This window comes from Curtobacterium flaccumfaciens, from assembly GCF_004361695.1.
In the GTDB taxonomy this organism is placed as follows: Bacteria; Actinomycetota; Actinomycetes; order Actinomycetales; family Microbacteriaceae; genus Curtobacterium; species Curtobacterium flaccumfaciens_B.
In genome coordinates this window covers 1-55610 of the sequence record NZ_SNVW01000015.1, presented here as the reverse complement: position 1 = coordinate 55610, position 55610 = coordinate 1, and the positions used below count along the sequence as shown (strand labels likewise).

The 55610-nt window shown below is 70.4% G+C and carries 54 protein-coding genes (1 of these 54 running past the window's edge); 29 read left to right on the top strand and 25 right to left on the bottom strand.

From position 1 onward, the window contains the following. The 5 genes from EDF64_RS16745 to EDF64_RS16725 all read left to right on the top strand — a co-directional run. On the top strand, positions 1-190 hold the final stretch of the coding sequence (locus EDF64_RS16745; protein WP_166645784.1) for a TetR/AcrR family transcriptional regulator. It extends 518 nt beyond the left edge of the window; only the last 190 of its 708 coding nucleotides appear in the window; its start codon lies beyond the left edge, outside the window; the stop codon is at positions 188-190. After that, positions 187-735, top strand: a complete 549-nt coding sequence (locus EDF64_RS16740; RefSeq protein ID WP_133521095.1) for a GNAT family N-acetyltransferase — start codon at positions 187-189, stop codon at positions 733-735. Before EDF64_RS16745 ends, EDF64_RS16740 begins: the two co-directional genes overlap by 4 nt. Before the next feature lie 395 nt (positions 736-1130). Continuing rightward, entirely contained in the window at positions 1131-1670 is a 540-nt protein-coding gene (locus EDF64_RS16735; RefSeq protein WP_133521094.1) for a cysteine hydrolase family protein, read from the top strand. Positions 1671-1770: 100 nt separating this feature from the next. Next, on the top strand, positions 1771-2244 hold the full coding sequence (locus EDF64_RS16730) for a barstar family protein (RefSeq protein ID WP_133521093.1): 474 nt from the start codon (positions 1771-1773) through the stop codon (positions 2242-2244). A gap of 10 nt (positions 2245-2254) precedes the next feature. Then, the gene (locus tag EDF64_RS16725; RefSeq protein WP_133521092.1) at positions 2255-2689 is read left to right on the top strand and encodes a hypothetical protein; all 435 of its coding nucleotides are present in this window, start codon (positions 2255-2257) and stop codon (positions 2687-2689) included. 40 nt (positions 2690-2729) lie between these two features. On the opposite strand, the gene EDF64_RS16720 is transcribed toward EDF64_RS16725, so the two are convergent. Further along, positions 2730-3497: a hypothetical protein gene (locus tag EDF64_RS16720; protein ID WP_133521091.1), complete on the bottom strand. Its 768-nt coding sequence runs from the start codon at positions 3495-3497 to the stop codon at positions 2730-2732. Between the two features lie 40 nt (positions 3498-3537). Beyond that, positions 3538-4098 carry an RNA polymerase sigma factor gene (locus EDF64_RS16715; protein WP_133521090.1) on the bottom strand — a complete coding sequence of 187 codons (561 nt, stop codon included), beginning with the start codon at positions 4096-4098 and terminating at the stop codon, positions 3538-3540. 178 nt (positions 4099-4276) lie between these two features. Here EDF64_RS16715 and EDF64_RS16710 point away from each other — a divergent pair, with 178 nt between their 5' ends. From EDF64_RS16710 to EDF64_RS16700, 3 genes are all read left to right on the top strand, one after another. Beyond that, a complete protein-coding gene (locus tag EDF64_RS16710) occupies positions 4277-4681 on the top strand; it encodes a DUF4259 domain-containing protein (RefSeq protein WP_133521089.1) in 405 nt (134 codons plus the stop codon). A 203-nt stretch (positions 4682-4884) separates the two neighbouring features. Beyond that, complete coding sequence (locus EDF64_RS16705; protein WP_166645783.1) at positions 4885-6417, top strand: C40 family peptidase; 1533 nt, start codon at positions 4885-4887, stop codon at positions 6415-6417. A gap of 144 nt (positions 6418-6561) precedes the next feature. Beyond that, positions 6562-6924, top strand: coding sequence for a hypothetical protein (locus EDF64_RS16700; protein ID WP_133521087.1), 363 nt, complete (start codon positions 6562-6564; stop codon positions 6922-6924). A 120-nt stretch (positions 6925-7044) separates the two neighbouring features. On the opposite strand, the gene EDF64_RS16695 is transcribed toward EDF64_RS16700, so the two are convergent. Continuing rightward, the gene (locus EDF64_RS16695; RefSeq protein WP_133521086.1) at positions 7045-7593 is read right to left on the bottom strand and encodes a TetR/AcrR family transcriptional regulator; all 549 of its coding nucleotides are present in this window, start codon (positions 7591-7593) and stop codon (positions 7045-7047) included. Positions 7594-7656: 63 nt separating this feature from the next. Between EDF64_RS16695 and EDF64_RS16690 the strand changes: the two genes are divergently transcribed. The 3 genes from EDF64_RS16690 (at position 7657) to EDF64_RS16680 (ending at position 9999) form a co-directional block, all read left to right on the top strand. Beyond that, positions 7657-8394 carry an SDR family oxidoreductase gene (locus EDF64_RS16690; RefSeq protein WP_133521085.1) on the top strand — a complete coding sequence of 246 codons (738 nt, stop codon included), beginning with the start codon at positions 7657-7659 and terminating at the stop codon, positions 8392-8394. A gap of 577 nt (positions 8395-8971) precedes the next feature. Then, the gene (gene cmtR / locus EDF64_RS16685) at positions 8972-9325 is read left to right on the top strand and encodes a Cd(II)/Pb(II)-sensing metalloregulatory transcriptional regulator CmtR (RefSeq protein WP_133521084.1); all 354 of its coding nucleotides are present in this window, start codon (positions 8972-8974) and stop codon (positions 9323-9325) included. Next, positions 9322-9999 carry a cation diffusion facilitator family transporter gene (locus tag EDF64_RS16680; protein ID WP_133521083.1) on the top strand — a complete coding sequence of 226 codons (678 nt, stop codon included), beginning with the start codon at positions 9322-9324 and terminating at the stop codon, positions 9997-9999. Before cmtR ends, EDF64_RS16680 begins: the two co-directional genes overlap by 4 nt. Here EDF64_RS16680 and EDF64_RS16675 read toward each other — a convergent pair. The 4 genes from EDF64_RS16675 to EDF64_RS16660 all read right to left on the bottom strand — a co-directional run bounded on the left by EDF64_RS16675 (position 9956) and on the right by EDF64_RS16660 (position 11728). Next, positions 9956-10309, bottom strand: coding sequence for a winged helix-turn-helix transcriptional regulator (locus tag EDF64_RS16675; protein ID WP_133521082.1), 354 nt, complete (start codon positions 10307-10309; stop codon positions 9956-9958). The two genes, EDF64_RS16680 and EDF64_RS16675, sit on opposite strands and share 44 nt — an antisense overlap. Further along, entirely contained in the window at positions 10306-10710 is a 405-nt protein-coding gene (locus EDF64_RS16670; protein ID WP_133521081.1) for a VOC family protein, read from the bottom strand. The genes EDF64_RS16675 and EDF64_RS16670 overlap by 4 nt, the downstream gene beginning before the upstream one ends. A gap of 50 nt (positions 10711-10760) precedes the next feature. Continuing rightward, positions 10761-11252 (bottom strand): hypothetical protein, encoded by a 492-nt coding sequence (locus tag EDF64_RS16665; RefSeq protein ID WP_133521080.1) that lies wholly within the window; start codon positions 11250-11252, stop codon positions 10761-10763. Between the two features lie 131 nt (positions 11253-11383). Next, positions 11384-11728 carry a cupin domain-containing protein gene (locus EDF64_RS16660; protein WP_133521079.1) on the bottom strand — a complete coding sequence of 115 codons (345 nt, stop codon included), beginning with the start codon at positions 11726-11728 and terminating at the stop codon, positions 11384-11386. A 281-nt stretch (positions 11729-12009) separates the two neighbouring features. Here EDF64_RS16660 and EDF64_RS16655 point away from each other — a divergent pair, with 281 nt between their 5' ends. Both EDF64_RS16655 and EDF64_RS16650 read left to right on the top strand, forming a co-directional pair. Continuing rightward, a complete protein-coding gene (locus tag EDF64_RS16655; RefSeq protein WP_133521078.1) occupies positions 12010-13329 on the top strand; it encodes a GNAT family N-acetyltransferase in 1320 nt (439 codons plus the stop codon). Then, positions 13329-13655: a MazG nucleotide pyrophosphohydrolase domain-containing protein gene (locus EDF64_RS16650; RefSeq protein ID WP_133521077.1), complete on the top strand. Its 327-nt coding sequence runs from the start codon at positions 13329-13331 to the stop codon at positions 13653-13655. Before EDF64_RS16655 ends, EDF64_RS16650 begins: the two co-directional genes overlap by 1 nt. A 219-nt stretch (positions 13656-13874) precedes the next feature. Here the strand turns inward: EDF64_RS16650 and EDF64_RS16645 are convergent, their stop codons facing one another. The 10 genes from EDF64_RS16645 to EDF64_RS16600 form a co-directional block, all read right to left on the bottom strand. Then, positions 13875-14873, bottom strand: a complete 999-nt coding sequence (locus tag EDF64_RS16645) for an ABC transporter permease (RefSeq protein WP_133521076.1) — start codon at positions 14871-14873, stop codon at positions 13875-13877. After that, positions 14870-15808 (bottom strand): ABC transporter permease, encoded by a 939-nt coding sequence (locus EDF64_RS16640; protein ID WP_243736437.1) that lies wholly within the window; start codon positions 15806-15808, stop codon positions 14870-14872. The genes EDF64_RS16645 and EDF64_RS16640 overlap by 4 nt, the downstream gene beginning before the upstream one ends. Beyond that, positions 15805-17475, bottom strand: a complete 1671-nt coding sequence (locus EDF64_RS16635; RefSeq protein WP_133521074.1) for an ABC transporter ATP-binding protein — start codon at positions 17473-17475, stop codon at positions 15805-15807. Before EDF64_RS16635 ends, EDF64_RS16640 begins: the two co-directional genes overlap by 4 nt. Beyond that, complete coding sequence (locus EDF64_RS16630) at positions 17472-19142, bottom strand: ABC transporter substrate-binding protein (protein ID WP_133521073.1); 1671 nt, start codon at positions 19140-19142, stop codon at positions 17472-17474. Before EDF64_RS16630 ends, EDF64_RS16635 begins: the two co-directional genes overlap by 4 nt. 658 nt (positions 19143-19800) lie before the next feature. Next, the gene (locus tag EDF64_RS18330) at positions 19801-20760 is read right to left on the bottom strand and encodes a cation-transporting ATPase (protein WP_166645781.1); all 960 of its coding nucleotides are present in this window, start codon (positions 20758-20760) and stop codon (positions 19801-19803) included. A 118-nt stretch (positions 20761-20878) separates the two neighbouring features. Continuing rightward, a complete protein-coding gene (locus EDF64_RS16620; protein ID WP_133521071.1) occupies positions 20879-22153 on the bottom strand; it encodes a D-arabinono-1,4-lactone oxidase in 1275 nt (424 codons plus the stop codon). A gap of 16 nt (positions 22154-22169) precedes the next feature. Beyond that, positions 22170-23687: an L-arabinose isomerase gene (gene araA, locus EDF64_RS16615; protein ID WP_133521070.1), complete on the bottom strand. Its 1518-nt coding sequence runs from the start codon at positions 23685-23687 to the stop codon at positions 22170-22172. Next, positions 23684-24394: an L-ribulose-5-phosphate 4-epimerase gene (locus EDF64_RS16610; protein ID WP_133521069.1), complete on the bottom strand. Its 711-nt coding sequence runs from the start codon at positions 24392-24394 to the stop codon at positions 23684-23686. Before EDF64_RS16610 ends, araA begins: the two co-directional genes overlap by 4 nt. Next, positions 24391-26160, bottom strand: a complete 1770-nt coding sequence (locus tag EDF64_RS16605) for a xylulokinase (protein WP_133521068.1) — start codon at positions 26158-26160, stop codon at positions 24391-24393. The genes EDF64_RS16610 and EDF64_RS16605 overlap by 4 nt, the downstream gene beginning before the upstream one ends. Positions 26161-26484: 324 nt before the next feature. Beyond that, positions 26485-27483: a LacI family DNA-binding transcriptional regulator gene (locus EDF64_RS16600; protein WP_133521067.1), complete on the bottom strand. Its 999-nt coding sequence runs from the start codon at positions 27481-27483 to the stop codon at positions 26485-26487. A 172-nt stretch (positions 27484-27655) separates the two neighbouring features. Here EDF64_RS16600 and EDF64_RS16595 point away from each other — a divergent pair, with 172 nt between their 5' ends. The 4 genes from EDF64_RS16595 (at position 27656) to EDF64_RS16580 (ending at position 32957) form a co-directional block, all read left to right on the top strand. After that, complete coding sequence (locus EDF64_RS16595; protein WP_133521066.1) at positions 27656-29632, top strand: glycoside hydrolase family 127 protein; 1977 nt, start codon at positions 27656-27658, stop codon at positions 29630-29632. A 4-nt stretch (positions 29633-29636) separates the two neighbouring features. Next, positions 29637-30944: an ABC transporter substrate-binding protein gene (locus EDF64_RS16590; protein ID WP_133521065.1), complete on the top strand. Its 1308-nt coding sequence runs from the start codon at positions 29637-29639 to the stop codon at positions 30942-30944. Positions 30945-31034: 90 nt separating this feature from the next. After that, a complete protein-coding gene (locus tag EDF64_RS16585; RefSeq protein WP_133521064.1) occupies positions 31035-32003 on the top strand; it encodes a carbohydrate ABC transporter permease in 969 nt (322 codons plus the stop codon). A 3-nt stretch (positions 32004-32006) separates the two neighbouring features. Then, entirely contained in the window at positions 32007-32957 is a 951-nt protein-coding gene (locus tag EDF64_RS16580; protein ID WP_133521063.1) for a carbohydrate ABC transporter permease, read from the top strand. 158 nt (positions 32958-33115) lie between these two features. Here the strand turns inward: EDF64_RS16580 and EDF64_RS16575 are convergent, their stop codons facing one another. After that, positions 33116-34165 (bottom strand): LacI family DNA-binding transcriptional regulator, encoded by a 1050-nt coding sequence (locus EDF64_RS16575; RefSeq protein ID WP_166645782.1) that lies wholly within the window; start codon positions 34163-34165, stop codon positions 33116-33118. A gap of 179 nt (positions 34166-34344) precedes the next feature. Here EDF64_RS16575 and chvE point away from each other — a divergent pair, with 179 nt between their 5' ends. The 3 genes from chvE to mmsB all read left to right on the top strand — a co-directional run bounded on the left by chvE (position 34345) and on the right by mmsB (position 38300). Further along, positions 34345-35475, top strand: coding sequence for a multiple monosaccharide ABC transporter substrate-binding protein (gene chvE / locus EDF64_RS16570; RefSeq protein ID WP_133521061.1), 1131 nt, complete (start codon positions 34345-34347; stop codon positions 35473-35475). Positions 35476-35578: 103 nt separating this feature from the next. After that, positions 35579-37132: a multiple monosaccharide ABC transporter ATP-binding protein gene (gene mmsA / locus EDF64_RS16565; RefSeq protein ID WP_133521060.1), complete on the top strand. Its 1554-nt coding sequence runs from the start codon at positions 35579-35581 to the stop codon at positions 37130-37132. Continuing rightward, complete coding sequence (mmsB, locus tag EDF64_RS16560) at positions 37119-38300, top strand: multiple monosaccharide ABC transporter permease (RefSeq protein ID WP_133521059.1); 1182 nt, start codon at positions 37119-37121, stop codon at positions 38298-38300. The genes mmsA and mmsB overlap by 14 nt, the downstream gene beginning before the upstream one ends. Before the next feature lie 69 nt (positions 38301-38369). Here the strand turns inward: mmsB and EDF64_RS16555 are convergent, their stop codons facing one another. Next, positions 38370-39707, bottom strand: a complete 1338-nt coding sequence (locus EDF64_RS16555; RefSeq protein WP_133521058.1) for an alpha-amylase family glycosyl hydrolase — start codon at positions 39705-39707, stop codon at positions 38370-38372. A 66-nt stretch (positions 39708-39773) separates the two neighbouring features. On the opposite strand from EDF64_RS16555, the gene EDF64_RS16550 reads away from it, so the two are divergent. Together EDF64_RS16550 and EDF64_RS16545 are read left to right on the top strand one after the other, a co-directional pair. Further along, the gene (locus tag EDF64_RS16550) at positions 39774-40172 is read left to right on the top strand and encodes a DUF3253 domain-containing protein (protein ID WP_133521057.1); all 399 of its coding nucleotides are present in this window, start codon (positions 39774-39776) and stop codon (positions 40170-40172) included. 37 nt (positions 40173-40209) lie between these two features. Then, the gene (locus EDF64_RS16545) at positions 40210-41307 is read left to right on the top strand and encodes an SDR family oxidoreductase (RefSeq protein WP_133521056.1); all 1098 of its coding nucleotides are present in this window, start codon (positions 40210-40212) and stop codon (positions 41305-41307) included. Positions 41308-41380: 73 nt separating this feature from the next. Here EDF64_RS16545 and EDF64_RS16540 read toward each other — a convergent pair whose 3' ends face one another. Continuing rightward, a complete protein-coding gene (locus EDF64_RS16540) occupies positions 41381-41728 on the bottom strand; it encodes a DoxX family protein (protein ID WP_133521055.1) in 348 nt (115 codons plus the stop codon). A gap of 93 nt (positions 41729-41821) precedes the next feature. On the opposite strand from EDF64_RS16540, the gene EDF64_RS16535 reads away from it, so the two are divergent. Together EDF64_RS16535 and EDF64_RS16530 are read left to right on the top strand one after the other, a co-directional pair. Continuing rightward, the gene (locus tag EDF64_RS16535) at positions 41822-42475 is read left to right on the top strand and encodes a TetR/AcrR family transcriptional regulator (RefSeq protein WP_133521054.1); all 654 of its coding nucleotides are present in this window, start codon (positions 41822-41824) and stop codon (positions 42473-42475) included. Positions 42476-42534: 59 nt separating this feature from the next. Next, positions 42535-42846, top strand: coding sequence for a biopolymer transporter Tol (locus EDF64_RS16530; protein WP_133521053.1), 312 nt, complete (start codon positions 42535-42537; stop codon positions 42844-42846). A gap of 143 nt (positions 42847-42989) precedes the next feature. Here EDF64_RS16530 and EDF64_RS16525 read toward each other — a convergent pair whose 3' ends face one another. The 4 genes from EDF64_RS16525 to EDF64_RS16510 form a co-directional block, all read right to left on the bottom strand. Beyond that, a complete protein-coding gene (locus EDF64_RS16525; protein WP_133521052.1) occupies positions 42990-44819 on the bottom strand; it encodes a glycoside hydrolase family 35 protein in 1830 nt (609 codons plus the stop codon). 88 nt (positions 44820-44907) lie between these two features. Next, complete coding sequence (locus tag EDF64_RS16520) at positions 44908-46242, bottom strand: ABC transporter substrate-binding protein (RefSeq protein WP_208108935.1); 1335 nt, start codon at positions 46240-46242, stop codon at positions 44908-44910. Positions 46243-46341: 99 nt separating this feature from the next. After that, positions 46342-47322, bottom strand: coding sequence for a carbohydrate ABC transporter permease (locus tag EDF64_RS16515; RefSeq protein ID WP_208108934.1), 981 nt, complete (start codon positions 47320-47322; stop codon positions 46342-46344). Next, the gene (locus EDF64_RS16510; RefSeq protein ID WP_133521050.1) at positions 47319-48254 is read right to left on the bottom strand and encodes a carbohydrate ABC transporter permease; all 936 of its coding nucleotides are present in this window, start codon (positions 48252-48254) and stop codon (positions 47319-47321) included. Before EDF64_RS16510 ends, EDF64_RS16515 begins: the two co-directional genes overlap by 4 nt. A 185-nt stretch (positions 48255-48439) precedes the next feature. On the opposite strand from EDF64_RS16510, the gene EDF64_RS16505 reads away from it, so the two are divergent. Together EDF64_RS16505 and EDF64_RS16500 are read left to right on the top strand one after the other, a co-directional pair. After that, entirely contained in the window at positions 48440-49429 is a 990-nt protein-coding gene (locus EDF64_RS16505; protein ID WP_133521118.1) for a LacI family DNA-binding transcriptional regulator, read from the top strand. A gap of 177 nt (positions 49430-49606) precedes the next feature. Beyond that, positions 49607-49900, top strand: a complete 294-nt coding sequence (locus EDF64_RS16500) for a hypothetical protein (protein ID WP_133521049.1) — start codon at positions 49607-49609, stop codon at positions 49898-49900. 459 nt (positions 49901-50359) lie between these two features. On the opposite strand, the gene EDF64_RS16495 is transcribed toward EDF64_RS16500, so the two are convergent. Then, entirely contained in the window at positions 50360-51862 is a 1503-nt protein-coding gene (locus EDF64_RS16495) for an alpha-N-arabinofuranosidase (RefSeq protein WP_133521048.1), read from the bottom strand. Between the two features lie 236 nt (positions 51863-52098). On the opposite strand from EDF64_RS16495, the gene EDF64_RS16490 reads away from it, so the two are divergent. The 3 genes from EDF64_RS16490 to EDF64_RS16480 all read left to right on the top strand — a co-directional run bounded on the left by EDF64_RS16490 (position 52099) and on the right by EDF64_RS16480 (position 55447). Then, positions 52099-53466 carry an extracellular solute-binding protein gene (locus tag EDF64_RS16490; RefSeq protein WP_133521047.1) on the top strand — a complete coding sequence of 456 codons (1368 nt, stop codon included), beginning with the start codon at positions 52099-52101 and terminating at the stop codon, positions 53464-53466. A gap of 99 nt (positions 53467-53565) precedes the next feature. After that, complete coding sequence (locus EDF64_RS16485; RefSeq protein ID WP_133521046.1) at positions 53566-54531, top strand: carbohydrate ABC transporter permease; 966 nt, start codon at positions 53566-53568, stop codon at positions 54529-54531. A 1-nt stretch (position 54532) separates the two neighbouring features. Next, positions 54533-55447, top strand: coding sequence for a carbohydrate ABC transporter permease (locus EDF64_RS16480; protein WP_071291370.1), 915 nt, complete (start codon positions 54533-54535; stop codon positions 55445-55447). Positions 55448-55610 lie beyond the last annotated feature (163 nt).

Genomic DNA, 55610 nt, shown 5'->3' with positions numbered 1-55610 from the left:
GATCGGCCATCTGCAGGCTCACCCGGACGCTGACCCGATCAGGTACGCCCACCAGGTCGCCGCCGTGTTCCTCCTGGGCACAGCGCAACCGAGCGAACCGTCCGAGAACCCCGCGCGGAACCACAGCGGCCGCGACAGCGCTCCGACGTGGAACACCCCGACCCGACCTGATCGTGAGGAGACGGCATGACCGGAGCGCGTGGAACTCGGATACGACCGGCAACGGGCAGCGACTCCGGCTCGATCGACGCTGTCGAGACCGCGGCGTTCGGGCACGAGGCGGACCACGTCGTCCCGCTCGTGCACGCATTGCGGAGCACGGCAGCGGCAGTGCTCGAACTCGTCGCCGAAGACGACGGAGAGCTCGTCGGGCACGTGATGCTGTCACGAGGATGGTTGGACGCGCCTGCGTCACTGGTGACCGTTCGGGTGCTGAGTCCACTCGCGGTCGTGCCCGACCGGCAACGCCAGGGCATCGGTCGCCAGCTGATCGAACACGCCATCACCACGAGCGAGGAAGCGCGGAGCCCCGCCGTCTTCCTCGAGGGCGCCCCGGGGTACTACGCCACGTCGGGCTTCGCGCCAGCGGGCTCGCGGGGGTTCCAGTCGCCGTCTGCACGGATCCCGGAACCGGCGTTCCAGGTCCGGACCCTCAGTGCGTACGAGTCGTGGATGACCGGAGCGCTCATCTACCCGGAGGCCTTCTGGGCCACGGACACCGTTGGACTCCGATGAGGCGGGCCTCCGCGCTGCCCGCAGCAACCGGGTGACGTGCCCGGTACCGTGACCGCATGACAGCTCGCTCGAGCACAGGTCGATGGATGCTGATCATCGCCGTGCTGATCGTCGCGGCACTTGTCGTGTGCACTGTGGCAACAGTGCAGGCAGGGCAGGTTGCGCCGGTGTTCCCCTGGCCGTGGCAGCCGGACACGGAGACCGTCCTGACGAGACAGCAGTACGAATCAGCGCTCATGGCCCAGCACGTGGGTCGGGTGGCTGCGGTCGTGGCTCTCGGCCTGTGTCTGGCCGCGTCTCCCCTCACGTACCTGGGCCGCAGGCACACTCGTCTCCGGTAGCGAGTCCGTCATCGGACGTGATCACCCGGTGTCCCAGCACGCCATACTCGGGAGATGACCCGCGCCCTCGTCCTCGTCGACATCCAGCTCGACTACTTCCCCGGCGGTGCGTTCCCGCTCGTCGGTCCTGATGCTGCCGTCGCCGCCGCGCGCACCGTCCTCGACACGTTCCGCGCATCCGGAGAACGCATCGTGCACGTCTTCCACGTGAGTACCGACCCGGAGGCGTCGTTCTTCCGGCCCGGGACGACGGGTGTCGAGTTCCATCCCCTGGTCTCTCCCGCTGCCGGCGAGACGGTGCTCGAGAAGCACCACCCGAACAGCTTCATCGGCACCGGGCTGCAGGGCGTCCTCGACGAGGCAGGAGTCACCGAGCTGGTGATCGTCGGGATGATGAGCAGCATGTGCGTCGACTCGACCACGCGAGCTGCTCACGAACTCGGCTACACCTGCACCGTCGTCTCTGACGCCTGCGCAGCCCCAGACCTGCGTCTGGGTGACACGAGCGTTCCCGGAGCGAGCGTGCACGCCGCGTTCATGGCAGCGCTGCACGGCAGCTTCGCCACCGTCACGAACAGCGCCTCGCTCACCTGATCCCGCGAGCGGGGCACGTCCTCGTGTGACCCTCGTCACGCCATCCTCGGTGGCGCCACAGCAGTCCGTCCCGGTGGCCTCGCGTACTAGAGTTCGGCGCATGTCTGCGTTCTCCACCGATGACATCCTCGGCAACAGGATCGACTTCGAGATCGCCCGCGACGGGTTCGTCAGGACGCTGCAGGGCGGTGCTGCCCTGCGGAAGGCTGAGGAGTGGCTCCTCAGCCAGGGCTACCGGTTGATCCAGCTGGACGCAGGATCCTGGCGCAGCGATCAGCACATGCACACGGCCTTCGCGGCAGCACTTCGCTTCCCCAGCTACTTCGGGAAGAACTTGGACGCCCTCAACGACTGCATGTCCGACGTGGCCGAGGCCGAGTACGGGTGGGACGTCTCCGACGTCGGAGTCGTCCTGGTCCTCGCCGACTTCGACCGATTCGCTGAACGACTCCCGAGGACCGCCGACCGCCTCGAAGCCATCCTGCGTGCTCAGGGCCGGTACGCAGCGCTGTTCGGGAACCGGCTCCTCACGATCCTGTCCGCAAGGGCATCGATGACCGGGGCGGAGTCCTAGTCTGACGCTCGTGGTGTTGCGTATCCCCGTGCTCTGCGGCCTGCTCGTCGCGTCCTCGCTCTCGATCACTGCCTGCAGTCAGAACGGGACGCGAGACGGGTACCTGACGTTGGCTGCGAACGAGTCCACCCTTTCCGCCTGCCCCACCGCAGCACCGGTTGCGGTGGAGGCGCTGGACACCGATCAGCTGCCCACCTGTGATCCAGTCGGCCAGGTTCTCGTGTTCCCGGACGGCGAGCAGGTCCAGCTCCCGGAACAGCAGGGCGGTGGCGGCAGCTCATCGAGCTCGACATCGGAGTACCTCTACGCCTACGAGAGCGTGGGCAACTGGGGACTCGTCGCGGCCTGCGTGAAGGCGGACTGCTCCGGTCTGCAGGAGTGGGGCAACCCGGAAGCGCTCCGGCGCGTGCACGAGGCGTTCGGGCACGACTGGGCATGCCCCTGAACCCGTCGAGGACAAACTGCCTCCCGCCCGCCTCCGGCCCTCAGAGATCGCACACCGCGGTGGGCAGGTTCTGATCCGGACTCACCCAGATCGAGTCCACGGACGCACCGCCCTTGCCGAGCTGGAACGAGACCAGGCCGTCGGGGAGCTGTACGTCCCACCGCGACCACGAGTTGTCCGGTGTCGACACCCGCTCGTGGAGTGACGGGTACGCCGCGCGGAGGGTGTCGGAACTCGATCCGACGCCGATCCCCGCCGCAGTCGTCGGACCCGTGGTCGTCGTCCGCGCGGAGTCACCCTCGGCGCCGATCAGGACACCGGTCACCCGGTCGTTCTCCGCGGCGATCAGGAGTGTCGGGCTGCCGTCGCGCGCCCAGGTCCCCGGCGCGGTGCAGCTGCTCGGCGTCGCGGGCAGCAGCTGGAACGCCTGCTCGAGGTCGTCGCTCTCGGCCTCGGTCGTGCCACCGAGTGCCACCGGTCCGACCTCGGAACCCGAGATGGTCCACGTCGAGGGATCATCGAGCGCGAAGGGGGCCTTCGTCGGGGTCGGCGTCGGGACGGGGACCGGGGCGTTCTCGACGGGAGCCGCGGCCGGGGTGCTCGGCGAGACCGGCTCCGTGGGGTCGGGCGTGGAAATGGCGGCGGGACTTCCGCTGAACGGCTGCGGGATCATCCCGAGCGCGACGCCGCCGCCGGTGGCACCGAGCGAGAGCAGCGCGATCACGCCGATGACGATCCCGGCGCGTCGACCGTGACGGCGGGATGCTGGACGACGTTCCTCCGCGCGGTCGAGCACGGTCTGCTTCATTCCGACGAGCATGCGTTGCAGGTCGTCTCCGGTGGGGGGCTCAGTGTTCATCGCGCATCACCGCCTTCTGCAGTCGGGCTCGAGAGCGGGAGACCCGCTGGGCGCCAGCACCGACGCTGAGGCCGAGGATCTGCGCGGCTTCGGCGTAGGAGTGGCCCTCCAACACGATCAGTTCGCAGAGGCGTCGGTCCGTGGGTGCCAGGGCCGCGATGTCGTCACGGATCCAGCGCAGGCGTCCGCGGGCTTCGTCAGCATCGGGATGAGCGGCGACTCCTTCGGGAACCTCGTCCCCTGGGCACTCCGCGGTACCGCTTGCGTGGCCGTCAGCGCTGCCCGGCTCCATGAGGACGTGTTCGCGGCAGACCGCCAGCAGCCAGGGCAGCAGGGCACTGGTGGCGAGGTGGATGCCGGCGGCGCGCTGCCAGAGCGTGAGGAAGGTGTCCTGCACGACCTCCTCGACGTCGTGCCGGCTGTCGCTCTGCGCCCACGCACAGCGGGTCAGTGTCGGCGCGAACCGGTCGAACGCGTCGGCCAACGCCGTACGGTCGCCGGTCGCCAGCCGACGAGTCAGTGCTTCGTCGGCCTCGGTCTGCTCGTTCAATGACGCCCCCTCTCACTCCACAATGTCGAGGACGACGCGATCCTGACACGCGATCGTGCTCGCCGGCGTGTCGTGCTCGTTCGATCCCGGAGATCGCAGCGCTGCTGGCGGCCGCGCCGGCCACGCAGATCCTCGCCGGCCTCCCGTCAAGCCCGACCGTGCCCTGTACCGTTGCGGCATGGGGACGTGGAGTGCTGAGCCGGTGGGCAACGATGCGGCGGCAGACTTCGCTGCGGAGCTCGACGGTCATCGCCGGTGGGCTGTCGTGAAGGCCGCCCTCACCCATGCGACGAAGGCCGGGCCGACCCTCGACAGCGATGACGCCGCTGTCGCGATCGCCGCGGCAGAGGTCGTTGCGCACGGACTGGGGCGTCCCACCCAGGACGACGTCTACACCGAGAGCATCCAGCGGTTCGTCGCTCGCACGCGGCGGCCGAGCGGACGGCTGGCCGGGCTGGCGTCCCGCGCGGTCGCAGCCGCTGCGAGCGAAGACGGGGAACTCGCGGAGCTCTGGGCCGAGGCAGGTTCGAGCGGGTGGCGCGACGCCGTCGGGCGCCTCGTCACGAACCTCAGCGTCCGCTAGCCAATGCTGTCCCCGGAGTCTCTGGGCTCAGTGACGACCACCACGACGACGGACACGAGCCGATGCAGGGCCTGTCCGAGTCGGCCAGGCTGAGACTCCGTAAACCTCTGCCGCGTCGATGCCAGTGGCAGCGCGGCCTGTCCCCCGGTCGTCCTCCGAACGCCGGACTTGTCGCCGTCTTGTACCGGGTCGAGCATTCGGACGTGAAGCACACTCATGGGGACCTCGGATCGACGCCGGCGACGACGCGCTCCCGAGTCAGGATCAAGTTCATCGGGATCGTGTCCGCCGCGATCGCTCTGGTCGGAGCGGTGGGGCTCGCGACACCGGCGCTCGCCGCGCAGCCCGGCCTCAACACGGGCGGCGGACCGTCCGCGGCCGCAAACAGCGCGATCGCCTACGCGGAGAGCATGTGGAGCTCGAGCGACGGCGGCCCCAACGGGAGCACCTACTACTCGCTCGGCGGCAACGGCCCGAGCGCCTGGGACTGCTCCGGGCTGGTCTGGAAGGCGTACCTGCAGGCAGGGATCGACCTGTCGAACGGGGCGTCACGCCCGGTCGTCGGCGACGAGTTCAACGCGCTGAAGAACAACCTCGTGTCGCGGGCCGACGCCGAGCCCGGCGACATCCTGTTCTGGACGAGCACCGGCACGACCGGCGGGAACTTCCTCCACGACGGCATCTACCTCGGCAACGGTTACATGGTCGCGGCCGCCGCTCCGGGCGAGGGCGTCAAGGAGCAGACGCTCTGGTCGGAGCCCGGTGAGCAACTCCTCGACGTCGTCGGGCGACCGACCGGTTCGCTGAGCGGGTCGGGCTCAGGCGGCAGCACCGTGAAGAACACCACGTACGTCACGGCCGCGCAGATCAACACCGGCAAGCTCTGGAGCGTGACGGCGAGCAAGGCCGCGACCGCGTACCCGGTGGGCGTCGCAGCGGGCACCAGTCCGGCGATCGCCACCCTGGGCGGCGGGAAGTACGTCACCGCGTTCCAGGCGGCGGGCGGCGCACTCTGGACGGTCGACTCCGGCGGGGCGGCGACCTCGTTCCCGGTCGGCATGAAGGCCGGGACCAGCCCGTCCATCATCGCGACCTCCGGGGGCGGGTACGTCGTGGCGGTGCAGACCAACGCGGGCAAGCTCTGGACGATCACGAACACCAAGGCGGCGACCGCGTTCGACGTCGGCATGGCGGCCGGGACGAGTCCCTCGATCGCAGCCGTCGGCAGCGGGTACGTCGTCGCGGTCCAGACGAACACCGGCGACCTGTGGAGCGTCACGAACGGCAAGGCCGCGACGTCGTTCGGCGTCGGCATGCAGGCCGGCACCAGCCCGTCGATCGCCGCCACCGCGAACGGTGGCTACGTCATCGCGGCGCAGACGAACACCGGCAAGCTGTGGAGCGTGACGAACACGAAGGCCGCGACCGCCTTCCCGGTCGGCATGCAGGACGGCACCAGCCCGTCGGTCCTCGCGCTCTCGAACGGCGGCTACGTCATCGCGGCGCAGACCAACACCGGCAAGCTGTGGACGATCACGAACGGCAAGGCTGCGACGGCGTTCGACATCGGCATGGCGGCGGGGACGAGCCCGGCCATCGCCGCGGTCGGCAGTGGCTACGTCGTGGCGGTCCAGACGAACGGCAGCGACCTCTGGACGGTGACGAACGACAACGCTGCGACCTCGTTCAGTGTGGGCATGAAGGCGGGCACCAGCCCCGCGATCCTCGCGCAGTAACGCAGTAACGCAGCACCACAGCAGCACCGTCCACAAGAACGGAAGCACCCCGCACCTCGCAGTGCGGGGTGCTTCCGCGTCCGGGGCCCGATGCGCCGCCTGTGCGTTCGAGCGGCGCGGGCCCCGCATGAGAGGCTGACCGGCATGCCCACCGGAGACGATCTCGAACTCACCGCCGACGAGCGGCACCTCCTGCGGGCAGGTCTGCGCGAGTGGGGCGGCCCGGCCCGACTCACGGACAGCATGGCCGTCGCGATCGGGTTCCGCAGCGCCACCGACTTCTTCGTCCAGGCCAAGAGGATCGACCGGGCCCTGGCCGCAGGAGCATCGATGTCGTCCTCGGACTGGCGCAGCGCACTCCTCGCGACGGAAGTGGTCTTCGCGTCGGACGTCGTCGGATCAGGCGTCGAATGGGAGACGACGACCGGCATCAGTGATGCGGACGCGGTCCGTCTGTTGCGGAGCATCCAGCGCAAGGTGGCGGGCGGCGCACGACGCACTCTCTGACGGATCCCCGTGTCGCCGGGACGGCCATGCGGCGACCCCGCCGGGCTCGGCTCCTGCGTCTCCGCCTCGAAGTGCGCGACCCACGATCGCAGCGAGGACACAGGACGCGGCGGGCGACCGTCAGGCCCGGAGCCCGTCCACGACCACGTCGAGCAGGTGCGGCACCCGCTCGGCCGCTGACGATCCGAGCTGCCAGAGGAACGCGACGAGCGCGAGCAGGTCCGCCGCTCCGACGTCGGCCCGGATCTCGCCCGCACGCACCCCGGCGTCCAGCAGCGCCGCGATCGCGTCGGTGATCTCGTCGTACTGCTCGTCGTGCAACTGCTGTCGGGTGGCCGCGTCGAGCACCTCGGCCAGCGCGTGCTTCTGGTACCCGAAGGCGGCGAGCGCGTCGAGCCACGACCGCAGCGCGCCCCGCTGTGCCGGCCGCGCTGCCAGCGCGCGTGCGGACGCGACCAGTGTCTGGAAGTCCTCGCGGTAGACCTCGGCGAGCAGCGCCTCCCGGCTGGGGAAGTGACGGTAGATCGTGCCCTGGCCGACGCCGGCCAGCCGCGCGATCGACTGCAGCGTCGCCGTCGGGTCGGCGGCGAGCGCCGCTCGGGCGACGTCGACCAGGCGGGCGCGGTTCCGCGCAGCGTCGGCGCGGCGGGGTGGTGGCGAAACGGACAAGTGTCCGGTAACCTCTCGACGAATCGGACGTGTGTCCGGTTGAGGCTACCGGAAGGAAGCACCATGCAGGGAATCCAGGGGAAGGTCGTCGCCATCACCGGCGCATCGAGTGGCATCGGCGAGGCGACGGCGCTGCACCTGGCCGCGCGGGGCGCGAGCGTCGTCCTCGCCGCGCGGCGCGTCGAGCGACTCGCGTCCGTCGTCGAACGCATCACCGACGCGGGTGGCGAAGCGATCGCGGTCGAGACCGACGTGCGCAGCCGGGAGGCGCTGCATGCGTTGGTCGCGTCGGCCCGGTCACGCTTCGGTCGCCTCGACGTCCTCCACCAGAACGCGGGCTCCATGGCGGTGTCACCGTTCGACGCGCTCGACGTGGACGGATGGCAGCAGATGGTCGACGTCAACCTGGTCGGGGTCCTCAACGGAATCGCAGCCGCGCTGCCGGTGTTCCGCGGGCAGGGGTCCGGCCACTTCGTCCACACCGCCTCGACGTCAGCGCACCGCATCGTGCCGGCGCAGGGCGTGTACGCGGCGACGAAGACCGCGGTCCGGGTCCTCAGCGAGGCGCTGCGGCAGGAGAGCGGGACCGGGCTGCGCGTCACCGTCGTGTCGCCGGGGTTCACCGCGACCGAGGGCGTCACGAAGACTGACGACCTCGAACAGCGCGCACTGCTCGAAGCCCAGCGGGACGCGATCGCGATGCCGGCCGACGCCGTGGCCGCCGCCGTGGCGTACGCGATCGCGCAGCCCGCGGGCGTCGACGTCGGCGAGGTGGTCGTCCGGCCGACGGCGCAGCGCTGACGCCACCCCGTGGGACCCGTCTCGGCGTGGCGGAAAGCGGTCTGCTCGCGCGACGGCGCACGTGCCCCTGGTGCTCGGCGGCCGGTGGAGCGTAGCCTTCGCACCAGGTGACCCTGGACTCTGGCCGCTGGATCGATCTCATCGTCCGTGCTGACCGGAAGCACCCCATGTTCACTGCGCAGACGTCGGCCATCGTGCCGCCTTGCACTCGAGCAGCTTCCCCGACGGACGAGCAAGACCGCGGGACCCCGGACGCAACGACGCGCTCCGGCACGGGTTCCGCGCAGCAGAGCGTGTCGCCGCGGGGGTAGCGGAGCGCTTGCAGAGCCGGCGGAACTCCGACCCGAACGGGGTTCCACCGGCTTCTGTCTGCGGCCCGACCCTGGGAACCATGCGGCCGGCCGGATCACGAGTAGCGTCGGACGTACTCCGAGCTCCCGTTTCGGGTCGGGACGCGGAGAGGGATGCACGTGGTCCCCGCGAGCCGGGTTCTCCACAGTCCCCGGCTCGTGCCAGGCCCGCTCCATCGGGGCACGCAGTACTCGACACTGGTCAGCCGCGACTGTAATGTCATCGCATGCTGACCATTGCCCCGCGCCTCGACGTCATGCACCGGCTGGGCCGCGCGATGGGTGATCGCACGCGGTCGCGCATCCTCCTCGAGATGCTCGAGGGGCCGGTCTACCCGGGCCGCTTGGCGTCAGCGCTCGCCCTGACCCGGTCGAACGTCTCGAACCACCTCGCCTGTCTCCGCGGCTGCGGCATCGTGGTCGCCGTTCCCGAGGGGCGATCCACCCGGTACGAGATCGCGGACGCGCACCTCGCTGCCGCCATCCGCACACTCCTCGAGGTCGTGCTGGCCGTCGACGACGGCGATGCGTGCACCGACGAGCTCTGCGACGTCCCGCTCTGCTGCGGCCCCGGCGCATGACCGCCGTCGTCGGCCCCGTCGGGGCAGACCGGAAGCGAGTCCTCCAGCGTCGGATCCGGTGGATCGTCGCGGCGACCATCGCCTACAACGTCATCGAGGCGGTCGTCGCCATCGCCGCCGGAACGGTCGCGTCCTCGACCGCCCTCATCGGTTTCGGCCTCGACTCCGTCGTCGAGGTGCTCTCCGCGGCCGCGGTCGCGTGGCAGTTCTCCGGACGCGACCCGGAGGCGCGCGAACGCGTCGCACTGCGGGTCATCGCGGTGTCGTTCTTCGGCCTCGCGGCGTACGTCTCCATCGACGCCGTCCTCGCCCTCACCGGCATGCGGAACCCCGAACACTCGACGGTCGGCATCGTCCTCGCCGCCGTGTCCCTGCTGGTGATGCCCGGGCTCAGCCTGCTCGAGCGGCGGACGGGCACCGAACTCGGGAGCGCGTCCGCGGTGGCCGACTCGAAGCAGACCCTGATCTGCTCCTACCTGTCCGCCGCCGTGCTCGTCGGGCTGCTGCTCAACACCCTGTTCGGCTGGACGTGGGCAGACGCCGTCGCCGGGCTCGTGATCGTGGTCTTCGCGGTGCGGGAAGGGCTCGAAGCGTGGCGCGGCGACGCCTGCACCGTCCCCACCGCCGTCCTCACCGGGGAACGCCGGGCCGAGCAGGACTGCGACTGTTGTTGACCGGTTCCCGCGGCGTGGCGGGCTCGTCCGCGGCCCCCGCAGCACCCCACTGACCGAGCGCGTCGATCGCCGGACGCAGCGCGAGTCCTCGTTCGGTCAGTGCGTACGCGCGGGTGTTGTGCCGGAGCGGCAGCCGGGACAGCACCCCGGCCAGTTCGAGTTCGCGCAGCCGGGTGGCGAGCACGTTCGTCGGGACGCCGAGCTCCCGCTGCAGGTCGCCGTACCGTTGCGGCCCCTCGAGCAGCCGCTCCACCACGAGGAGCGCCCACCGAGCGCCGACGACGTCCAGCGCGGCGGCGAGGTCGCTCACGCTTCCGGTTCGGCCTCTGGCTTCATCCAGAACGGCGAGTAGTGGTAGCCGTCGGGGTCGTCGAACTGGCGCTGGTACATGAACGGGTAGTCGTCGGTGTCGCCGATCCGGCCACCGGCAGCACCGGCCCGTTCGACGAGCTCGTCGACGGCCTCGCGGCTGGCGAGGTCGAACGAGACCGTCACCTTCGAGGGAGTGTCGGGGCCGCCGACGATCGCCTCGACTCCCCCGACGCTGGCGTACATCTCACGGCTGGCGAGCATGACGTACTGGTCGGGCGCGATCGCGAAGCACGACACGTTGTGGTCGGACATGTCCGGGTTGAGCACCCAGCCGAGCGCCTTGTAGAAGGCGGTTGCGCGTTCGACGCTCTCGACCGGACAGGAGATGAAGAGGCTCATGGGCGCAACACTTGCAAAACACAAGTACTGCGTCAAGAGGCGATCTGCGGTCAGACCCTGCCCGAGTCGATCTGCGTCATCGCTGCGGTGTCCGTTCCGGGAGCACTGTCCGGGATGAACCGGACGCGGGTCGCGGCTCGGGTCACCTCCGCGGCGCGCTCGGTCCGTTCGTCGAGGTCCGTCTGCGCGGCGTCCTGCTTCCGCTCCTGCACGAGCAGGGCCGCTCGGCTGATGGAGTCGACGGAGTTCGCGATGACGGTCGCCAGGCCGCGTTCGAGCTGACCGAGGTTCGTGTGGCTGATGATGAGCCGACGATCACGGACGTCCATCGTCACCTCGGGGTAGCCGGCCCGCACCAGGTGCTCGTGACCCTCGGAGCCGCGGAGCGCGTCCATCTCCACCGGGGACGGTCGACGGTTGAACACCGCGGGCACGTCGTAGAACCGCGCGGCGGTCGCGAAGCCGAGGTCGACCGGCAACCCCGAGGCGACGACGCTCGTCAGGACCAGTGGTGCGGACGGTGCATCGGGTTGGTTCGTCATGGGGAACTCCTCCACCAGACGGCTCGGCGTGCACGCATCGGGAGGTCCCTGGTGCTGCGACGGTGGATGCCGTGGGCAGAGCATGCGCGTACAGGATGTGAACGGCCGGTGGAGGCCCGCGTCCGGTCTCGTCAGGTGGCCGGCCCGAGGACCGACGTCGGCGCGCCGTCGTCCGGCACGTCCTTGAGCTCGACCAGGACCGTGTGCGTCGGCGTCGTCCCGGTGTTGCGGCCCGAGTGCCGCTGTGCCCCCAGCCAGACGGCGGCTCCCGCGGGCAACGCGACGTCCACGCTGCGGTCGTCCGTGGCGAGCTGCCGCTCGAACCCCGTCAAGGTGACCATGACGCTGTTCGGGTGCCGGTGCAGATGGGTCTGGTCGCCCGGCTCGTCGGAGTAGTCGAGGACTCGGACGTGTTCGTTCTCCCACAGCAGCCGGTAGTGCTGGGGGTCCGTCTCGAGGGGATCGTCTGCGGTCATCGTCGGACTCGCTTCCGTTCGGTGCAACTCGTTGACGGACATGGTGCTCTCCCTGCGACCGGACCGTCACCCCGCCGCCGGAGCCGTTCGTCGCGCGCGAGACCGGCCGTCGGTGTCTCGACCGTAGACCGCTCCGCGCCTGCGCGGACGGCGCGGACCCCGCGGACCCGACCCGGGCCCGAGACGGAACCGACCAGGGCCTGGAGGCGCGGTGCCAGCTGGCACCGCGCCTCCAGGCCGGGAGCATCGACGGTGTCACCGCCCACCGATAGTGTCGGACCGTGAGCAACGAGGCATTCGACGACCGCTACGACCTGCGCGAGTTCGCGCCCGCCACGGACGGCACGGGGGCACCGGACGCCGCGACCGAGGCCTGGATGCAGGCCGTCGGCCTCGGCTTCCACGAGACGCACCCCGGTGACGAGGCAGCGGCCCGCATGGTCGAGCACTTCGTCGAGGACGGCAACACCTGGCTCGGCGCCTACGTCCGTCGGCCCGCACCCGGGTCCGTCGACGAGACCTGGCCCGCTGGCACCTTCGCGTGGTTCCGGAAGCCGCTGAGCTGGGGCGACGGCTCGTCGATCGACACGCAGGCGATCTCCGCGGTGACGGTCCGGCCGACCGAGCGCCGCCGGGGCATCCTCCGCAGGATGATGACGCACGCGCTCGAGCGCGGCGTCGCCGAGGGGTACGCGATGGCCTCCCTCACCGCGTCCGAGGGCACCATCTACCGCCGCTTCGGCTTCGGCAGCGCCATCCGCGAGCGCGCGATCAGCGTCCGCCGCAACCGCGCCCTGCCCTTCCTCGCGCCCACGACCGGCACCGTCAGCGTCGTCACGCCCGCGTGGCTCGCCGGCGGTCCCGCTCGGTCGGTCTTCGACCGCTTCGACGCCCGCACCCCCGGTTCCATGGTGCGGAACGCCGGCACCTGGCCGGTGGCGCTCGGCCTCCGCACCGGCGAGGGCGAGCCGGCGAAGGACGTCCGCGCCGCGGTCCACCGCCGCGACGACTCGGACGAGGTCGACGGCTACGTCACCTGGCGCGTCAAGGAGAGCCGTGACGGCGACACCGTGCTCGAGGTCGTCGACCTGGTCTACGCGACCGACGCCGCCTACCTGTCCCTGTGGGAGTTCCTGCTCTCCGTCGACCTCAACGACGTCGTCAAGTACAGCCGCTCCCGCCTCGACGACCCGATCGTCGCGGCGCTCGGCGACAACCGCGCGTACGACGTCGACCACGAGGAAGACCACGTCTGGCTGCGCGTCCTCGACGTCCCCGCGGTGCTCGCGTCCCGCCCGTACGCCGTCGACGGTTCGCTGACGCTCGCCGTCACGGATGCGCTCGGGTTCGCGTCCGGCACGTACCGGTTGGACGTCCAGGAGGCCCGGGGCCGCGTCACGCGGGTCGCCGACGACGCCGACGTGGCCGGCTCCGACCTCCAGCTCGACGTGGCAGACCTCGGTGCGCTGCTCATCGGGTCGGTGTCGCCCGTCACGCTGGCCGCGGCCGGGCTCCTCCGCTCCGCGGACGCGGCAGCGCCGGCGCTCCTCCGCGCGATGCTGACCCCGCCGCGGACGCCCCACGGGATCACCTACTTCTGATGGACGTGCAGGACCTGAGCGACGAGGTCGAGGAGGTCTCGGCGTTCTACGCGGAACGCCACGGCATCGACCGCACCGACGAGTGGTTCGTCCTGAAGCTCGGGGAAGAGGTCGGCGAGCTCACGCAGGCCTTCCTCGCCCGGGCCGGGCAGGCGCGACGCAAGGGTCGCACCGACGACGAGCTCGAGCAGGACTTCCGCGACGAGATCGCCGACGTGCTGGCGCAGGTCCTGCTCGTCGCCCGGCACTTCGAGGTGCCGATCGACGACGCCATCCGCGAGAAGTGGTCGAAGTGGCACCCCGATCGGCTGGCGGCGGGTTCGTGACCGAGCTGCACGAGTCGATCGCTCGGGCACGCCAGGCCGTCGCCGTGCTGGCCCACGCCCGCTCCCGCGCCGCGCCCGCACAACCAAAGTCACCCGGAACCGCGTGATCGCACGGCTCGGGGTGACTTTGGTTGGGCGCGCCGCAGGCGGGGCGCGCACCCCTCGCACCGTGCGAGGGGGCACCCCGCCTCGCACCGTGCGCGGGGGCCGGCCGGCAGGCTAGGCGCGGCGGCGCACCCGCGGGTCCACGAACGCGTAGACGACGTCGACGATCACGTTCGCGGTGACGATCAGCAACGCCGAGAACAGGGTGAAGCCGACGACGACCTGCAGGTCGAGCGTGTGCACCGCGTCGATGAGGAGCGCCCCGAGGCCCTGCATCGAGAACACCTTCTCGGTGATGACCGCGCCACCGAGCAGCGACCCGAGGTCGAGCCCGAACAGCGTCACGACGGGCAGGATCGCCGTCCGTAGTCCGTGCCGCACGACGACCTGGCGTTCGCGCAGGCCCTTCGCGCGAGCGGTCCGGACGAAGTCCTGCGACATCGACTCGAGCATCTCGCCGCGGGTCAGGCGGGCGTAGATCGCCGCGCTGATGAACGCGAGCACGCACCACGCCAGGATCAGGTGCGTGAACCACCCGACCGGATCGTCGGCGAACGCCACGTACCCGCTCGTCGGCAGGATCCCGAGCACGAAGCCGAACAGCAGGATGCCGAGCAGCCCGACCAGGTACGAGGGTGCGGACACCCCGGCGACCGCGACGGTCATCACGGCCCGGTCGACGAAGGTGCCCCGGCGGAGCGCCGACAGCGCACCCCCGGCGACCCCGGCGACGAGCCACAGCACGGCGGCACCGACCGCGATCGACGCGGTGACGGGCAGGCGCGTCAGGATGAGGTTCGTGACGCTGTCGTGCAGCTGGAACGAGTACCCGAAGCACGGTGCGGCGCAGTGGATCACGGAGGCACCCGAGCCGAACGTGCGACCGGTGAAGATCCCGGCGAGGTAGGCGCCGAACTGCGCGATCCACGGCTTGTCGGTACCGAGGAACGCCTGGACCTCCCGCAGCCGGTCGGGCGTGCAGGGCTTGTCGCAGATCGCCCGTGCCGGGTTCGTCGGCAGGAGCATGAACAGCGCGTACGTGATCGCGGCGACGACGAACAGCACGACGACGGCGCCGAGGACGCGGATGGCGATGAAGCGGAAGGTGCTCACCGGTTGCCTCCTCGCGGGTCGAGGGCGTCGCGCAGCGCGTCACCGAGCACGTTGAAGGCGAGGGTGATGAGGAACAGCGCGATCCCGGGGAACAGGAGGTACGCCGGGTCGGTCTGCACCCACCCGACGGCGTCGCCGATGCTGCGGCCCCACGACGGGGTCGGCGGGGTGACGCCGACGGCGAGGAACGACAGCGCGGCCTCGGCGCCGATCATCGACGGGATGGAGATGGTCGCGTAGACGGTGATCGTCGCGGCGAGGTTCGGCAGCAGCTGCGTGCGGATCACGTGCCACCGGCCGGCGCCCATCGCGGTCGACGCGACGACGTAGTTCCGGTGCACGAGGGACAGCGTCTGCCCCCGGACGACACGGGCGACGGACGGCCAGCCGAAGAACCCGATGACGAGGACGACGAGCACGGGCTTCGGGAACGACGTCGGCACGATCGCGGTGAGGGCGATCATGAACACCAGCGACGGGAACCCGAAGATGACGTCCACGACGCGGGAGAGCACCCGGTCGTACCAGCCGCCGAAGAACCCGGTCGTGACACCGACGAGCACGCCGATGACGATCGAGACGACGGTGGCCGCCAGTCCGATCCCGAGCGAGGTCCGGGCGCCGTAGGTGACGATCGCGAACAGGTCACGACCGGTCAGTGGCTCGACGCCGAACCAGTGCTCGGCGCTGATCCCCCCGCCGACGCCCTTCGGCGCACCGAACGAGTTGAGCGCGTCGATGTTGTAGCCGTAGGGGTCCTGGCCGGTCACGGCGGCGATGAGCGGCGCGGCGACGGCCACGACGACGAACACCACGATGACGACCGCAGAGGCGACGGCCCAGCGGTCCTTCCGGACCCGACGCACGACAGCGCGGAAGCCGGTGCTCCGGTTCGCGGCGGCCGACACCGGACGGTCGACGACGTTGGCGGTCACGAGGCCACCCCTTCCCATGCGCGCCAGGCCTCGCGGCGGGCGGCCTGTCGCACGGGGTCGGCGACGGGCGCTGCGGCGAGGAGCATGCGCGTGTAGTCCTGCTGCGGGTCGTCGAGCACCGCGTCGGTCGTGCCGCGCTCCACCACGCGGCCGGCGCGGAGGACGACCACCTCGTCGGCCAGCTGCCGGACGACGGCGAGGTCGTGGCTGATGAGCAGCATGCCGAACCCGAACTCCTGCTGCAGCGAGGAGAGCAGGTCGAGCACGGCGGCCTGCACGGTGACGTCGAGCGCCGAGGTCGGTTCGTCGGCGATCACGAGCGCCGGCCGGAGCGCGAGGGCACGGGCAACGGCGACGCGTTGCCGCTGTCCGCCGGAGAGCTGGTGCGGGAACCGCTCGGCCCAGGACGGGTCGAGCTGCACGGCGGTGAGGAGCTCACGGACGTGGTCGGCTCGGGAGTCCGCCGACGCGGCGTCGTGCACGAGGAGCGGCTCGGCGATGCTCCACCCGATGGTCTGCCGCGGGTTGAGCGACGACGCCGGGTCCTGGAAGACGATCCCGACACGGCTGCGCAACTCGCGGAGGCGCTTGCCGCGGGCGGTGCGGAGGTCACTGCCGTCCACCTCGACCGTGCCCCCGACCACGGGCACGAGGCCGGCGAGGGCACGTCCGATGGTCGACTTGCCGGACCCCGACTCCCCCACCAGGCCGACGGTCTCGCCGGCGCGGAGGTCGAGGTCGATGCCCGAGACGGTCGGCTCGCCGCGGCGTGCGTAGCGGACGGCGACGTCGCGCAACTGCGCGACCACCGGCCGGGAGGCGCGCCCCGCGTCCGCAGCGGCGACCAGCGTCGTGTCGCTGGTCGCCGTCTCGGACCCGCCACGCGCCTCCAGGCTGGGAACGGCCGCCAGCAGCTCACGCGTGTAGTCGGCTGTGGGGCGGGCGAAGACCTCGGCGACGGTGCCGTGCTCGACCGGGTCGCCGCGTCGCAGCACCAGGACCTCGTCGGCGACGTCCGCCACCACGCCCATGTCGTGCGTGATGAGGAGCACCGCCAGGCCACGCTCGCGACCGAGGCGGCGCAGCAGGTCGAGGATCCCGGCCTGCACGGTGACGTCGAGCGCCGTCGTCGGCTCGTCCGCGATGAGGGCGACCGGGTCACCGGCCAGCGCCATCGCGATCATCGCGCGCTGCAGCTGCCCACCGGACAGCTCGTGCGGGTACGCCTTCCGGATCCGCTCCGGGTCGGTGAGCCCCGCGGAGCGCAGCAGTTCGTCGATCCGCGCCGACACCTCGGCGCGGTCGAGACCCGTCGGGTGCGCCCGGACGGCCTCGGCGATCTGCGTGCCGATCGACAGCACGGGCGTGAAGGAGTTCATCGGCTCCTGGAAGACCACGCCGATGCCCGCGCCACGCACGGCTCGGAGCTGGTCGTCGGATGCGCCGACGAGTTCCTCGCCGCGGAACCGGATGCTGCCGGAGACGTGGGCCTCCGGCGGCAGCAGGCCGAGCACGCTCATCGCGCTGACCGACTTGCCCGAGCCGGACTCGCCGACCAGGGCGAGCACCCGGCCGGGCGTCAGGGAGAAGGAGACGTCACGGACGACGGGCTCCGCGTCGCCGAACGCGACGCGGAGCCCCTCGACCTCGAGCAGCGGAGAACTCACTTCGCGAGCGTGACCTTGAGGTAGTTCGGGTACGCCGGGAAGTCCGCGATCTGGAAGTTCTGCACGTTCGAGCCCGCCAGGAACGACTGCTTCGCGTAGGTCAGCGGGACGATCGGGGCGTCCGCCATGATCTTCTTGTCCGCCTCGGCCCAGAGCTTCTGCGCGTCCTTCTGGTCGACGGTCGCGCTGGCTTCCTTGATGAGGGCGTCCACCTCGGGGTTGCTGTACTTCGAGACGTTGTAGCCGCCCCCACCGATCTGCGACGAGTCGTAGAGCGGCTGGATGTTGGCGTTCGCGCTCGGGAAGTCCGGCTGCCAGCTGAACATCGCGAGGTCGAAGTCGGAACCGTCCGTGGTGGCCGTGTAGAACGAGTCGGCGTCGAACGGCTTCAGCGTCACCGTGATGCCGGCGCGCTTGAGGCCCGCCTGGATCGCCTGCGCCTCGGCGAGGTTCGCCGGGTCGTTCTGGGTGGCGAGGGTAAGCTTCAGGTCCGTGGCGCCCGCTTCCTGCAGGAGCTTCTTCGCCTTGGCGACGTCACCGGTCGCACCGGGCTCGTAGAGGTCGTACTGCTGACGACCGGCGATCCCGGGCGTGATGAGCGTCGTCGCGTAGCTCCCGGCGAGGGCGCCACCCGCGGCGATCCGGTACGACTTCTTGTCGACCGCGTACTGCAGGGCCTGACGGACCTTGAGCTCCTTGAGCGAGCCCTTCTGCGTGTTGATCGCCAGGTAGTTGATCGGGCCGGCCTTCGACGTGGCGAGGCGGTCCTGCGCGGACGGGTTCGACCGGACCTGGTTCAGCTCGGCAGCGCCGAGGAAGGTCGCGCCGAACGAGTCCTTCGCGTCACCGTTGTCCGCGATGAGCGTCTGCGTGACGGTCGACGGGTCCTGGCTCTCCTTGAAGACGACCTTCGACGGGCCGGCGGTGCGGACGTCGTCGGTCTTCGCGCTCCAGGACTTGTTCCGGACGAGCGTGATCTGCGAGCCCTGCGTGTTCGACTGCACCTGGTACGGACCGGAGGCGACCGGCTTGGCGTCGTACGCACCGGTGTCGGTGCCGTCGCCCTCGGGCACCGGGGCGAACGCCGGCATCGAGACGATCCACGGCCAGTCACCGTAGGCCGCGTTGAGCTTGAAGACGATGGTGGAGTCGTCCGGCGTCTCGATGCTGTCGAGCGTCTTGCCGTCGAACGGACCCTTGTACGAGTCACCACCGACCAGGAGCGACTTGTGGTAGCTCAGGCCACCGGTGAGCGTCGGCGCGAACGAGCGCTCGATGCCCCACTTGATGTCCTTGGTGGTGATGGCCTTGCCGTCCTGGAACTCCAGCCCCTTCTTGAGGTGGTAGGTCCAGGTCTTGCCGCCGTCGCTCGAGTCGCCGGTGTTCGTCGCCAGGTCCGGGACGACCTTCGCGGTCTTGCCGGGCTCGACGTCCCACGCCGTCAGGCGACGCAGCACCAGGCCGAGCGTCGTGATGTTGAGGTTCTGGCTCGTCGCGGGGTCGAGGTGCACCGCGGTGGCCGTCGTCAGGATGTTGAGCGTGCCGCCCTTGTTGGTGCCGGCGCTGGACGCGTCGTCCGAGGCTCCCCCGCCCGAGCAGCCGGTGAGCACCAGTGCTGCTGCTGCGGCGACCGCCGCGGTGATGGTCAGGCGCTTGGGGCGTCTCATGACGATGCTGCTCCTCGTGGGGAAGGGGTGTGGTGTCGACCGGTGACGGTCGCTGCGCTGCCTCGGGTTCGGGGGTACCGGGCGGCGTCCATCCTGACACCGCGGACGTCGCCCGTCCGAATCCCGTGTGCGACGGACGTCGCACGACGTAACGGTCCAAGTCCTCGGCGACGTCCCGCTATTCCCGATGCGTCTGCACCGAGTTCCACGAGGGACGATCGGGTGGAATACGACGTACCAGCGGACAGTTCGTCGTAGGCTGCTCGTGGTCGTGTCACCCGCCGGAGCACGACCTGGGCGAATGAGCGAGGCCCGGAACTGCACGAACAGTTTCCGGGCCTCGATTTGCCTTCCGAGTGGAAGCCAAGGGATGCGTAAACCATCCCGAGTCAATCGCTCGGAACCGATGGTAGCCGAGCCCGCTCGGCTCCGCATCCCTTGGTCGAAGCTCCTCGTGTCAGCCGGCGACGACACAAGGAGGTCATCGATGTCGAACGACAACGACGGCCGGACCAGACGCCAGGCGCTCTGGTTGGGGATCGCGAGCTTGCTCGTGAACCTCACCCGGCTCCTGCTCGATCTGATCCGCAAGGCATAGGGAGACGGGCGCCCCCACGCCGCAAGCAGCGGCGTGGGGGCGCTCCATCCGGGTACCGGGTCAGCGGTCGAAGAGGCCTCCGAGGAAGTCGTTGCCGAGGTTCGACGCCTGCTCGCCGAGGCCCGACGCCTGCTCCCCCAGCCCGGAGAACTGCTCACCGAACCCGCCGAGGAGCTGCTCGCCCTCGCCCGCGAGTCCCTCGATGCCACCACCGAGGTCCGCGAGGCCGAGGTCGCCGATGCCCGAGGCGATGCCCTCGAAGTCGACGCCGACGTTCGCGGCCTCTGCCAGCACCGGTCCGGCAGCGGCGCTCAGCACGGCCCCACCGGCGACGGCGGCACCGATGCCCCCGAGCGCCATCGCCCCGGCACCGACGGCGGCTCCTCCGGCGAAGGCACCGCCCCGACCACCGCTCCCCCGGCGACCGGAGCCCGAGCCGCCGAGGACGCGTCGGATGAGGCCCGGGCGTGCGACCTCACCGCGGGTCATCGCCCGCGCCATCCCGCCGGCCGAGTCGTCGCGCAGGTGCTCGTGCGGCGGGAGCTCGGAGTTGAGCCGGTTCCGCACCTGCTGACGCTGCGCCGGGGTGAGGCGTGCGAAGGCGTCGTGGTGGACCTGTTCGAGCTGGTCCGGGGACGAGGTGCGGAGCAGGTAGTCGTACTTCGCCAGGGCGACCTTGTCCGAGTCGACCGGCCCGCCGTGCTGCGGCTGCCCGTACTGCTGCGGCTGCCCGTACTGGCCGGGTGCAGGCTGGCCGTACTGGCCGGGCGCCGACTGGCCAGGCGTGGGCTGGCCGGACACCGGCTGGCCGTACTGCTGCGGCGGCCGTTGCTGCTGCTGCTGCTGCTGCCCACGGTCGTCGCCGGTCAGCTTGTCCGCCGCCGTCCGGACGATGTCCCGCCAGTCCGAGCCAGCCTGCTGCGAGCCGGTGCCGGGCGCACCGTCACCCTGCCCGCGCTTCTGGAGCTGCTTGTCGATGACCTTCGAGGCCATGCCGAGGATGCGGTTGAGGTTCGCCATGCCCCGACCTTTGCGTCCGTACATGTGAACGCTCAGGATCCACCCGGTGCGACACCCCGAGAACGCATCCGGATGTCCTGTGAGCCCCGCCCGAGCGGGCCGGAGCCGACCCGCTGCCTCAGGCCAGGACGCGCGCGAGGAACAGGTTGCGGAACCGCCCGGTCGGGTCGAGGTCCCGCGCGAGCGCCGCGAACGACGACAGCCTCGGGTACACCTCGTGCAGCCGCTCGACCCTCGTCGCCGACACCTTCCCCCAGTGCGGTCGCGCGTCGAACGGCGCGAGGACCTCCTCGATGCGCGCGACCGCCGCAGCCACGGCCTCGGCGTCCCGGCGGAACGTGAAGTGGATCCCGACCGACTGCCGTCCGGACGACGGCGCGAGCCAGGCGGTGTCCGGCGCGATCGTGCGGACCTCGGCGGCGATGAGGAGCGGTGCGAACAGCTCCTGCAGCGGGCGCAGGGCCTGCAGCGCGGCGACGGCCGAGGCGGCGGGCAGCAGGTACTCCGCCTGGATCTCCGCGCCGGTCGACGGCGTGAACGACGACCGGAAGTGCGGGAGCCGCTCGGACCACGGCCCGGGGACACCGCCCTGCTCCGTGACACCGGCGGGGTCGTTGTCCCCCGGGTGCACGGGGCCGGTGGCGGGGCGGGCACCGAGCGCGACGAGGTCGACGGACGGCGCCGGCTCGTCCACGCGGTGCTTCACCCAGACCTGCCGGGCGCCCCGGTCGTCGAACGACGTGAACATCGACACCGAGTACGCGTCCGACACGATCTCGTCGAAGTGCTCGGCGACGGCGTCCCACGGCAGGTCGAGGTGCACCGTCGTGGCGACCTGGAACGTCGGCTCGATCGCGAGTTCGACCGTGGTGACGATGCCGAGCGCACCGAGTGCCACCCGGTGGGCGTCGAGCGCGCCGTCCGCCGACGACGCGTCGACCCGCACGAGCTCACCGGAGGCGCGGACGACCTCGAGGCCGACGACCGCCTGCGCGAGCGACGGGTTCCGCACACCGGAACCGTGCGTGCCGGTGGCGACCGCCCCGGCCGTGGAGATGTGCGGCAGGGACGCGAGGTTCGCGAGGGCCCAGCCACGTGCCTCCAGGCCGGCCGCCACCTGGCTGTGGATCATGCCGGCGGCCACGCGGACCACACGACGCGACGTGTCGATGTCGAGCACCGGCGGCAGGTCTGCCAGCGAGACCTGGACCGCGTCGGTGTCGGCGATCGTGTTGAACGAGTGCCGCGAGCCGAGCGCCGTCAGGCGCGGCGTCGACGCGACCAGTTCCTGCAACGAGGCCACCGACGTCGGACGCGCCAGACCGGACGCCCGGTAGGTGACGTTGCCCGCCCAGTTCGTCCGCGTGCGCTCGGCCGCGATCACGTCGCTCATCGTGGGGTCCTGACTCCTAGAAACCGCGGTCGAGACGGTGCCACGTCTGCTGGAGACGCAGCTCGTCGCGGAACCCGCGAGCGGTGGTGTGCTCGTCGATGACGAGGAACTCGGTACCCACCATGGTGGCGAAGTCCTCGACGACCTGCAGGCCGACGGCGGTCGTCATCACGGTGTGGTGGGCGGCGCCGGCGGTGAGCCAGGCCTCCGCGGCGACCGGGAACGACGGACGCGGCTCCCAGACGGCACGGCCGACCGGCAGCTTCGGCAGCGCCGCGGTCGGGGGCACCACGTCGACGACGTTGGCGGTGAGGCGGAAGCCGTCGCGGGTGTCGGACAGCGCCACGACCACCGCTTCGCCGGAGTCGGCCGTGAAGACCAGGCGCACCGGGTCGTCCTTGCCGCCGATGCCGAGCGGGTGGATCTCCAGCGTCGGCTTCGTCGTCGTGAGCGTGGGCGAGACCTCGAGCATGTGAGCACCGAGGATCTTCTCGGCCCCGGGGGTGAGGTCGTAGGTGTAGTCCTCCATCAGGCTCGCACCACCGGGCAGACCGGCGCCGGCGACGTTCATCGCACGCACCAGGACGGCGGTCTTCCAGTCGCCCTCGGCGCCGAAGCCGTAGCCGTCGGCCATCAGGCGCTGCACGGCGAGGCCGGGGAGCTGCTTGAGGGTGCCGAGGTCCTCGAAGTTGGTGGTGAACGCGGCGCTGTCGTTCTGCGCGAGCAGGGTACGGAGGCCGATCTCGATCGCCGCGCCGTCGCGGAGCGCGCTTCTGCGTTCGCCCCCCTCCTGGAGTTCCGGTACGAGGTCGTAGGACGCGTCGTAGGTGGCGAGCAGCGCGTCGATCTCGTGGTCCGACGCCGCCGACACCGCTGCGGCCAGCTCGTTCACCGCCCACGTGTTCACCTGCACGCCGAGCTCGATCTCGGCCTCGGTCTTGTCGCCCTCGGTGACGGCGACGTACCGCATGTTGTCGCCGAAGCGGGTGAGCTTCAGCTCACGGACGGCGGCAGCACCGGCTGCGGCTCGGGTCCAGTTCGACACGCGCTGCTGCACGCGGGGATCCGAGACGTGCCCGACGGCGGTTGCGTGCCGGACGCCGAGGCGGGCGAGGGCGTAGCCGAATTCACGGTCGCCGTGCGCGGCCTGGTTGAGGTTCATGAAGTCGAAGTCGATGTCCGCCCACGGCAGCGTGACGTTCGCCTGCGTGTGCAGGTGCAGCAGCGGCTTCGTGAGCGCCTGCAGCCCACCGATCCACATCTTCGCGGGGCTGAACGTGTGCATCCACGTGGTGACGCCGATGACCTTGTCGTCCGCGCTGGCCTCGATGAGCGCGCGGCGGATGCCGTCGGCGTCCTTCAGCACGGGCTTCCAGACGAGCGTGACGGGGAGCGCCGCGGCCAGCTCGGCGTGCACGGCCTTGCTCTGCTCCTCGACCTGGCGCAGGGTCTCCTCGCCGTACAGCCCCTGGGAGCCGGTGAGGAACCAGACCTCGTAGCCCGCCAGCGTCTCGGTGGGGTCGACGTGCGTCATCGCAGTGCTCCTTCGGGGTTCTGTCCGTAGACGTTCTGGTAGCGATCGAAGAGTCGATCGATGTCTGCTTGCGGGATCGGGACCACGTCCCCGCCCTGCTTCGCGATGTGCACCGTCCGGGCGACGTCCTCGCACATCACGGCGGCCTTCACGGCGTCCTTGGCGTCACGACCGATGGTGAACACGCCGTGGTTCTGCATGAGGACCGCGCGGCTGCGGTGTCCGCTGAGGGTGTCGACGATCCCGTGGCCGATCGAGTCGTCGCCGATGATCGCGAACGGGCCGACCGGGATCGGGCCGCCGAACTCGTCCGCCATCGCGGTGATCACGCACGGGATCTCCTCGGCACGGGCAGCCCATGCGGTGGCGTACGTCGAGTGGGTGTGCACGACGCCGCCGACCTCGGGCATGTTCCGGTACACGTAGGCGTGCGCGGCGGTGTCGCTCGACGGTCCGTGCGCGTTGTCCCAGCCGTCGGCGGGGACGCCGTCGAGCGTGCAGACCACCTGGTTCTCCGGGCGCAGGTCGTCGCTGGACACCCCGCTCGGCTTGATCACGAACAGGTCGGTGCCCGGCACGCGCTCGGAGACGTTGCCGCCGGTCCAGATCACGAGGCCGTAGCGGACGAGCTCGCCGTGCAGGCGTGCGACCCGCTCGCGGGTGGCGGCGACGGCCCGCTGGGTGTCGGGGTCGGTTGCGCTGGTCATCTGGTCACTTCCTGCTCTGCCGGGAGGCTCGGCTCGGCTCCCGCCGTCCCCTCGCCTCGGGTCGTGGTCGCGTCGGCGCCGGGGGCGGCTGCCGCACCGGTTCCGGTCGCGTCGGGTCGGGTCGCCGCTGCCGCACCGGTTCCGGTCGTCTCGGGTCGGGTCGCCGCTGCCGCCACGGCCTGGACGGGCAGGGCAGCGCGGTACCGGCCGAGGTAGGTCTGGAAGCCCTCGACGTCGCGCGGCTCGGGGTCGGCGACGTGGACCGTCTCCCCACCGAAGACGGTGTCCGCCAGGAAGTCGGCGAGGTGGTGCTCGGTGTGCTCGAGGTACGCGGCGAGCACGGCGATGCCCCAGGCGCCGCCTTCGCCCGCGGTCTCCTCGAGGGCAACCGGGACGCGCAGTGCGGCGGCGAGCAGCTGCTGCGGGGCGCCGGGCGTCCGGAAGAGCCCGCCGTGCGCCGTCATCCGGTCGACCTGGACGTCCTCGCCGTGCAGCACGTCCATGCCGATCGCGAGCGTGGCGAACGCCCCGTGCACCTCGGAGCGCACGAGGTTGCCGAGGGTGAAGCGCGCGTCGGGGGTGCGGAGCAGCAGGGGCCGGCCGTCCTCGACGTGGGTGACGGGTTCGCCCGCCAGGTAGTTGAAGGAGAGCAACCCGCCGGCGTCGGGGTCGGCCTGTTCGGCTTCGTCCAGCAGGACCCGGAACACGTCGTCCGTCGCCATCGGACTGCCCGATGCCTCGGCGAAGCGTCCGAACACCTTCGCCCAGCTCGCGATCTCGCTCGCGCCGTTGTTGCAGTGCACCATCGCGACGGCGTCGCCGGACGGGGTGGTGACGACGTCGAGTTCCTCGTGCGCGGACTCGAGCGGCTGCTCGAGGACGACCATCGCGAAGATGCTCGTGCCCACGCTGACGTTGCCGGTCCGCGGGGCGACGGCGTTCGTCGCGACCATGCCGGTGCCGGCGTCGCCCTCGGGCGGGCAGAGCGGGACGCCGGGTCGGAGCGAACCGGTGGGGTCGAGCCACGCCGCGCCCTCGGGGGTGAGGGTGCCGGCGTCGTCCCCGGCGACGAGGACCTCGGGCAGCAGGGCTCGGAGGTCGGGCACCGCCTCGCCGAACAGGTCCTGCGTGACGGCGAGCATCTCGTCGTCGAAGTCGCGCGAGCCGGGGTCGCCCGGGCCGCTGTCGACGGGGCTGCTGTCGATCGGGAAGACACCGCTCGCGTCCCCCACGCCGAGGACGTCACGGCCGGTGAGCCGTCGGTGCACGTACCCGGCGAGCGTCGTGATGCCGGCGATCTCCGGCACGTGCGGCTCGTCGTCGAGGACGGCCTGGTACAGGTGCGCGATCGACCAGCGGAGCGGGATGTTGAAGCCGAGCGCGTCACTGAGCCGTTCCGCCGCGGGACCCGTCGAGGTGTTGCGCCAGGTCCGGAACGGCACGAGCAGCTCGTCATCGGCGTCGAACGCGAGGTAGCCGTGCATCATCGCGCTCACGCCGGCGGCGCGGAAGGTCGTCGGGGTCACGCCGTACTGCGCCTCGACGTCGGCCACGAGGGCGGCGTACGCGGCGCGGAGACCGGTCTCGACGGCCTGGAGGGAGTAGGTCCAGCGGCCGTCGACGAACTCGTTCTCCCACTCGTGCGAGCCGGCGGCGATGGGCACGAGGTCCTCGTCCACCAGGCACGCCTTGATGCGCGTGGAGCCGAGCTCGATGCCGAGCGTCGTGCGGCCGTCCACGACCTGGTGTCGGCGATCGTCGCTCATGCAGTCCTCCCAGACCTCGTCGTCCTCGTGAGCGCTCACATCCTGGCACGTGAGCGCTCACTCCCGCAACGCGGCTCGCGGGTCGCACGAAGTGCCGCCCGCTCGAGCCCGGACGCCCCCTCCGCCGAGATCGCACTTCGTCGGGGTTCATCGCGCGAATCGTCCGCCGAACTGCGATCTCACCGAACACGCCCCAGGCAATCGCTCCGCCGAAATCGCACTTTCGCGGGGACATTGGGGACCGATGCCCGCCGGAGTGCGATCTCGGCGAACCGGCGCGACCCCGAGGCGCGAATCGTGAGGCGCGCGGCGGCGCGCGCGGCCCTACGCGCCGACCGTGCTCTCGCGGACGACCAGGTTCGGCGTGACCGCGGCCGACGACGCCGATCCCCCGTCGATGAGGCTCAGCAGCGCCTGCCCAGCCACTCGGCCGAGCTCCTCGAGCCGCAGGTCCACCGTCGTCAGCGGCGGACGGCTCGCGAGTGCCATCACGTCCCAGTCGTCGAACCCCGTGACGGCGACGTCCTCGGGGACGGACCGGCCGAGCTCCCGCAGCCGATCGCACACACCGCGGGCGATCTGGTCGCTCCCGCACACGATCGCGTCGACGTCCACCGATCCCCGCGCCAGCACGTCGACCGCCTGCCGCCCCCACCGCTCCGACCACTCCCCGTACAGCGGTTCGCCCACCAGCCGGGAGCCGAGCACGGCGGTGGCGCCGGACACCCGTCGCACGGCGGACCGGTGACGGGCGGGCCCGGTGACGATCGCCACGCGTGACCGTCCGAGTTCGAGCACGTGCGACGCCACGGCCGACGACCCAGCGGAGTCGTCGAGGGTGATCGACACGTCGGACGCCGAGGTGGACGGCGTGAACGCGTACACGACGGGGATGGACACGTCGATGGGCGGGCGCGGGTCCGCCGAGCGCCCGGTGACGATGATGCCGTCGACCCCGCGGGCGGCGAGCGAGCGGAGGTAGTGCGTCTCGCGCACGTGGTCGTCGCGGGTGTCGCAGAGCAGCACGGCCATCTGACCGGCGGACAGGGCGTCCTCGGCGCCGAGCAGGACCGGGATCGAGAACCGGCCGAACGAGTCGGTGGTGATCATGCCGACGGTGTACGTCCGGCCGGAGGACAGCGCGCGGGCCCGGGCGTCGCCGACGAACCCGAGCTTCTCGGCGGCCTCCTTCACCCGGAGCCGCGTGGAGTCGCGGAGCTGCCCGGTGCCGTTGAGTGCCTTCGAGGCGGTGCCGATCGACACCCCGGCGAGCGCCGCGACGTCGGTGATCCGGACGGGCTGTGTCGTGCGCTCGAGGGTCACGGCAAGTTCCTTTCCGGATCGCGGGACGTGACGATGAGCATACGCAGAAAACCGTTCACGCCTCTTGCGCAGCGCAGATCGGTGTCGTAACGTCCACCGCAGAAACCGTTTTCCGAACGCTGCACGATCGGCGGACACCGGGACGGCACCAGTCACATCGCAAGGAGGCGACATGACCACCACGCTCGCGACCGACAGCCGCGCGCAGACCGCGACGCCGGTCCTCCCGACCGCCGACGCGCACCTCACGCTCCGACCCCTGCCGACCGACGACGCCCGGATCACCGGCGGCTTCTGGGCACTCCGGCAGGAGCGCAACGGTCGCGACGCGATCCGCGGCGGGTACTCCCTGCTCGAGACGGCCGGCAACTTCCGGAACCTCCGGATCGCCGCAGGGCTCGAGGAGGGCGACGCCACCGGCCCGATCTTCATGGACTCCGACGTGACGAAGTGGCTCGAGGCGGTGGCGTGGGAGTACGGCCGCGCACCGTCCGAGGACCTGCTCGAGCTCCAGCGCGAGGTCACCGCCCTCTACGCCCAGGCGCAGGCCGATGACGGCTACCTCGACTCCGTGCAGCAGATCCGCGGCAAGGGCGAGCGGTACACGGACCTCAAGTGGAGCCACGAGATGTACTGCGCCGGGCACCTGTACCAGGCGGCCGTGGCCCAGCACCGTGCGACGGGCGACACCGGCCTGCTCGAGGTCGCGATCAAGAACGCCGACCACCTCGTCCGGACCTTCGGCGACGGCGACGGCAAGACGACCGACATCGACGGACACCCCGTCGTCGAGATGGGCCTCGTCGAGCTCTACCGCGAGACCGGCAACCGCGACTACCTCGACCTCGCGCACTGGTTCGTCGACGCCCGCGGCCACGGCATCATCGAGCGCGCCGGCGGCGAGCCGACGTACTTCTCCGACCGGGTGCCGAGCCGGCAGGCCACGACCGTCGAGGGCCACGCCGTCCGCGCCGTGTACCTGGCGGCGGGTGCGGTCGACGTCGCGATCGAGACCGGCGACACCGAGCTGCTGGCCGCGAGCGAGCGGCAGTTCGCCGACATGATGGCGACGAAGGCGTTCATCACCGGCGGCCTCGGCGCACGCTGGGACTGGGAGGCGTTCGGCGACCCGTACGAGCTCCCGACCGACCGCGGCTACGCCGAGACCTGCGCCGCGATCGGCGGGATCCAGTGGGCGTGGCGCCTGCTGCTCGCGACCGGCAAGCCGGTCTACGCCGACGCGATCGAGCGCCTGCTGTACAACGCGTTCCTCGCCGGGGTCAGCCTGGGCGGCACCGAGTACTTCTACGTCAACCCGCTGCAGCAGCGCGACCACGCGCACCAGGACGAGAACCGCTCCCCCGCCCACGGGCGCCGCGGCTGGTTCGACTGCGCGTGCTGCCCGCCGAACATCATGCGGACGTTCGCCAGCCTCGACGGCTACCTCGCGACCGCGACCGACGGCGGACTGCAGGTCCACCAGTACGCGACCGCCGACCTCGGCCCGGTGCGCGTCGAGACCGGCTACCCGCACGACGGCCGCGTGCTCGTCACGGTGACCGAGGACGGCCCGCTCGCACTCGGCCTGCGGATCCCGGCGTGGTCGGACACGACGACCGTCACGGGCGCCGGCGGCGACGCGAGTCCCGCCGCGGGCACGCTCCACGTCATCGATCGTGAGTGGACCGCGGGCGACACCGTCGAGCTCGCGTTCGACACCACGCCGCACCGGTACGTCGCCGACACCCGCATCGACGCCGCCCGCGGGCAGGTCGCGATCGAGCGCGGCCCGCTGGTCTACGCGGTCGAGCAGGCGGACCAGCAGGGCTTCACGGTCGACGACCTGACGGTCGACGCGGACGCGCCGATCACCGAGGAGCGCCAGGACGGCCTCCTCGACGGCATCGTCACGCTGCGGATCCAGGGACACGCCCCCGCCGAGCACGCGCAGGCAGCGTGGCCGTACCAGCGTCTGGACGGGCCTGGAGGCGCGGATCGCGCCGTGGACGCCACCAGCGTCGACGACGTGGCTGGCGCTTCGGACGCCACCACGGGCCTCCAGGCCGTCACCGCGACCGCGGTCCCGTACTACGCCTGGGCGAACCGCGGAGCCGCGCCGATGCGCGTCTGGCTCCCGCTGGCGCGGTGACGTGATGCTGCGCAGAGCGTTCCTCGCCGGCGGTCTCGCCGGCGGGGCGGCCCTCACCCTGGCCGCGTGCTCCGGCACGCTGCCCAAGGTGGACGCGAAGGTGGCGTCGTTCGGTCGGAACGCGACCGGCACCGTGCACGTCTGGTGCCGGTCGGCGACCCAGGCTGGCCTGACGGCGGCGGTCGCCGGCTTCAACAAGGCGAACCCGAAGCTGCAGGTCGAACTCACCCCGGTGCCCGACGGGCAGTACGTGACGAAGCTCGCGACCGCGATCCGCGGCGGCGAGCCGCCGGACGTCGTGGACATCGACGACATCAACTCGCAGCTGTTCATCTTCCGCGAGGCGTTCGCCGACCTGACCGACGTCGTCAAGGGACTCGACTACTTCGACGAGATCTCGCCCGGCCACCTGCGGCTGCTCGAGTACCGCGACCGGTACTACGGGCTGCCGTACCTGGCGGACAACTCGCAGCTGTTCGTGAACACCGAGCTGTTCGAGAAGGCGGGGCTCGACGTCGAGGACTCGACGAAGGACCTCGACTCGCTGCTCGCCGCGGCGAAGGCGATCCGGAAGACCGGGGACGACGTCTACGGGTGGTCGATCTCCGGCAACGCCGCGGGCATCATCGGCTTCGTCACCCAGCCGCACGTCTGGGCGACCGGCGTCGACATGATGTCCGGCGAGGTCGGAAAGCAGCAGGCGAACATCACCGGCAACGAGGCCCTCGAACGGATGCTCGAGTTCTACCGGCAGATGTGGAAGGACGGCGTGCTCTCGAAGGCGACGTACTCCGATGCCGGCACGACGTGGGGCGCGGACTTCCGAGCCGGCAAGGTCGGGATCTTCCCCACCTCGTACGGTGCGACCGTGCCCGCCGCGACGAAGGCGATGCGGGCGAAGATGCAGACCGTGCTCATCCCCTCGTGGGACGGCAAGCGGTCGTTCTTCGACGGCGGCGACAACATGTGCATCCCGAACGGGGCGGCGAACCCGTCAGGCGGTTGGGCGTTCATGCAGTACGCCAACGGGTTGCAGCAGCAGCAGGCGCTGCCCGACGGCGGCTACTTCCCCACCCGCTCGGACGCAGCCACGCCGGCGTACCGGAAGAAGTACCCGCTGGCGTTCGGCCCGCTCGACGCCATCGACAAGGGGTACGCGCCGCAGACGCTGGCGTACAACCTGCTCAACAACCAGCCGTCGTCGCCGTACTTCGCGATGTTCCGCGAGGCGGTGTTCGGGTCCGGTACGTCCGCCGCCATGAAGACGGCGCAGTCCGAGTACCAGCGCATCCTCGACCAGGTCCAGGCCTGACCCGGCTCGTCCCGCCGACGGCTCGTCCCGACGACGACTCGTCCCACCGACAGCAGCTCGCACCACCGACAGCACAGAGAGGTGCACGTCATGTCGACCATCTCCACCCGGCGCTCCGCCGGACGGGCCGCGCCCGGCCGGACCGGTGCCGGCCGACCCACCGTCGGCCGCGGGCGCGGCCCGTCCCGCAACTCGCTCACCCACCCGCCGCGGACCGGCGCGGTCCTCGTCGCGCCGGCGATCCTGTTCGTCGCCGTGTTCGTCCTCGTGCCGCTCCTGTTCGCGCTCTACATCTCGTTCACGAACTGGCCCCTGATCGGCCCGTACCGGTTCATCGGGCTGCAGAACTACCTCACCCTGTTCCAGGACCCGACGTTCGTGCACGCCATCGGGTACACGCTGCTGTACACGGCGATCGTGACGGTGCCGATCCTGGCGCTCGGCTACTTCCTCGCCGTGCTCATCCGCGCGCGACGGCGCGGGAGCACCCTGCTGCGGACGGTGTTCTTCCTGCCGTACGTGGTGGGCCTGACCACGCTGTCGTTCATGCTCGTCCTCGAGGCCCAGCCGAACTCCGGCGCCGTGAACATGGTGCTCCGCTGGCTCGGGATCACCGACGGCAGCACGGCCTGGCTCGTGAACGGTCCGCTCGCGACGCTGCTCATCTGCGTGCTGGTCGTCTGGGCGGTCTCCGGGCTGACGATGGTGCTGCTCATGTCGGCGATGCAGGGCATCCCCGACGAGGTGTACGAGTCCGCGCAGCTCGAGGGCGCGTCGTGGTGGCAGACCGAGCGGCTCATCACCCTCCCGATGATCCGGTCGACCATCGCCCTGAGCGTCATCATCTCGGTGATCGGGTCGCTGCTGGCGTTCAACCAGTTCTACATCCTCACCCAGGGCGGGCCGGGAACGGAGACCACGACGATCGTCAACGCGATCTACAACCGCGGCTTCGTGAACCTGCAGCTCGGCGCCGCGACCGCCGAGTCCATCGCCCTCGTCGTCGTCATCGCCGCCGTCACGGTGTTCCAGTTCTGGGCACTGCGAGAGAAGGACTGAGCCATGAGCACCACGACCTCCCGTGCCGGACTCGCGCCGGACCTGTCCACCCGCACGCTGACCACCACCGGAGACGGTCGGCGGCGCCGTCACCAGCAGGGGAGCGTCCGGCACCCCCGGGACACCGCCGTCAAGCGCACCCTCTACGTCATCGCCGGCGTCGGGTCGGCGCTGGTGTTCGGCGTCCCGCTCATCTGGTCGATCCTGCGGGCGTTCCAGTCCGAGGCCGTCATCACGCAGGCTCCGGACCCGGCGACGTTCTTCCAGCTCGGCTGGCAGAACTTCGCCGCCGTGTTCAGTTCGTCGTCGCACCTGCTCACCGGCGTCGTGAACTCGCTGATCGTGTCGATCGCGACCGCCGTCCTCACCGCCGTGATCGCGACGATGGCCGGGTACGGGTTCGCCCGCTTCCGGTTCCGCGGGTCCGGCGTGGTGTTCGGGCTCGTGCTGCTGACGATGATGGTGCCGTTCCAGGCCATCCTCACGCCGCTGTACCTCGAGCTGAACGCCATGAAGCTCACGAACTCGCTGCTCGGGCTCGTGCTCTTCTACACGACGGTGAACCTGCCGTTCGGCGTGTTCGTGATGCGGAACGCGTTCGAGTCGATCCCGACCGAACTCGAGGACTCGGCGTTCGTCGACGGCGCCTCGCGCTTCCGGGTCGTCGTGTCGGTGCTCCGCCCGCTGCTGCTGCCCGGTGCCGCGACCGCCGCGCTCTACGCGTTCCTGGCGTCGTGGACGGAGTTCCTCGGAGCGCTGACCTTCCTGACGAAGGACTCGCTCTACACGCTGCCGGTCGCGCTGCTCAACCTGCAGACCGGTGCGTACGGGCAGGTGTCGTACGGGAACCTCGTCGCCGGGTCGGTCGTGGCGATGATCCCGTGCATCGCGCTCTACGTCGGGCTGCAGCGGTTCTACGTCGCTGGCCTGTCGTCGGGCGCGCTGAAGGGCTGACGGTCGGGTCAGCCCCGGGGCGGGGCGGGGCGGCGCGGCGTCTCGGTGCGAGGTTGATCACTCGGTGCGGCGCTCTTTGCCCGCACCGAGTGGCCAACCTCGCACCACCCGCGCGAGCGACGCCGCGCGACGCCGCGCTCCGCGCGAGCGCGGCCGCGCTACGCGCTCCGGCGCACCACGAGCTCGGGCGCGAGCAGGGTCTCGTCGCGGGGCTCCCCCTCGATGAGCGCCCGCACGGTGTCGAGCACCCGCTCCCCCATCGCCCGGAAGTCCTGCCGCACGGTGGTGAGCGGCGGCGTGAAGTGCGCGGCTTCGGGGACGTCGTCGAACCCCACCACGGCGATGTCGTCGGGGACCCGGAGCCCCTCGTCGGCGAAGGCGTGCAGGGCCCCGAGCGCCATCTGGTCGTTGCCGGCGAAGACCGCGTCGACGGTGTGCACGTCGATGGTCCGCGCCGCGGCGAACCCGCTCGCCGGCGTCCAGTCCCCGTCGAGCACGACCGGCTCGAGCCCGGCCTCGCGCATGATCCGCACGTAGGTCTCACGGCGCACCTCGGACTCCTGCGAGACGCTCGGCCCGGCGATGTGCACGATCCGCCGGTGTCCGCGCCCGAACAGGTGCTCCATCACGAGCGACGTGCCGGCGACCTGGTCGATCGCGACGGCGGCGACGCTCGGCGCGACCGGGGCCCGGGCGGCGTCGCGCTGCACGGCGTTCGACACGACGACGGGCACGGTGACGGGGACGGTCAACGAGGCGAGGGCGTCGAGCACCCGGTTGTCCGCTGCGACCAGGACGATCGCGGCGACGTCCTGCGCGAGCAGGGTCGTGATCGCGGCGGACAGGTCGCCCGGCCGCGGGTCGTCGGGCAGGGTCGACAGCAGCACGTGGTACCCGGCCGAACGGGCTGCCCGTTCGAAGCCGATCGCGGTGCTCGACGGGCCGTACAGCGCGTCGCCGGCGGTGATGATGCCGAGCGCCCGGCTGCGCCCTCCGGCGAGCGCCCGGGCTGCGGCGCGCGGCCGGTACCCGAGCTCGGTGACGGCGTCGGTGACCTGCGAGCGGTACTGCTCGCGCACCGTCGGGTCGCCGTTGATGACCCGGGAGACGGTCTGGTGCGACACCCCGGCGCGCTCGGCGACGTCGAAGATCGTGGGCGCCTTCCGGCGGTTGCCGCCCTTGCCCCCTGGGGCGGTCGTGGTGGTCACGAGGCCAACCGTACCGCGCAGTCGGTCCGGCACCGCAAGATCGCGAAACGGTCACGACGAGTTGACACCCCGTCACGGAACCCTCAGTATGTGAGCGCTCACACGAGCACTCACCGGGGGCACAGCAGCCCCGTCACCCGAGCGCGTCGACGTCGACGCGCAGGAACAGAGGTACTTCGATGATGAAGCGCAAGATCGTCGCGGGCGTCGCAGCCCTCGGCATCGCCATCGCACTGGCCGGCTGCTCGGCCGGCGGACGCGGCGACACCGGCAGCGGTGGCGGCAGCGGGGACAACAAGGGTGCACTGGTCGGCGTCGCGATGCCGACGAAGGTCTCGGAACGCTGGATCAAGGACGGCAACGCCGTCAAGAGCGACCTCGAGAAGGCCGGCTACAAGGTCGACCTCGAGTACGGGGACAACAAGGTCCAGCAGCAGGCCCAGCAGGTCAGCAACATGATCACGAAGGGCGCGAAGGTCCTCATCATCGCGTCGATCGACGGCGGTGCGCTCTCCGACCAGCTGGACGCGGCCGCGAAGGCCGGCATCAAGGTGATCTCCTACGACCGCCTGCTCACCGGCAACAAGAACGTCGACTACTACGTGTCGTTCGACAACGAGAAGGTCGGCGTCGACCAGGCGACCAGCCTGCTCACCGGCCTCGGTGTCCTCGACGCCGACGGCAAGAAGACCGGCGAGAAGGGCCCCTTCAACATCGAGGTCTTCGCCGGCTCGCTCGACGACAACAACGCGGGCTTCTTCTTCAACGGCGCGATGAAGACCCTCAAGCCGTACCTCGAGGACGGCACCCTGAAGATCCAGTCCGGCCAGGACCAGCTCTCCCAGGCCGCCACGCAGCAGTGGGACCCGGCGACCGCCAAGGCCCGCATGCAGAACCTGATCGCCAAGTCCTACTCCGGCGGCACCACGCTCAACGGCGTGCTGTCCCCGTACGACGGCATGTCGATCGGCATCATCTCGGCGCTGCAGGGCGCCGGCTACGGCAGCGGTGACCGTCCGCTCCCGACCATCACGGGTCAGGACGCCGAGGCCGCGTCGGTCAAGTCGATCATCGCGGACCAGCAGTACTCGACCATCTACAAGGACACGCGCAAGCTCGCCAAGCAGTCGGTCACCATGGCCGAGGACCTGCTGACGGACAAGAAGCCCGAGGTCAACGACACGAAGAGCTACGACAACAAGGTCAAGGTCGTCCCGACCTTCCTGTTCCAGCCGACCGTCGTCACCAAGGACAACTACAAGGAAGTCCTCGTCGACTCGGGCTACTACACCGAAGCCGACCTGAAGTAGTCGCAACCCACCCGACGGACAGGAGGCGCGGTGCCAGCCCGCACCGCGCCTCCAGTCCGTCTCCACCTGCGCGCGCGAGCGTGCACTACGGAAGGCGGTCGACGTGACGGACACCATCCTCGAGATGCGTGACATCACCAAGACGTTCCCCGGCGTCAAGGCCCTGCAGGGGGTCTCGATCGCGGTCGAGCGCGGGCAGGTCCACGCGATCTGCGGCGAGAACGGCGCTGGCAAGTCCACCCTGATGAAGGTGCTGTCCGGGGTCTACCCGCACGGCACGTTCGACGGCGAGATCCTGCTCGACGGCGCACCCGTCCAGTTCCACGACATCAACGGCTCCGAGGCATCCGGCGTCGTGATCATCCACCAGGAGCTCGCACTCAGCCCGTTCCTGTCGATCGCCGAGAACATCTTCCTCGGCAACGAGCAGTCCAAGGGCGGCTTCATCGACTGGAACAAGACGAACCTCGCCGCGGCGGAACTGCTGCAGCGCGTCGGGCTGAAGGACAACCCGGTCACGAAGATCGTCGACATCGGCGTCGGCAAGCAGCAGCTCGTCGAGATCGCGAAGGCGCTGTCGAAGCGGGTGAAGCTCCTCATCCTGGACGAGCCCACCGCGGCGCTGAACGACGACGACTCCGCGCACCTGCTCGAGCTCATCCGGTCGCTGCAGGCCGAGGGCATGACGGCGATCATCATCAGCCACAAGCTGAACGAGATCAAGGCGATCGCGGACAAGGTCACGATCATCCGCGACGGCCAGACCATCGAGACGCTCGACATGCACGCCGACGACGTGTCCGAGGACCGGATCATCCGCGGGATGGTCGGCCGCGACCTGTCGAACCGGTACCCGGAACGCGAGAACCCGGTGATCGGCGAGGAACTCCTGCGGATCGAGGACTGGACCGTCCACCACCCGCTCGACGCCTCCCGCGAGATCATCCACCACGCGAACCTCGACGTGCGCGCCGGCGAGGTCGTCGGCATCGCCGGGCTCATGGGCGCCGGTCGCACCGAGCTCGCGATGAGCGTGTTCGGGCAGTCCTACGGTGCCGGCATCAGCGGCACCGTGTACAAGCGCGGCACCCCGATCAAGACGCACACCGTCACGCAGGCGATCGACAACGGCATCGCCTACGTCACCGAGGACCGGAAGCGCTACGGCCTCAACCTCATCGACGACATCAAGCGGAACATCTCCGGCTCCGCGCTCGGCAAGCTCGCCGAGTGGGGCTTCGTGAACGCGTCGCAGGAGACCACCGTCGCGAAGCAGTTCCTCAAGAACCTCAACATCAAGGCGCCGAACGTCGACGTCATCACCGGGAAGCTCTCCGGCGGGAACCAGCAGAAGGTCGTCCTGTCGAAGTGGATGTACGCCGACCCCGACGTGCTCATCCTCGACGAGCCCACCCGCGGCATCGACGTCGGCGCGAAGTACGAGATCTACACGATCATCAACCAGCTCGCAGACCAGGGGAAGGGGATCATCGTGATCTCCTCCGAGCTCCCGGAGCTCCTCGGGATCTGCGACCGCATCTACACGCTCTCCGAGGGCACCATCACCGCCGACGTGCCCCGCTCCGAGGCCACGCCCGAGGTCCTCATGCAGTACATGACCCAGGAACGGGAGACCCCTGTCAATGAACGCGCTTAAGTCCGCCGCCGGCTACCTCACCGGGCAGCTCCGACAGATCGGCCTGTTCATCGCGCTGATCGTCATCGTCCTCTTCTTCCAGGTGACGACGAACGGCATCACCCTCGCCCCGATCAACGTCTCGAACCTGATCGTCCAGAACAGCTACATCCTGATCCTGGCGATCGGCATGGTCATGGTGATCATCGCCGGGCACATCGACCTGTCCGTCGGGTCGGTCGTCGCCTTCACCGGCGCCATGGCCGGCGTGATGATCACGCAGTGGAACATCCCGTGGCCGATCGCGGTCGTGCTCTGCCTGGTGGTCGGCGGGCTCGTCGGCGCCTGGCAGGGGTTCTGGATCGCCTACTTCGGGATCCCCGCGTTCATCGTCACGCTCGCGGGCATGCTCGCGTTCCGCGGTGCGGCGCAGATCGTCCTGCACAACCAGCAGATCTCGCCCTTCCCGGACGGGTTCCGGTCGCTCGGCTCCGGCTTCCTGCCGTCGTTCGGCACCACCGGGTACGAGCCGCTCACGATGATCCTCGGCTTCGCGGCCGCCGCCGTCCTGGTGGTCACGGCGTTCCGCGGTCGCGCGACGCGTCGGAAGTACCAGCTCGAGAGCGAGCCGTTCGCCTGGTTCATCACGAAGCTCGCGTTCACCGTCGCGCTCGTGATCTACGTGGCCCTCCTGCTCGCCAGCTACAACGGCACCCCGATCGTGCTCGTCGTCCTGGGGGCCCTCGTGGTGATCTACTCGGTCGTCATGCGCAGCGCGGTCTTCGGTCGCCACATCTACGCGATCGGCGGCAACGCCCTCGCGGCGCAGCTCTCCGGCGTCAAGACCAAGCGGGTCACGTTCCTGCTGTTCGTCAACATGGGCGTCATCTCGGCACTCGCCGGCGTGGTCTTCACCGGGCAGCTCAACCTGGCCGCACCGGGTGCGGGCAACGGCTTCGAGCTCGACGCCATCGCGGCCGTGTTCATCGGTGGCGCGGCGGTCACCGGCGGCATCGGCACCGTGCCGGGAGCCATCGTCGGTGGTCTCATCATCGGCATCCTGAACAACGGCATGTCGATCCTCGGCATCGGCACCGAGTACCAGTCCCTGATCAAGGGCCTGGTGCTGCTCGCCGCCGTCGCGTTCGACGTGTTCAACAAGCGTCGGGCGGCGTCCGCGCGCAAGTAGGCGTTCGACACCTCCACCACAGCGACAGAAGTGCGCGGAAGTTCCGCGCACTTCTGTCGCTTTCGCGTTTCAGCGGGACAGGACGGCCCAACCCCCGGCCTGGAGGCGCACGGTCCCGTCCCCGACATCCGCCCCGCCCGCCTCCACGCGCGTCGCGTCGGCCGCGGGCAGGTCGACGGGATCGGCCGCCAGGTTCAGGGCGGTCACCACGGCGGCGTCCGCCGTCGCGGTCCGCAGGACGATCGCCGTGTTCGACAGGTGCACGACGTCGGTGTGCGCCCGGTGCAGCCAGGGGTTCCGCCGGCGGAGCGCGATGAGCGCCTCGTGGTCGTGCGTGATCGCCGTCGGAGCCGGCGGGGCGTCGGGGAACTCCGGGCGCACGGCGTCGTCGCCGCCGAGGCGCTCCTCCTTGACCGCGGTCCAGCCGAACTCGTCGCCGGCGTAGACGCTCGGCGTCCCCGCGACCGTGAACAGGACCGCGGCGGCGTGCGGCGCGAAGCGCTCCCCCACCGCACTCGCGATCCGGGTGACGTCGTGGTTGCCGACGAAGGTGCTCGGCACGAAGGTCTCGAGCAGGGCGTCGTGCCGCTCGATCGCGTGCGCCAGCTCGTGGCAGTTCGTGTCCGCGATGCCGTGCCAGATCCCCTGCCACAGCTCGTACTGCGTCGTCGAGTCCATCGTCGAGGCGCGGACGATCGCGGCCGCGTCGCCGTGGATCACCTCCCCGCTGAACCAGGCGTCCGGGAACCGCTCACGGACGCGCGGCAGCACGCGTGCCCAGAACTCCGGCGGGACGGCGTAGGCCGCGTCGAGGCGCCACCCGTCGACACCGCGTCCAAGCCAGTGCGTCATGACCTCGACGACGAGGTCCTCGGTCGCGCAGCTGCCGTGGTCGAGCGCGACGAGGATGTCGTGGCCCTCGAAGTCCCGGACGCGCACCGGCGCACCGGGCCGCCACCCGTCCCAGTCCACCGCGAACAGGTCGGCGGTCGCCGCACCCGGCCCGTCGGCCTCGAGCGCCCGGAACGCCGGGTGCTCCCGACCCACGTGGTTGAAGACCCCGTCGAGCAGGACCCGGACGCCCCGCCCGTGCGCGGCCGCCACCAGCCGGTCGAAGTCGTCGTCGTCACCGAGCCGGGGGTCGATCCGGAAGTGGTCGACGGTGTCGTAGCCGTGCGTGGAGCTCGCGAACACCGGGCCGAGCAGCAGCCCGTTCAGCCCGAGGTCGACGACGTGGTCGAGCCACCCGGCGATCCGGTCCAGCCGGTGCTCGACGGGGCTGTCCGCCACCGCGGTCTCCGGCCGGACCTCGGCGCCGACGAAGCCGAGCGGGTACACGTGCCACCACAGCACGTGCTCGACCCAGGCGGGTTCGGTCGGACGGACGGGTTCGGTGTCGGGGTTCACCACTGCGATGCTGCCAGCCGTACCTGGGCTGTGTGCTCGCGGGCGGCGTGGGACGAGGATGGGGCGATGGGACGCGCGATCAGGACGGAAGCGGACGCCACGGCGTCGGAGTCGGCGCACGCGGAACGCACCTGCGCCTCGTGCGGACGCCGGATGCCCGCCACGGCAGCGCCCGAGGCGAAGTGGTGCTCCGGCGCGTGCCGCAAGCACGGCGTCGACGAGACCGACCGCGCGCTCGAACAGCGGATCGACGAGCTGCTGGCCGCCCGTGCCCGGACGTCGAGCATCTGCCCGTCCGACGTCGCTCGCTCCCTCGACCCGGACGACTGGCGGCCACTGATGGAGCCGGCACGTCGGGCGGCACGGCGGATGGTCGCTCGGGGCGAGGTCGAGATCACGCAGCACGGCTCGGTCGTCGACCCGTCCACGGCCAAGGGGCCGATCCGCATCCGCCGACCGCGGTGAGGGAACACCGGCGAGACGACATGTGTTGGGGAACCCGATGACTCTCGACGACACCACCACGCAGTCCACCGACCGTCACGCGCTCGTCGTGGGCGCCAGCGGCATCACCGGGTCGGCTCTGGTCGACCGCCTGCTCGGCGACGGGTGGCAGGTGACCGCGCTCTCGCGTCGACCGCTCGCCCGTGACGGCGTCCGCACGGTGGCGGCCGACCTCCGCGACCCGGAGAGCCTGTCGACTGCCCTCGCCGACGAACGGCCCACACACGTGTTCTTCACCGCGTGGCAGCGGCAGGAGACCGAGGCCGAGAACATCCGCGTCAACGGGGGCATGGTCCGCGACCTGCTCGCGGCCCTCGGGCACGCACCGCTCGCGCACGTGGCACTCGTCACCGGCCTCAAGCACTACCTCGGCCCGTTCGAGGCCTACGCCGCCGGCGAGATGCCGGACACCCCGTTCCACGAGGAGGAGCCGCGCCTCGACACCCCGAACTTCTACTACGCGCAGGAGGACGAGCTCTTCGCCGCCGCCGAGCGACAGGGGTTCACCTGGTCGGTGCACCGCTCGCACACCGTCATCGGCCACGCCGTCGGCAACGCCATGAACATGGGGCTGACGATCGCGGTGCAGGCGACACTGGCGAAGGAGCTCGGCCTCGACTTCGTGTTCCCGGGCAGCGGGGCGCAGTGGAACGGCCTGACCGACATGACCGACGCCGGACTGCTCGCCGAGCACATGGTCTGGGCGGCGACGTCCCCGGAGGGCGCCGACGAGCCCTTCAACATCGTGAACGGCGACGTCTTCCGCTGGCGGTGGATGTGGCCGCGACTGGCCGCGCACCTCGGGGTGGACCCGGCACGCGTCGTCGGCTACCAGGACCGTCCCCGGCCCCTCGAGGAGCAGATGGCGCCGTACGAGTCCGCGTGGCCCGCGATCGCCGAGCGGCACGGGCTCGTCGAATCGGACATCGGCCGGCTCGCCTCGTGGTGGCACACCGACGCCGACCTCGGCCGCGCGATGGAGGTCGTGACCGACATGGGGAAGAGCCGCGAGGCCGGCTTCACCGGGTTCCGGCGGACCGAGCGGTCCTTCACGGACCTGTTCGACCGGTACCGCGCCGACCGCCTCGTCCCCTGAACGACCGAGCGCGGGGCTGCGCGGCCCGGCGTGGAACGGCACGACCGGGCCCGGGCCCGGGCCCGGGACGGCGCTACCGGGCGAGGAGCAGCACGACGAGCGTCGCGACCGCCAGCACAAGGAGCACCGCTGCGCCCTGCAGGTCACGGTCGCGGGCCCGCAGGTGCGCCACGACGGCGCCGGCGAAGTAGACCACGGCACCGATGGCCGCGGCGATGGCGAGCGGTGCCCACCACAGGCCGATGACGAGTCCGGCCGCGGCGGCGACCTCGAGCAGACCGAGGACGATCATCTGCGCGGGGCTGACGTGCACCGCTTCCATCGAGGCGACGATCTTCGGGTTGCGGACGAGCTTCATCACGCCGGAGCCCAGCGTGGCGACGGCGAGGAGGAGCGAGAGGACGACTGCTGCGATGTGCACGGGGGCTCCGGTGTGTTCGAAACGGATGGTGGTCTCCGTTTCAATCCGGACAGCACTCCCCGTATTCCCGGCCGCGCGATCTAGGCTCGGCGCATGATCCGTCGGGACGTTGCTCGCAACCGTCAGGCCCTCGTCGACGCGGCCCGGACCGCGTTCACCGACCACGGCCTCCAGGCTCCCCTCGAACCGATCGCGGTCGCGGCCGGACTCGGCAACGCGACCCTCTACCGGCACTTCCCGACGCGAGCCGCCCTGTGGGAGGCGGTGCTCACCGAGCCGATGCAGGAGGTGCTGGACCTCGTCGAGCGGTGCCGCGCGCTGTCCGCGTCGGACCCGTGGGCGGCCTTCGCGACGTTCGTCCGGGAGACCGCGGCGATCGAGGCCCGACGCACGGGCTTCAGCGAGCTGATGACGACGGACTACCGCGATGCGCCCGAGCTGCTGCGGCTCCGCATTGCCGTGCAGGACGGGGTCGACGCCCTCGTCGCCGCGGGGCAGCGCGCCGGGGTCATCCGCGCCGACGCCGCGCTGCCCGACGTCGCCCTGCTGCAGCTGTCGATCGCGGAGACGATCAGGACATTCGGCTCCGTCGCACCGACGGCGTACCGGCGGTGGCTCGACCTGGTGCTGGACGGGTTCCGGGCGCCGGACCTGCCCCGAGACGCACTGTCCGGCCGGCCGTTGCGTGGCGACCAGGTCCGCCGTGCGATGGCCGAGCGGCTCCGACCGTCACGACAGAAGGCGTAGCGGATCCGGCACGACGGCAGGTGGTCCGCGACGAGCCGCCGACGGTGCAGACTCGGAACATGAGCGAGCCGGACGACCACTTCTTCGTCGTCGACGGCCGACGCTGGCGACGGACCGACCCGGCGTTGCCGGAGGACGTGGCCGCGGCCCTCCGGTCGCACCTCGGCCGGGGTCGGAACGCGGTCAAGCAGGCGAAGCAGACGGGCGACGACGAGGCACTGGCGGCAGCGCGGCACCGGAACGGCCTGGCGAAGCACGGCCTCGGCGAACGCGGACCGGAGTGGTGGGAGCGCCCGGAGGCCGAGCGCGTCGCCGATGCCCGGCGGGCCCTGACGGACCTCGACGCCCTCGACGCCGCCGCCGCCGACTGACTGAAACGTCCCATCGCGCCCGCAATCGGAAGCGGAATCGCGCGTAGGAGGCAGGAAGTTCCGACCTCCTACGCGCGATTCGTCCTCCTACGCGCGATTCGACCCACCACGCCCACGCCGCCCGCCGGGCTCCCGCCCGCGCGTCAGGCCTCGGTGTGGCCGAGCTCCGGCTCGCGCAGCAGGCACGCCGTGCGGGACGCCGCCGCGTGCAGCTCGAGCACGACGAGCTCGTTGCGGCCCTCGCGCAGCACGGGCCCGGGGATCGCGAGCGTCGACTGCGGGCCGCGGGACCAGTACCGGCCGAGGCAGAACCCGTTCACCCAGGCGACGCCCTTCCGGAACCCGTCGAGGGACAGGTAGCGGTCGTCGGCAGCGGCGAGGTCGAACGTCCCCGTGGCGAACGTCGGCCCGGCGAGCACGTCGCCGTCCGTCGGTTCGATCGCGGCCAGGACCGCGAGGGCGGCGGGTGCGAGCGGGTCGAGCGCGAGCGGTGACGCGGTCCATCGGGCGAGCGGGACACCGTCGACGGCCACTCCCCCGATGAGGCCCTTCGGTTCGCCGATGCGGGGGCCGTAGTCGACCCGGCCCTGGTCCTCGACGAGGAGCTCGAGCGTGCCGGTGACGGGCGGCAGCGCGATGGCTCGGTCGTGGTGTTCGCGTTCGAGAACGCCGACGACGGTGCCGTCGACGCTGACGATCGCGCGGTCGCGGACCTCTTCCCCGACGGTCAGGACGCCGCCGGTGGGCAGATCGACCTCGGCGCGGTACAGCACGAAGCCGGAGGCGGCTCCGAGGGCGTCGAACGTCGGCGGGGTGTCGTGCGTCGACCAGTCGCTGAGCGCGGGCAGCAGGGACCGGAGCGACGCGACGCGGTCGAGGCGGACGGCGAGGTCCGTGGCGGGGGCGACCCGCGCCTCCAGGCCGTCGCCGGACCCGACCACGGGACCGAGGCGACCCGATCCACCGGGTTCCATCGACGACGGCAGCGGCGGCACGGGCGCGTAGCGCTCGATCACCGAGCGGAACGCGTGGAACTTCGACGTCGGCCGGCCGGCCTCGTCGAGGGGTGCGTCGTAGTCGTACGACGTCGAGATCGGCCGGTACACGCCCTTGTCATTCGCACCGTTCGTGAAGCCGAAGTTCGTGCCGCCGTGGAACATGTAGATGTTGACCGAGCCGCCCGCGGCGAGCAGGTCGTCGAGGTCCGACGCCGAGGCGGCGGCCGGCGTGGTGTGGTGGTGCTCGCCCCAGCTGTCGAACCAGCCGTCCCAGAACTCCGAGCACATCAGCGGCCCGGTCGGCTGCGCCTGACGGAGTCGTTCCAGGCGCGACACCGAGCGGGATCCGAACGAGCCGGTCTTGTGCAGCGACGGCAGCGAACCGTCCTCGAGCATCGTGCCCATCGGCTGGTCGACGCTGGTGAAGGGGACGGTGAGCCCGATGTCGCGGTGCATCCGCTCGAGCTTCGTCAGGTAGACGGGGTCGGAGCCGTACGCGCCGTACTCGTTCTCGACCTGCACCAGCACGATGGGTCCGCCCTGGTCGATCTGCCGCGGGACGAGCACCGGCGCCAACGCCTGCAAGTACGAGGAGACTGCTGCGAGGAACTGCGGCTCGTCGCGTCGGACGCCGACCGTGCCGTCCGCGAAGAGCCAGTACGGCAGCCCGCCGTTGGTCCACTCGGCACAGATGTACGGGCCGGGACGGACGATGGCGTGCATGCCCTCCGCGGCGACGAGGTCGAGGAACCGGCCGAGGTCGAGCCCGCCGGTCAGGTCGAAGACGCCGGGCGACGGGGCGTGCGCGTTCCACGCGACGTACGTCTCGATGGTGTTGAGCCCCATCAGCTTCGCCTTGCGGATCCGGTCCGCCCACAGGTCGGGGTGGACGCGGAAGTAGTGGATCGCGCCGGACAGGACCCGGTGCGGCTCGCCGTCGAGCAGGAAGTCGGTGTCGCCGATGGCGAATCGCATGGTGTGACTCTCTCATGGCCGGCCGCGGCCGGGCGTGGAGCGGGGCCATGCGGACGTGTCCGCACGGCCCCGCAGCGGGGTGGGTTGCCTACTTGGTCGAGACCGTGAAGCCCTGGTCCTTGCCGTACTTGGCGAGGGCCTTCTGCCAGGCCTCGAGACCGCCCTCGAGCGAGGTGCCGTTCTCGTAGGACTGCCCGACCGTGTCCGCGTAGACGCTGTTCGCGTACACCTGGTACGGCAGGTAGGTGAAGTCGTTGTCCGAGGACTTCGACGCGTCGACGAGCACCTTGTTGATCTGCTGGCCGCCGAAGTACTCCGGCTTCTCGTCGAGGAACGCCGACGAGTCGAGGTCGGCCGTCGTCGACGGGAACCCGCCGGACTTCATGAAGACACCGGTCGACTCCTTCGAGGAGTTCAGCCACTTGAGGAAGCCCGCGGCGAGGGCCGGGTTCTTCGACTGCTTCAGGACGGCCTCGGCGCTGCCGCCGTTGTTGGCGGTCTGCGCGGCGCTGCCGTCGTAGGTCGGCATCGGGGCGACGCGCCAGTCACCGGACGCGTCGGCGACGCTCGCCTCGAGGTTGCCGGGCATCCAGGCGCCGGTGATCAGCGTGGCGATCTGGCCGTTGCCGAGCTGCTTGTACCAGTCGTCGCTCCAGCCGACGGTCTTCGACAGCAGGCCCTGCTCGACGAGCTCGTTCCAGGTGCTCGTCCACTTCTTGGTGCCGGCGTCCTGCAGGTTGATGGTGACCTTGTCGCCCTTCGTGGTGAAGGGGGTGCCACCGGCCTGGGCGATCATGCTCGTGGTGAAGCCCGCGTCGCCGGAGTCGGCGGTGATGTACGCGTTCGGGTCGGCGTCGTGCAGCTTCTTCGCCGCGGCGACGTACTCGTCCCACGTCTTCGGCACGGCGATGTCGTGCTTGTCGAACACCGTCTTGTTGTAGAACAGCGCCATGGGGCCGGAGTCCTGCGGCAGGCCGTAGATCTTGCCGTTCATGTCGACCGAGTTCCACGTGCTCGTCGCGAACTTGTCCTTCAGGTCGCCGAACCCGTACGACGACAGGTCGAGGAGCGAGTCGGACAGGGCGAACTGCGGGAGCGCGTAGTACTCGACCTGGGCGACGTCGGGGGCACCCGAGCCGGCCTTGATCGTGTTCTGCAGCTTCGTGTACTGGTCGGCGCCGGTGCCGGCGTTGACGAGCTTGACCTTCACCTTGGGGTAGGCCTTCTCGAACGCGGCGACCTGGTCCTTGGCCGACGGGGTCCACGACCAGTAGGTCAGGGTGCCACCGTCCTTCAGCGCCTTGTCGATGTCGTCGGAGGAACCGCCGGACGACGAGCCGCCGGAGGCGCAGGCCGCCAGGGCGATGGCGGCGGTGACGCCGATGGCGAGGGCGCTGAGTCCGCGCCGGAGCCTGGTGTTCATGGGGGTGCCTTTCACTTCTTCGTGTTGGGGTGGTGGAGCTGCTGTGTGCCGGGCCGGGAGGCGTGTGGCGGGGTCGCCCCGCGCCTCCAGGCCGACGGATCAGGCCTTGACGGACCCGGCTGCGAGGCCGGACTGCCAGAAGCGCTGGAGGAAGAGGAACGCGACCACGATCGGGATGATCGTGAGGAGCGATCCGGTGACGACGAGGTTGTAGATCGGCTGCGCACCGGAGCCGGTCGCCTGCGCGTTCCACTGGTTCAGGCCGACCGTGAGCGGGTACCACTTCGGGTCGCTCAGCATGATCAGGGGCAGGAAGTAGTTGTTCCAGGTGGCGACGACCGCGAAGAGCAGGACGGTGACGACGCCGGGTGCGAGCAGGCGGAGCGCGATCGTGAAGAAGATCCGGAACTCCCCCGCGCCGTCCATTCGAGCGGCCTCGAGGAGTTCGGCGGGGATCGCGTCGACCGCGTAGGTCCAGATCAGGTACATGCCGAACGGGCTGATGAGCGACGGCAGGATGATCGCCCACGGGGTGTTCGTCAGGCCGAACTGCGAGAACAGCAGGAACGTCGGGACGGCCAGCGCGGTGCCGGGGACCGCGATCGCTCCGAGCACGACGGCGAACACCGCGCGGCGGCCGACGAACTGGAACTTCGCCATGCCGTAGCCGGCGACGGTGGCGAGCAGGGTCGCACCGCCCGCCCCGACCACGACGTAGAGGAGCGTGTTGCCGAGCCACTGGACGAAGATGCCGTCGTTGTAGGTCAGCGTGTCGACGATGTTCTGCCAGAGGTTGAACTTCCCGCCGAACCAGAGGCCGAACGTCGACAGCAGCGACGACTGCGTCTTCGTGCTGTTGACGAGCAGGTAGAACAGCGGCGCGAACGAGTAGACGACGAACACGACCATCACGGCGGTGAGGAGACCGGAACGCTTGGGCTTGCGTCCGTCGACCGGCCGGCGGTTGCGGGGGCCCTTGCCACCCGGCCTGGAGGCGCTGCTCCCGCGACCGCGCGTCTCGCGTTGGGTCGTGGTCGCCTCGGTCACCGTGGCGGGTGCGGGGGTCTGGAGGGTGCTCATCGGTTCTCCTGGCGGGTTCCGCGGACCTGGACGACGTAGGCGATCACGGCGGTGATGACACCCATGACGATGGCGACGGTGGCGGAGTAGTTGAACTGCTGGCCGCTGAACGACAGCGAGTAGGCGTACATGTTCGGGGTGAAGGCGCTGCCGATGACGTTCGGGGCGAGGGTCTTCAGCAGGTTCGGCTCGTTGAAGAGCTGGAAGCTGCCGATGATCGAGAAGATCGTGGCGATCACCATCGGGCCGCGCAGGGCGGGGAGCTTGATGGAGAACACTGTGCGGAGGGGGCCGGCGCCGTCGAGCTCGGCGGCCTCGTACAGGTCACCGGGGACGACGCGGAGGGCGGCGTAGAAGATCAGCATGTTGTAGCCGAGGAACTCCCACGTGACCACGTTGCCGATGGACGTCAGGACCCAGTCCGGGCTGAACGGCTGCAGCAGGTCGATGCCGAGCGCGTGGTTCGCGGTGCCCGTCAGGCCGAACTGGTTGCCGTAGATGAAGCCCCAGATGAGCGCGGCGACGACGCCGGGGACCGCGTACGGCAGGAACACCGCGATGCGGAAGAACGACGTCCCCCAGAGCCGGGCGCTGTCGAGTGCGAGGGCCGCGACCAGTGCGAGCCCGAGCATGATCGGCACCTGCACGACGAGGAACAGGGCGACGCGGCCGAGACCGGACCAGAACTTGGCGTCCTGGAAGAGCTGGACGTAGTTGGCGAACCAGACGAACTGGTTGCCGCCGATGAGCTGGTCGCGGAACAGGCTCAGCCAGAGGGCGTACCCGATCGGCACGATGAGCATCGCGACGAGGACGACGACGAACGGGCCGACGAAGAGCCAGCCGGTGAAGCGGCCGCGCGGCTTGGCGCGGCGGCGCGGTGACGCGGTCGGTGTCGTGGCACCGGCCGGGCGCGCTTCGAGCGTGCTCATGGAACTCCCTTGTCCTGCTGCTGTTCGACCGATCGATGTTGACGTCAACATCGACCGCCGCGACGATAGCATGGCAACGTCAACATGCGCTAGCGTTCGGGGACGCCGGAGTTCCTGTCCGGCACCGGACGGAAGGGGCGATCGTGACGACCGAGCTGTCCGCAGCCGCACGCCGCTCCCCCTCGATGGCCGCCGTCGCCGAAGCCGCCGGGGTCTCGATGCAGACCGTGTCGCGCGTGGCCCGCGGTTTCGACAACGTCTCGCCGGACACCCGCGACCGCGTGCAGCGCGCGATGGACGACCTCGGCTACCGCCCGAACCGCGCCGCCCGTGCCCTGCGGTCCGGGCGCTTCCGGACCATCGGCGTGATCATGTTCACGCTCGCCTCGTTCGGCAACATGCGCACGCTCGAGGCGATCGCCGACGCCGCCGGCGCCGCCGACTTCACGATCACGCTGCTGCCGATGGCCTCCCGGACCGAAGAGGGCGTCCGCTCGGCGTTCTCCCGCCTGCACGAGCAAGCGGTCGACGGCGTCGTGATCATCATCGAGTCGCACATCATCGACACGGCCGAGGTCGTCCTGCCCGACGGCGTCCCGATGGTCATCATCGACTCCACCGGCAGCACCGACCACCCCGCCATCGACACCGATCAGGCCGACGGCGCCCGCCAGGCCACGCAGTACCTGCTCGACCTCGGGCACGAGACCGTCTGGCACGTCGCTGGCCCCACGTCGTCCTACTCCGCCGCACGCCGGCTCGCCGCCTGGCAGGCCACGCTCGAGGCCGCCGGGCGCACCGTTCCCCCGGTGTTCCACGGCGGGTGGAGCTCCGAGTCCGGGTACCGCGCCGGCCGCGAGATCGCCGGGCGCCCGGACATCACCGCCGTGTTCGCCGCCAACGACCAGACCGCGCTCGGTGTCCTCCGGGCCGCGCACGAACTCGGCCGCGCCGTACCGGAGACCCTCAGCGTCGTGGGCTTCGACGACTCCCCCGAGTCCGACTCGTTCTGGCCGCCGCTGACCACCGTGCACCAGTCCTTCGACGAGGTCGGGCGGCGCGCCGTCACGAACCTCCTCGCTCAGATCGAGGGGCAGCCCGTGCGCGCGACCGCCGACCTCGTGCCCGTGCGGCTCGTCGTACGCGCCAGCACCGCCGCACCGCCCGCACACTGACTGACCGCCCTCGTGCCGGCGGCGTCACCCGCGCCGGCGCGCCCAGTTCGACAGGCGTACCGTGAACGGCGTGCCGGTTCGCTGTCCGGCCTCGGGTATGCGACGCCTCCGTGTCTCCGGAGTACAGCCCGCGCCACCGCCGGGTTGCCCTCACTCCTCCACCACGGCTGACGGATCATGAAGCACATCGTCTACGGGCTCACCGCCGTCCTGACAACCGACGAGGCCGCCGACGCCGTCCTGGACTACGCCGCGGCCCTCGCGCACGCCGGACTCGCGGACACCGTGGCCGTGCCGACCGTCGACGCGTTCGGCAGCACGACGACGACCTCGTTCCTCCTCGCCCCGGCGCTCGGCATCCTGGTGGAGGACGCCCCGGACGACCCGCTCGGCCCGGACACCGCGGCCTTCGTCGAGGAGATCACCTGGCGGTCGCGCGCCGTGCGGAGCACGCCGCCGCCGCCCGCCTGACGGGCCGACGGCTGGCGGCCGGCGATCTGTCGCTTTCGCGAAAGCGACAGATGTCTGCGGAACATCGGCGTCCATGTGTCGCGTTGACGAGGCGAACCGCCCTCCCGACCCGACAACTGTCGCTTTCGCGCACCAGACCGGGACACGGCGGCCGGGAGGCGCGGCACCATGCCGCCACGCGCCTCCAGGCCGCCACGCCCCGCCGAAGCGACAGATGCGTGCGGAACATCGGCAGGGATCTGTCGCTTTCGCGGCGTGGACGCCCCGAGTCGCGCACGATCTGTCGCTTTCGCGCACCAGACCGGCACACGCACTCACACGCGTGACGAGCCGCGCACGCGCGCACGCGCATCCGCGGCCGGGGGCCGCCCGCGGACGGCAGAGGGCGTCGGGACCGCTGCGCGGACCCGACGCCCTCTGTGCTCACTCGACGCCCGCCGTGGCGTGCGCCGAGGCGCTTCAGCCGATCGACACGGCGGTCCAGGAGACGGGCGGCAGCTCGATCGTGATGGTGTTGCCCTCGCGACGGACGGTGTCGTTCGTACGGAGCCCGACGCGCGACGTGTTCGCGAGGTCGTTCACCGCGTGCACGTCGTCGTCCCAGACGCCCTCGGCACGGACGTCCCCGTCGACCGACAGGCCGGCGAGGTCGATCGTGACCGTGGTGGTCTCCGACGGGTGCCGGTTGACCAGGAACACCGCGGCGCCGTCGTCGGACACCGTGGCGGCCGAGTCGACCACCGGGACCTCGCCGTACTTGCCACCGTCGACCGTGTCACCCGAGGCCTTCACCTGCAGCGACGTGCCGTTGGCGAGCCGCGAGGTGAGCGAGAACGGGAAGAACGTGGTCTGGCGCCAGGCCGGGCCGCCGGGCTCGGTCATGATCGGGCCGATCACGTTGACGAGCTGCGCGAGCGACGCCGAGGCGACCCGGTCCGCGTGGCGCAGCAGCGAGATGAGCAGCCCGCCGACGACGACGGCGTCGGCCACGGTGTAGACGTCCTCGAGGAGGCGCGGGGCGACCGGCCACTCCTCGAGCGTGAACTCCTTCGCCTGCTCGTGCCACTTCGTGAGCGACCAGACGTTCCACTCGTCGAACGAGATGTCGATGCGCTTGTCGGACTTCTTCTGCGCCTGCACGTGGTCGGCGGCCGTCGTGACGGTCTTGATGAAGTGGTCCATGTTGACGCCGGAGGCGAGGAACGAGGCGAGGTCGCCGTCCTCCTCGTAGTAGGCGTGCGCGGAGATGTAGTCGACGTCGTCGTAGGTGTGCTCGAGGACGGTGCGCTCCCACTCGCCGAACGTCGGCATCGACGCTCCCGAGGAACCGCAGGCGACGAGCTCGAGGTCGGGCTGGATCTGCCGCATGGCCTTGGCGGTCATCGCGGCGAGCTTGCCGTAGTCCTCGGCGTTCTTGTGACCGAGCTGCCACGGGCCGTCCATCTCGTTGCCGAGGCACCACATCTTGATGGCGAAGGGCTCCTGGCGGCCGTTGGACTTGCGGTACTCGGACAGTGCGGTGCCGGCGTCGATGTTCGCGTACTCGAGGAGCTCGATCGCCTCGGCGGTGCCGCGGGTACCGAGGTTCACGGCGAGCATGAGCTCCGAGCCGACCTGGTCGAGCCAGTGCTGGAACTCGTGCAGGCCGACCTCGTTGGTCTCGGTGGAGTGCCAGGCGAGGTCGAGGCGGCGGGGACGCTGCTCGACGGGGCCGACGCCGTCCTCCCACTTGTAGCCGGAGACGAAGTTGCCGCCGGGGTAGCGGATGGCCGAGACACCGAGCTCCTTGACGAGCTCGACGACGTCCTTGCGGAACCCGTGTTCGTCGGCGGTCTCGTGGGTGGGCTCGTGGATGCCGTCGTAGACGTGGCGTCCGAGGTGCTCGACGAACCCGCCGAAGAGGCGACGTCGCACCGGCCCCACGGTGAAGGCGGCGTCGAGGACGAGGTGTGTGCGGGGCATGGATCTCCTTCGATCGTGCGGTGCAGCGGAGCGAGCGGCCCCTCGTCAAAGTGAGCGCTCACGTTCCCGAAACGCTAGCGGCTTTCCGCGCGACACGAAAGGGGCCGTGCGCGAAGGTCACAGATCGGGTGCGACGTCGTCGAAAAGAGTGGCGGCACGTCGGGGCGCACGCTAATGTGAGCGCTCACGGAGCACCGACCCTGCTCCGACTCGGCCCGTCCCGATGGAGTGATGCCATGCCGAACCGAATCGCTGTACCCACCCCGCAACCCCGAGGCGGCGCCTTCACACGGCGGAGCCTCCTCGCCGCAGGAGCAGCCGCCGCCACGGTGCTGCCGCTCGCCGCCTGCTCGAGTCCCCTCGCGGCCGGCGTCGCCGGCGCCCCGCTCAACCCCGAGACGCTCGTCTTCTGGAACCTCTTCGGCGGCGGCGACGGCCTGCGCATGCAGGACATGGAAGCCGGCTACGCCAAGCAGCACGGCGGCTCGTCCTCGCTGCAGGCGACGACCTTCGCGTGGGGCAACCCGTACTACTCGAAGGTGACACTGGCCACCGTCGGGAACAAGCCGCCGGACGTCGCGATCGCGCACCTGACCCGAGCGAAGCCGCTCTGGGACGGTGACCTGCTCGACCCGATCACGAACGACGACCTGGCGAGCGTCGGCCTCAGCGCCAGCGACTTCAACCAGAAGGCGTGGACCGCGCAGAAGACCGACGGCAACAACATCTGCGTGCCGCTCGACACCCACCCCTTCGTGCTCTTCTACAACGTTGACGTGTGCCAGAAGGCCGGCCTGATCGACTCGGACGGCAAGCTCAAGGACCTGACCGGCATCGACGCCTTCGAGAAGGCCCTCGCCGCGGTCGCGAAGGTCACCGGCGGCACGGCGCTCAACGTCGCGAACGTCAGCGAGATCGCGACGCCGTGGCGCTTCTTCTGGACGATGTACAACCAGATCGAGGGCGCGACCCCGTTCATCAGCGACGGCGGCTCGAAGCTCACCGTCAACGAGGACGCCTACACGAAGGTCACCGACATGACCCAGAAGTGGGTCAAGAACGGCTGGCTGAACAAGGGCCTCGACTACGCCACCGCGCAGACGCTCATGTTCACCGGCAAGGCGGGCTTCTTCATGCAGGGCGAGTGGGAGATCAGCACCGCCCAGTCGATCAAGGGCCTGAAGTTCGGCATGGCGCCGATCCCCCAGCTCTTCGACAAGCCGGCGACCCAGGCCGACTCGCACACCTTCATCCTGCCGAGGAAGGACCGGACGCCCGAGCAGCGCAAGGCGCACATGCTCTTCATCAAGCAGATGCTCGAGCAGAGCCTGACCTGGGCGCAGGGCGGCCACGTGCCGGCGTACATGCCGACGTTCGACAGCACCGCGTACAAGAAGCTCACGCCGCAGTCGAACTACGCCTCGGCCGCCGAGACCGCGGTGTTCGACGACCCGGCCTGGTACGGCGGGTCGGGCTCCACCTTCGAGAACACCGTCGGTGCGCAGCTCGCGCTCGTGCAGCAGGGCAGCAGTTCACCCGCGCAGGCACTCAGCGCGATCAAGGACCAGCTCGCGACCTACCTCAACACCCCGAGCCCGCTGTGATCGGGCACCCCACCCGGCTCCCCGCAGCCGGACACGCGACCTCCCGGCAGCAGGACGCCGGGCACACCGACGTGAACACCGCGCGAAAGGCACGATGACGTGACCACAGCACCTGTCCTCGACCGCCCCACGGACGCGGCCGCGCCGCCCCGGCGGACCCGCACCTACCGCACCAGCCTCACCCGCGGCCAGGGCCGCAGCGGCTGGCTGTTCCTCGCCCCCTTCGGCCTGTTCTACCTGGCCTTCCTGCTCGGCCCGACGGTCTGGATGATCGTCTCGAGCTTCTTCAACACCTCGACCGTCCGCACCGGACTCGGCAGCTTCGCCGGGTTCGCGAACTACGGCGAGATGCTCGGACGCGCGGACTTCTGGTCGTCGCTCTGGCACACGCTGCAGTTCACGCTGTACACGACGCCGCCGCTCGTCATCCTGGCGTTCGTCTTCGCCGTGCTGACGAACCGGATGAACCGCGGCCAGTGGTTCTTCCGCTTGGCGTTCTTCCTGCCGTTCATCCTGCCGTCGGCGACGATCTCCCTCATCTGGGTGTTCATCTTCACGCCGTCGACCGGCCTGTGGGCGAGCATGCAGTCGCTCATCGGGCTGACCCCCGGGGCCGGCATGCTGGCGAGCCCGAACACCGCCATGATCGGCGTCGCGATCGCCACCGTCTGGTGGACGCTCGGGTTCAACTTCGTGCTGTACCTGGCCGGTCTGCAGGAGATCCCCCGCGAGCTCTACGAGGCCGCCGCCGTCGACGGTGCCTCGAGCTGGCAGCAGATCAAGTCGATCACGCTGCCGCTCCTCGGCCGGACGACGACGCTGGTCATCCTGCTGCAGGTGATCGCGAGCCTGAAGATCTTCGACCAGGTGTACCTGATGACGAACGGCGGGCCGGGCATCTCGACCCAGGTCTCGCTGCAGCTCATCACCGGCGTCGGGTTCACCGACAACCGACTCGGTGCCGCATCGGCCGCGTCGGTGCTCCTGTTCATCGTGATCGTCGCGATCGCGGTCATCCGGCAGCTCGTCGAGCGCGCTGCCGCCAAGCGTGAGATCGGGGCCTGACATGACCACCACCGAGAGCATCACGACGCCCCGTGCCAAGCTCCGCAACGGCGTCTCCGCCGCAGCACCCGCGAACGCCGCGAAGATCGGCGTCTCGGGTCGGGGCTTCAACACCGTCGCCGCGATCATCCTCACGGTCTTCGCGATCATCTGGCTCATCCCGAGCGTCTTCGCGCTGAAGACCTCGCTGTCGGACAACGGTGTCGCCGCCCTGGGCGCGAACTCGATCCTGTCGAACTGGAACCCGACGCTGCACTCGTACGCGGCACTGTTCGGCGCCGGCGACATCTGGAACTGGTACCTCGCCAGCGCGATCACCAGCGTGATCACCGCGGTCCTCACCGTGCTGTTCGCGTCGATGGCCGCGTTCGCGTTGTCCCGGCTCGTGTTCCGCGGCCGCAACGTCGCGTTCCTGCTCATCATCCTCGGGATCATGATCCCGACGCAGGTGCTGATCATCCCGATCTTCCAGGAGCTCAACGCCGTCGGCCTGCTCAACACCTACTGGTCGGTCATCTTCCCGCAGGTGCCCGCCGTGATCGCGGTGTTCATCTTCAAGCAGTTCTTCGACGGCATCCCGAAGGAGCTGGAAGAGGCTGCGCGCATCGATGGTGCGGGCATCTGGAAGGTCTACTGGTCGGTCATCCTGCCGCTGTCGCGTCCGGTGATCGCGGCGGTGACGATCCTGACCTTCGTCGGTGTCTGGAACAACCTGCTGCTGCCGCTGTTCGTGCTGTCGAACCCGGACCTCATGACGATCCCGGTCGGGCTCGCCACGGTCCAGGGCAGCTTCGGGCAGCGCTACGCGGACATCCAGGCCGGGGCGATCCTGGCAGCGCTGCCGCTGATCATCCTGTACCTGATCTTCCAGCGGCAGATCGTCGAGGGTGTGACCGGGTCCGGTCTCAAGGGCTGACGCCACCCCAGGACGGACTGGAGGCGCGGTGCCAGCTGGCACCGCGCCTCCAGTCCGTCCGCCCTCACGTCTCGGGCCGCCGCGCGGAGGAGGCGGAATCGCGCGGAGGGGGGCGGAATTTAAGGCCTCCCAAGCGCCATTGGGCTGCCAACAGCGCGGGCGG

What these genes read in the sequence shown, in the direction of transcription:
- EDF64_RS16740 (WP_133521095.1), top strand. Translation starts at nt 187, where the DNA reads ATGACCGGAGCGCGTGGAACTCGGATACGACCGGCAACGGGCAGCGAC.
- EDF64_RS16735 (WP_133521094.1), top strand. Translation starts at nt 1,131, where the DNA reads ATGACCCGCGCCCTCGTCCTCGTCGACATCCAGCTCGACTACTTCCCC.
- EDF64_RS16730 (WP_133521093.1), top strand. Translation starts at nt 1,771, where the DNA reads ATGTCTGCGTTCTCCACCGATGACATCCTCGGCAACAGGATCGACTTC.
- EDF64_RS16720 (WP_133521091.1), bottom strand. Translation starts at nt 3,497, where the DNA reads ATGAAGCAGACCGTGCTCGACCGCGCGGAGGAACGTCGTCCAGCATCC.
- EDF64_RS16710 (WP_133521089.1), top strand. Translation starts at nt 4,277, where the DNA reads ATGGGGACGTGGAGTGCTGAGCCGGTGGGCAACGATGCGGCGGCAGAC.
- EDF64_RS16700 (WP_133521087.1), top strand. Translation starts at nt 6,562, where the DNA reads ATGCCCACCGGAGACGATCTCGAACTCACCGCCGACGAGCGGCACCTC.
- EDF64_RS16690 (WP_133521085.1), top strand. Translation starts at nt 7,657, where the DNA reads ATGCAGGGAATCCAGGGGAAGGTCGTCGCCATCACCGGCGCATCGAGT.
- cmtR (WP_133521084.1), top strand. Translation starts at nt 8,972, where the DNA reads ATGCTGACCATTGCCCCGCGCCTCGACGTCATGCACCGGCTGGGCCGC.
- EDF64_RS16680 (WP_133521083.1), top strand. Translation starts at nt 9,322, where the DNA reads ATGACCGCCGTCGTCGGCCCCGTCGGGGCAGACCGGAAGCGAGTCCTC.
- EDF64_RS16670 (WP_133521081.1), bottom strand. Translation starts at nt 10,710, where the DNA reads ATGAGCCTCTTCATCTCCTGTCCGGTCGAGAGCGTCGAACGCGCAACC.
- EDF64_RS16665 (WP_133521080.1), bottom strand. Translation starts at nt 11,252, where the DNA reads ATGACGAACCAACCCGATGCACCGTCCGCACCACTGGTCCTGACGAGC.
- EDF64_RS16660 (WP_133521079.1), bottom strand. Translation starts at nt 11,728, where the DNA reads ATGACCGCAGACGATCCCCTCGAGACGGACCCCCAGCACTACCGGCTG.
- EDF64_RS16650 (WP_133521077.1), top strand. Translation starts at nt 13,329, where the DNA reads ATGGACGTGCAGGACCTGAGCGACGAGGTCGAGGAGGTCTCGGCGTTC.
- EDF64_RS16630 (WP_133521073.1), bottom strand. Translation starts at nt 19,142, where the DNA reads ATGAGACGCCCCAAGCGCCTGACCATCACCGCGGCGGTCGCCGCAGCA.
- EDF64_RS18330 (WP_166645781.1), bottom strand. Translation starts at nt 20,760, where the DNA reads ATGGCGAACCTCAACCGCATCCTCGGCATGGCCTCGAAGGTCATCGAC.
- EDF64_RS16620 (WP_133521071.1), bottom strand. Translation starts at nt 22,153, where the DNA reads ATGAGCGACGTGATCGCGGCCGAGCGCACGCGGACGAACTGGGCGGGC.
- araA (WP_133521070.1), bottom strand. Translation starts at nt 23,687, where the DNA reads ATGACGCACGTCGACCCCACCGAGACGCTGGCGGGCTACGAGGTCTGG.
- EDF64_RS16610 (WP_133521069.1), bottom strand. Translation starts at nt 24,394, where the DNA reads ATGACCAGCGCAACCGACCCCGACACCCAGCGGGCCGTCGCCGCCACC.
- EDF64_RS16605 (WP_133521068.1), bottom strand. Translation starts at nt 26,160, where the DNA reads ATGAGCGACGATCGCCGACACCAGGTCGTGGACGGCCGCACGACGCTC.
- EDF64_RS16595 (WP_133521066.1), top strand. Translation starts at nt 27,656, where the DNA reads ATGACCACCACGCTCGCGACCGACAGCCGCGCGCAGACCGCGACGCCG.
- EDF64_RS16590 (WP_133521065.1), top strand. Translation starts at nt 29,637, where the DNA reads ATGCTGCGCAGAGCGTTCCTCGCCGGCGGTCTCGCCGGCGGGGCGGCC.
- EDF64_RS16585 (WP_133521064.1), top strand. Translation starts at nt 31,035, where the DNA reads ATGTCGACCATCTCCACCCGGCGCTCCGCCGGACGGGCCGCGCCCGGC.
- EDF64_RS16580 (WP_133521063.1), top strand. Translation starts at nt 32,007, where the DNA reads ATGAGCACCACGACCTCCCGTGCCGGACTCGCGCCGGACCTGTCCACC.
- chvE (WP_133521061.1), top strand. Translation starts at nt 34,345, where the DNA reads ATGATGAAGCGCAAGATCGTCGCGGGCGTCGCAGCCCTCGGCATCGCC.
- mmsB (WP_133521059.1), top strand. Translation starts at nt 37,119, where the DNA reads ATGAACGCGCTTAAGTCCGCCGCCGGCTACCTCACCGGGCAGCTCCGA.
- EDF64_RS16550 (WP_133521057.1), top strand. Translation starts at nt 39,774, where the DNA reads ATGGGACGCGCGATCAGGACGGAAGCGGACGCCACGGCGTCGGAGTCG.
- EDF64_RS16545 (WP_133521056.1), top strand. Translation starts at nt 40,210, where the DNA reads ATGACTCTCGACGACACCACCACGCAGTCCACCGACCGTCACGCGCTC.
- EDF64_RS16535 (WP_133521054.1), top strand. Translation starts at nt 41,822, where the DNA reads ATGATCCGTCGGGACGTTGCTCGCAACCGTCAGGCCCTCGTCGACGCG.
- EDF64_RS16530 (WP_133521053.1), top strand. Translation starts at nt 42,535, where the DNA reads ATGAGCGAGCCGGACGACCACTTCTTCGTCGTCGACGGCCGACGCTGG.
- EDF64_RS16525 (WP_133521052.1), bottom strand. Translation starts at nt 44,819, where the DNA reads ATGCGATTCGCCATCGGCGACACCGACTTCCTGCTCGACGGCGAGCCG.
- EDF64_RS16520 (WP_208108935.1), bottom strand. Translation starts at nt 46,242, where the DNA reads ATGAACACCAGGCTCCGGCGCGGACTCAGCGCCCTCGCCATCGGCGTC.
- EDF64_RS16515 (WP_208108934.1), bottom strand. Translation starts at nt 47,322, where the DNA reads ATGAGCACCCTCCAGACCCCCGCACCCGCCACGGTGACCGAGGCGACC.
- EDF64_RS16510 (WP_133521050.1), bottom strand. Translation starts at nt 48,254, where the DNA reads ATGAGCACGCTCGAAGCGCGCCCGGCCGGTGCCACGACACCGACCGCG.
- EDF64_RS16505 (WP_133521118.1), top strand. Translation starts at nt 48,440, where the DNA reads ATGGCCGCCGTCGCCGAAGCCGCCGGGGTCTCGATGCAGACCGTGTCG.
- EDF64_RS16500 (WP_133521049.1), top strand. Translation starts at nt 49,607, where the DNA reads ATGAAGCACATCGTCTACGGGCTCACCGCCGTCCTGACAACCGACGAG.
- EDF64_RS16495 (WP_133521048.1), bottom strand. Translation starts at nt 51,862, where the DNA reads ATGCCCCGCACACACCTCGTCCTCGACGCCGCCTTCACCGTGGGGCCG.
- EDF64_RS16490 (WP_133521047.1), top strand. Translation starts at nt 52,099, where the DNA reads ATGCCGAACCGAATCGCTGTACCCACCCCGCAACCCCGAGGCGGCGCC.
- EDF64_RS16480 (WP_071291370.1), top strand. Translation starts at nt 54,533, where the DNA reads ATGACCACCACCGAGAGCATCACGACGCCCCGTGCCAAGCTCCGCAAC.